Annotated in this window: 50 protein-coding genes, 1 tRNA gene and 1 pseudogene (1 of these 52 running past the window's edge); 29 read left to right on the forward strand and 23 right to left on the reverse strand. The window is 73.0% G+C overall.

Features of this window, described 5'->3' with window-relative positions:
- Positions 1–83 precede the first annotated feature (83 nt).
- Positions 84–323 (reverse strand): chaplin, encoded by a 240-nt coding sequence (locus ACFV3R_RS26910; protein ID WP_385588408.1) that lies wholly within the window; start codon positions 321–323, stop codon positions 84–86.
- Between the two features lie 238 nt (positions 324–561).
- Between ACFV3R_RS26910 and ACFV3R_RS26915 the strand changes: the two genes are divergently transcribed.
- The 9 genes from ACFV3R_RS26915 to ACFV3R_RS26955 are packed head-to-tail and all read left to right on the forward strand — an operon-like array spanning position 562 to position 11,440.
- The gene (locus ACFV3R_RS26915; protein WP_385588410.1) at positions 562–1,659 is read left to right on the forward strand and encodes a DUF3344 domain-containing protein; all 1,098 of its coding nucleotides are present in this window, start codon (positions 562–564) and stop codon (positions 1,657–1,659) included.
- A 52-nt stretch (positions 1,660–1,711) separates the two neighbouring features.
- A complete protein-coding gene (locus ACFV3R_RS26920; RefSeq protein WP_385588414.1) occupies positions 1,712–2,893 on the forward strand; it encodes a glycosyltransferase family 4 protein in 1,182 nt (393 codons plus the stop codon).
- A complete protein-coding gene (locus ACFV3R_RS26925) occupies positions 2,890–4,374 on the forward strand; it encodes a sugar transferase (RefSeq protein WP_385588416.1) in 1,485 nt (494 codons plus the stop codon). Before ACFV3R_RS26920 ends, ACFV3R_RS26925 begins: the two co-directional genes overlap by 4 nt.
- 4 nt (positions 4,375–4,378) lie before the next feature.
- Positions 4,379–5,776 (forward strand): O-antigen ligase family protein, encoded by a 1,398-nt coding sequence (locus tag ACFV3R_RS26930; protein WP_385588419.1) that lies wholly within the window; start codon positions 4,379–4,381, stop codon positions 5,774–5,776.
- A complete protein-coding gene (locus tag ACFV3R_RS26935) occupies positions 5,773–7,536 on the forward strand; it encodes a lipid II flippase MurJ (protein ID WP_385588422.1) in 1,764 nt (587 codons plus the stop codon). Before ACFV3R_RS26930 ends, ACFV3R_RS26935 begins: the two co-directional genes overlap by 4 nt.
- The gene (locus ACFV3R_RS26940; protein ID WP_385588425.1) at positions 7,526–8,347 is read left to right on the forward strand and encodes a polysaccharide deacetylase family protein; all 822 of its coding nucleotides are present in this window, start codon (positions 7,526–7,528) and stop codon (positions 8,345–8,347) included. Before ACFV3R_RS26935 ends, ACFV3R_RS26940 begins: the two co-directional genes overlap by 11 nt.
- On the forward strand, positions 8,344–9,540 hold the full coding sequence (locus ACFV3R_RS26945) for a glycosyltransferase (RefSeq protein WP_385588427.1): 1,197 nt from the start codon (positions 8,344–8,346) through the stop codon (positions 9,538–9,540). The genes ACFV3R_RS26940 and ACFV3R_RS26945 overlap by 4 nt, the downstream gene beginning before the upstream one ends.
- On the forward strand, positions 9,537–10,238 hold the full coding sequence (locus tag ACFV3R_RS26950; protein WP_385588430.1) for a lipopolysaccharide biosynthesis protein: 702 nt from the start codon (positions 9,537–9,539) through the stop codon (positions 10,236–10,238). Before ACFV3R_RS26945 ends, ACFV3R_RS26950 begins: the two co-directional genes overlap by 4 nt.
- 23 nt (positions 10,239–10,261) lie before the next feature.
- Positions 10,262–11,440, forward strand: a complete 1,179-nt coding sequence (locus ACFV3R_RS26955) for a GNAT family N-acetyltransferase (RefSeq protein WP_385588433.1) — start codon at positions 10,262–10,264, stop codon at positions 11,438–11,440.
- Positions 11,441–11,481: 41 nt separating this feature from the next.
- On the opposite strand, the gene ACFV3R_RS26960 is transcribed toward ACFV3R_RS26955, so the two are convergent.
- Complete coding sequence (locus ACFV3R_RS26960) at positions 11,482–12,735, reverse strand: glycosyl hydrolase (RefSeq protein WP_385588436.1); 1,254 nt, start codon at positions 12,733–12,735, stop codon at positions 11,482–11,484.
- 177 nt (positions 12,736–12,912) lie between these two features.
- Here ACFV3R_RS26960 and ACFV3R_RS26965 point away from each other — a divergent pair, with 177 nt between their 5' ends.
- Positions 12,913–14,322, forward strand: coding sequence for an ATP-grasp domain-containing protein (locus tag ACFV3R_RS26965; RefSeq protein ID WP_385588439.1), 1,410 nt, complete (start codon positions 12,913–12,915; stop codon positions 14,320–14,322).
- Positions 14,307–15,569, forward strand: coding sequence for an NAD(P)-binding domain-containing protein (locus ACFV3R_RS26970; protein WP_385588442.1), 1,263 nt, complete (start codon positions 14,307–14,309; stop codon positions 15,567–15,569). The genes ACFV3R_RS26965 and ACFV3R_RS26970 overlap by 16 nt, the downstream gene beginning before the upstream one ends.
- 96 nt (positions 15,570–15,665) lie before the next feature.
- Here the strand turns inward: ACFV3R_RS26970 and ACFV3R_RS26975 are convergent, their stop codons facing one another.
- Together ACFV3R_RS26975 and ACFV3R_RS26980 are read right to left on the reverse strand one after the other, a co-directional pair.
- Positions 15,666–16,496 carry an aldo/keto reductase gene (locus tag ACFV3R_RS26975; RefSeq protein WP_385588445.1) on the reverse strand — a complete coding sequence of 277 codons (831 nt, stop codon included), beginning with the start codon at positions 16,494–16,496 and terminating at the stop codon, positions 15,666–15,668.
- Positions 16,497–16,688: 192 nt separating this feature from the next.
- On the reverse strand, positions 16,689–18,515 hold the full coding sequence (locus ACFV3R_RS26980; protein WP_385588448.1) for an AMP-dependent synthetase/ligase: 1,827 nt from the start codon (positions 18,513–18,515) through the stop codon (positions 16,689–16,691).
- Positions 18,516–18,862: 347 nt separating this feature from the next.
- Between ACFV3R_RS26980 and ACFV3R_RS26985 the strand changes: the two genes are divergently transcribed.
- On the forward strand, positions 18,863–19,117 hold the full coding sequence (locus ACFV3R_RS26985) for a hypothetical protein (protein WP_385588451.1): 255 nt from the start codon (positions 18,863–18,865) through the stop codon (positions 19,115–19,117).
- An 18-nt stretch (positions 19,118–19,135) separates the two neighbouring features.
- Here the strand turns inward: ACFV3R_RS26985 and ACFV3R_RS26990 are convergent, their stop codons facing one another.
- Positions 19,136–20,005 (reverse strand): LysR family transcriptional regulator, encoded by an 870-nt coding sequence (locus ACFV3R_RS26990; protein WP_385588454.1) that lies wholly within the window; start codon positions 20,003–20,005, stop codon positions 19,136–19,138.
- Between the two features lie 180 nt (positions 20,006–20,185).
- Here ACFV3R_RS26990 and ACFV3R_RS26995 point away from each other — a divergent pair, with 180 nt between their 5' ends.
- A complete protein-coding gene (locus ACFV3R_RS26995; protein WP_385588457.1) occupies positions 20,186–21,241 on the forward strand; it encodes a bile acid:sodium symporter family protein in 1,056 nt (351 codons plus the stop codon).
- A gap of 274 nt (positions 21,242–21,515) precedes the next feature.
- On the opposite strand, the gene ACFV3R_RS27000 is transcribed toward ACFV3R_RS26995, so the two are convergent.
- From ACFV3R_RS27000 to fdhD, 3 genes are all read right to left on the reverse strand, one after another.
- Positions 21,516–21,845: a hypothetical protein gene (locus ACFV3R_RS27000; RefSeq protein WP_385588460.1), complete on the reverse strand. Its 330-nt coding sequence runs from the start codon at positions 21,843–21,845 to the stop codon at positions 21,516–21,518.
- A gap of 251 nt (positions 21,846–22,096) precedes the next feature.
- Positions 22,097–23,947 carry an exo-alpha-sialidase gene (locus ACFV3R_RS27005; protein ID WP_385588463.1) on the reverse strand — a complete coding sequence of 617 codons (1,851 nt, stop codon included), beginning with the start codon at positions 23,945–23,947 and terminating at the stop codon, positions 22,097–22,099.
- Positions 23,948–24,658: 711 nt separating this feature from the next.
- A complete protein-coding gene (gene fdhD / locus ACFV3R_RS27010) occupies positions 24,659–25,516 on the reverse strand; it encodes a formate dehydrogenase accessory sulfurtransferase FdhD (protein ID WP_385588466.1) in 858 nt (285 codons plus the stop codon).
- Positions 25,517–25,844: 328 nt separating this feature from the next.
- On the opposite strand from fdhD, the gene ACFV3R_RS27015 reads away from it, so the two are divergent.
- From ACFV3R_RS27015 to ACFV3R_RS27025, 3 genes are all read left to right on the forward strand, one after another.
- Positions 25,845–26,528 carry a GntR family transcriptional regulator gene (locus ACFV3R_RS27015; protein ID WP_385588469.1) on the forward strand — a complete coding sequence of 228 codons (684 nt, stop codon included), beginning with the start codon at positions 25,845–25,847 and terminating at the stop codon, positions 26,526–26,528.
- A 267-nt stretch (positions 26,529–26,795) separates the two neighbouring features.
- A complete protein-coding gene (locus tag ACFV3R_RS27020) occupies positions 26,796–26,981 on the forward strand; it encodes a hypothetical protein (RefSeq protein ID WP_385588472.1) in 186 nt (61 codons plus the stop codon).
- Positions 26,982–27,067: 86 nt separating this feature from the next.
- Positions 27,068–27,433, forward strand: a complete 366-nt coding sequence (locus ACFV3R_RS27025; protein ID WP_385588475.1) for a chorismate mutase — start codon at positions 27,068–27,070, stop codon at positions 27,431–27,433.
- Positions 27,434–27,504: 71 nt separating this feature from the next.
- Here the strand turns inward: ACFV3R_RS27025 and ACFV3R_RS27030 are convergent, their stop codons facing one another.
- Complete coding sequence (locus ACFV3R_RS27030) at positions 27,505–28,800, reverse strand: MFS transporter (RefSeq protein ID WP_385588478.1); 1,296 nt, start codon at positions 28,798–28,800, stop codon at positions 27,505–27,507.
- A 242-nt stretch (positions 28,801–29,042) separates the two neighbouring features.
- Positions 29,043–29,636, reverse strand: coding sequence for a hypothetical protein (locus ACFV3R_RS27035; RefSeq protein ID WP_385588481.1), 594 nt, complete (start codon positions 29,634–29,636; stop codon positions 29,043–29,045).
- On the opposite strand from ACFV3R_RS27035, the pseudogene ACFV3R_RS27040 reads away from it, so the two are divergent.
- A pseudogene (locus tag ACFV3R_RS27040) lies at positions 29,631–30,392 on the forward strand (MFS transporter); the annotation flags it as partial. The gene ACFV3R_RS27035 and the pseudogene ACFV3R_RS27040 sit on opposite strands and share 6 nt — an antisense overlap.
- Before the next feature lie 232 nt (positions 30,393–30,624).
- Here the strand turns inward: ACFV3R_RS27040 and ACFV3R_RS27045 are convergent.
- The 6 genes from ACFV3R_RS27045 to ACFV3R_RS27070 form a co-directional block, all read right to left on the reverse strand.
- Positions 30,625–30,795 carry a hypothetical protein gene (locus ACFV3R_RS27045; RefSeq protein ID WP_385588585.1) on the reverse strand — a complete coding sequence of 57 codons (171 nt, stop codon included), beginning with the start codon at positions 30,793–30,795 and terminating at the stop codon, positions 30,625–30,627.
- 485 nt (positions 30,796–31,280) lie between these two features.
- Positions 31,281–31,811: a GNAT family N-acetyltransferase gene (locus ACFV3R_RS27050; RefSeq protein ID WP_385588484.1), complete on the reverse strand. Its 531-nt coding sequence runs from the start codon at positions 31,809–31,811 to the stop codon at positions 31,281–31,283.
- Positions 31,812–31,938: 127 nt separating this feature from the next.
- Complete coding sequence (locus ACFV3R_RS27055) at positions 31,939–33,333, reverse strand: OFA family MFS transporter (RefSeq protein ID WP_385588486.1); 1,395 nt, start codon at positions 33,331–33,333, stop codon at positions 31,939–31,941.
- Between the two features lie 95 nt (positions 33,334–33,428).
- Positions 33,429–35,621: an acetate--CoA ligase family protein gene (locus tag ACFV3R_RS27060; protein WP_385588489.1), complete on the reverse strand. Its 2,193-nt coding sequence runs from the start codon at positions 35,619–35,621 to the stop codon at positions 33,429–33,431.
- 2 nt (positions 35,622–35,623) lie between these two features.
- The gene (gene frc / locus ACFV3R_RS27065; protein WP_385588492.1) at positions 35,624–36,853 is read right to left on the reverse strand and encodes a formyl-CoA transferase; all 1,230 of its coding nucleotides are present in this window, start codon (positions 36,851–36,853) and stop codon (positions 35,624–35,626) included.
- Positions 36,854–36,865: 12 nt separating this feature from the next.
- Entirely contained in the window at positions 36,866–38,548 is a 1,683-nt protein-coding gene (locus tag ACFV3R_RS27070; RefSeq protein ID WP_385588496.1) for a thiamine pyrophosphate-binding protein, read from the reverse strand.
- 519 nt (positions 38,549–39,067) lie between these two features.
- On the opposite strand from ACFV3R_RS27070, the gene ACFV3R_RS27075 reads away from it, so the two are divergent.
- Positions 39,068–39,152 (forward strand) — tRNA-Leu (locus ACFV3R_RS27075).
- A gap of 246 nt (positions 39,153–39,398) precedes the next feature.
- Here ACFV3R_RS27075 and ACFV3R_RS27080 read toward each other — a convergent pair.
- Positions 39,399–41,300, reverse strand: a complete 1,902-nt coding sequence (locus ACFV3R_RS27080) for a hypothetical protein (RefSeq protein WP_385588499.1) — start codon at positions 41,298–41,300, stop codon at positions 39,399–39,401.
- Positions 41,297–42,301: a hypothetical protein gene (locus ACFV3R_RS27085; RefSeq protein WP_385588502.1), complete on the reverse strand. Its 1,005-nt coding sequence runs from the start codon at positions 42,299–42,301 to the stop codon at positions 41,297–41,299. Before ACFV3R_RS27085 ends, ACFV3R_RS27080 begins: the two co-directional genes overlap by 4 nt.
- 21 nt (positions 42,302–42,322) lie before the next feature.
- On the opposite strand from ACFV3R_RS27085, the gene ACFV3R_RS27090 reads away from it, so the two are divergent.
- On the forward strand, positions 42,323–42,643 hold the full coding sequence (locus tag ACFV3R_RS27090; RefSeq protein WP_385588505.1) for a helix-turn-helix domain-containing protein: 321 nt from the start codon (positions 42,323–42,325) through the stop codon (positions 42,641–42,643).
- A gap of 210 nt (positions 42,644–42,853) precedes the next feature.
- On the opposite strand, the gene ACFV3R_RS27095 is transcribed toward ACFV3R_RS27090, so the two are convergent.
- Positions 42,854–43,375, reverse strand: a complete 522-nt coding sequence (locus ACFV3R_RS27095) for a hypothetical protein (RefSeq protein ID WP_385588508.1) — start codon at positions 43,373–43,375, stop codon at positions 42,854–42,856.
- Positions 43,376–43,653: 278 nt separating this feature from the next.
- On the opposite strand from ACFV3R_RS27095, the gene ACFV3R_RS27100 reads away from it, so the two are divergent.
- Complete coding sequence (locus ACFV3R_RS27100) at positions 43,654–44,421, forward strand: IclR family transcriptional regulator (protein ID WP_385588511.1); 768 nt, start codon at positions 43,654–43,656, stop codon at positions 44,419–44,421.
- 24 nt (positions 44,422–44,445) lie between these two features.
- Here the strand turns inward: ACFV3R_RS27100 and ACFV3R_RS27105 are convergent, their stop codons facing one another.
- On the reverse strand, positions 44,446–44,892 hold the full coding sequence (locus ACFV3R_RS27105) for an NUDIX hydrolase (protein ID WP_385588582.1): 447 nt from the start codon (positions 44,890–44,892) through the stop codon (positions 44,446–44,448).
- A 217-nt stretch (positions 44,893–45,109) separates the two neighbouring features.
- On the opposite strand from ACFV3R_RS27105, the gene ACFV3R_RS27110 reads away from it, so the two are divergent.
- The 7 genes from ACFV3R_RS27110 to ACFV3R_RS27140 all read left to right on the forward strand — a co-directional run bounded on the left by ACFV3R_RS27110 (position 45,110) and on the right by ACFV3R_RS27140 (position 51,967).
- Complete coding sequence (locus tag ACFV3R_RS27110; protein WP_385588514.1) at positions 45,110–45,421, forward strand: hypothetical protein; 312 nt, start codon at positions 45,110–45,112, stop codon at positions 45,419–45,421.
- Between the two features lie 424 nt (positions 45,422–45,845).
- Entirely contained in the window at positions 45,846–46,001 is a 156-nt protein-coding gene (locus tag ACFV3R_RS27115) for a hypothetical protein (protein ID WP_385588518.1), read from the forward strand.
- A gap of 211 nt (positions 46,002–46,212) precedes the next feature.
- Positions 46,213–47,886 (forward strand): DUF262 domain-containing protein, encoded by a 1,674-nt coding sequence (locus ACFV3R_RS27120; protein ID WP_385588521.1) that lies wholly within the window; start codon positions 46,213–46,215, stop codon positions 47,884–47,886.
- 217 nt (positions 47,887–48,103) lie between these two features.
- Positions 48,104–50,527 carry an AAA family ATPase gene (locus tag ACFV3R_RS27125; protein ID WP_385588524.1) on the forward strand — a complete coding sequence of 808 codons (2,424 nt, stop codon included), beginning with the start codon at positions 48,104–48,106 and terminating at the stop codon, positions 50,525–50,527.
- A 62-nt stretch (positions 50,528–50,589) separates the two neighbouring features.
- Positions 50,590–50,982 carry a hypothetical protein gene (locus ACFV3R_RS27130; protein ID WP_385588526.1) on the forward strand — a complete coding sequence of 131 codons (393 nt, stop codon included), beginning with the start codon at positions 50,590–50,592 and terminating at the stop codon, positions 50,980–50,982.
- A 173-nt stretch (positions 50,983–51,155) separates the two neighbouring features.
- Positions 51,156–51,485, forward strand: coding sequence for a plasmid mobilization protein (locus ACFV3R_RS27135; protein WP_385588529.1), 330 nt, complete (start codon positions 51,156–51,158; stop codon positions 51,483–51,485).
- Positions 51,482–51,967, forward strand: coding sequence for a hypothetical protein (locus ACFV3R_RS27140; protein WP_385588531.1), 486 nt, complete (start codon positions 51,482–51,484; stop codon positions 51,965–51,967). The genes ACFV3R_RS27135 and ACFV3R_RS27140 overlap by 4 nt, the downstream gene beginning before the upstream one ends.
- A 1,021-nt stretch (positions 51,968–52,988) precedes the next feature.
- Here ACFV3R_RS27140 and ACFV3R_RS27145 read toward each other — a convergent pair.
- Together ACFV3R_RS27145 and ACFV3R_RS27150 are read right to left on the reverse strand one after the other, a co-directional pair.
- Positions 52,989–53,720 carry a hypothetical protein gene (locus tag ACFV3R_RS27145; protein ID WP_385588535.1) on the reverse strand — a complete coding sequence of 244 codons (732 nt, stop codon included), beginning with the start codon at positions 53,718–53,720 and terminating at the stop codon, positions 52,989–52,991.
- Between the two features lie 164 nt (positions 53,721–53,884).
- Entirely contained in the window at positions 53,885–54,400 is a 516-nt protein-coding gene (locus ACFV3R_RS27150) for an ATP-binding protein (RefSeq protein WP_385588537.1), read from the reverse strand.
- Between the two features lie 169 nt (positions 54,401–54,569).
- Between ACFV3R_RS27150 and ACFV3R_RS27155 the strand changes: the two genes are divergently transcribed.
- Positions 54,570–55,505: a Scr1 family TA system antitoxin-like transcriptional regulator gene (locus ACFV3R_RS27155; RefSeq protein ID WP_385588540.1), complete on the forward strand. Its 936-nt coding sequence runs from the start codon at positions 54,570–54,572 to the stop codon at positions 55,503–55,505.
- Positions 55,502–55,687 carry a DUF397 domain-containing protein gene (locus tag ACFV3R_RS27160; RefSeq protein WP_385588543.1) on the forward strand — a complete coding sequence of 62 codons (186 nt, stop codon included), beginning with the start codon at positions 55,502–55,504 and terminating at the stop codon, positions 55,685–55,687. Before ACFV3R_RS27155 ends, ACFV3R_RS27160 begins: the two co-directional genes overlap by 4 nt.
- Positions 55,688–55,864: 177 nt before the next feature.
- Here the strand turns inward: ACFV3R_RS27160 and ACFV3R_RS27165 are convergent, their stop codons facing one another.
- A protein-coding gene (locus ACFV3R_RS27165; RefSeq protein ID WP_385588546.1) for an ATP-dependent helicase crosses the window boundary here: on the reverse strand, positions 55,865–56,261 show its 3' portion. It continues 2,369 nt past the right edge of the window; the window shows 397 of its 2,766 coding nt (coding positions 2,370–2,766); its start codon lies beyond the right edge, outside the window — the gene reads right to left on this strand; it ends in the stop codon at positions 55,865–55,867.

Consider the following 56,261-nt stretch of genomic DNA (forward strand, 5'->3'; position numbering starts at 1 on the left):
CGGCGCCGGACCGCGCGACTGGCAGGGTCCGGCGCCGAGGGCCGGCGCCGGTTCCGGAGCGGCGGGCTCCGGAACCGGGGGCGTCACTTGTTGACGCAGGTGTTGCCGAAGGCCGGGTTGATGAGCCCGATGACGTTGATGCTGTTGCCGCACACGTTGACCGGGATGTGGACCGGGACCTGGATGACGTTGCCGCTGACGACGCCGGGCGAACCGACGGCGGCACCATGGGCGCCGGCGTCGGCGGAGGCGATCCCCGCGCCACCCAGGACGACGGCGCAGCCGGCGGCGGCCACCGTGGACACGCGAGCAAGTCGCTTCATCGTCGAAATTCCTTTCAGTTCACCAACAGGACGTCACGCTCAACGACGCCGGAGGCGATCGGATGCGGACACTGGGCCGTTCGGTACCCGGGCGGAGGGCGGTGGTGGCGCAACGGGGTGACCGCCCCTCCGGCCGGGTGGTGGAAAGGGCGGACCGACCGGCGCGCCGCGTCAGTCCGAAAGCTGACGTTCTGTCACGGTTCAGCCTGCTTCGTCTAAGGGAAGCGGGGAGCCGCTGATGACACCGTCCACCAGCCGTATCCGGCGTGCCGCAGCATGCGCCGCGCCGGTCGCCGCCGTGACCGCCGCGCTCTGCGCCGCCGCATCGGCTCCCGCGCCCCGCGAGGCCGCAGCCCTCCCCTTCACCGTGCGCTACCACGCGGTCCAGCGCGGCGGCATCGCCCGCGCCGCCAACACGGCCACCCGCTGCCTGCGCGCAGTCGACCGACGGGCGGCCCCCTGCCCCTCGGTGGACAAGGGTGCCGCCGGCGTCAACGGCCAGTACCAGATCCGGTACGCCGACCTCGACCACGACCGCAACACCTACAACTCCACCCGCGCCTCGCTGCGCCTGCCCCGCGGCGCCCAGGTCGCCTACGCGCGGCTGTACTGGGGCGCCAACCTGCGCGTGGGCGAACAGAAGCCGTCGCGTGAGAAGGCCCGCGTGCTGGTGGCCGAACCCGGCGGGCAGTACAAGGAGGTCCGCGCCGACACCGTCGTGGGACACCGCGTGAACCGGCAGGCGGACGCCTACCAGGCCTCCGCCGACGTCACGCGGCTGGTGCGCGCCGGCGGGCCGGGAAGCTGGACGGTCGCCCAGGTCGACGTCGCGATGGGGCACTCCGCGGCCGGCGCCTGGGGCGGCTGGACGCTCGTCGCCGCCTACCAGGACCGGCACGCGCCGCGCCGCCACCTGGTGCTGTGGGACGGGTTCCGCTCCCCGGACCCCTGGACGGGAGAGCTGACCGTCACCGTGCCGCGGACCAGGACACCGGCCGGGGCACGCGGCCGTGTCGGGATCGTGGGCTACGACGGCGACCGGGGCGCCGCGCACCGGGACTCGCTCACCCTCGCGACCGGCGCGGGCCCCGCCGTCGCACTAGCCGACCGCGCCAACCCCGTCGACGACATCCTCAACTCCACCATCAGCGAGGGCGGACGCCACACCACCGCCCGCAAGCCGGCCCACCGCAACACGCTGGGCTACGACTCCGACGTCATCGACGCGCGCCGCGCCCTGCACTCCGGCGGCGACCACCTCACCCTGCGCTTCGTCAGCGCCGGTGACGACCACCTGCTGGGGGCCGTCTTCGCCCAGGTCGACGCCGCGCGCTGACCCGGCGTGGGCCCGGTAACCGATTCCCCTAGACGCTGCGAAGAGGCTTTGTGTGCTGTCGGAGACCAGAACGCACCACGACCGGCTGACGGTCCTGCACCTGACGCAGCCCGTGGCAGGCGGGGTGGCCCAGGTCGTCACCGACCTCGTCCGCGCCCAGACCGCGCAGGGGCTGCACGTCCACCTCGCCTGTCCCGCCGAGGGCCCGCTGGCCCGCGCCGGTGCCGGCGCGGGCGCCCGCGTCACCGAGTGGGCCGCCCGGCGCGAGCTGGGTGCGCACGTGGCCGGCGAGGTCCTGCGGGCCGCCCGGCTCGTCCGCCGGATCAAGCCGGACGTGGTGCACGCCCACAGCGCCAAGGCGGGGCTCGCCGCCCGCCTCGCGCTGCGCGGCACCGTGCCCACCGTGTACCAGCCGCACGCCTGGTCCTTCGAGGCCGTCCAGGGCGGAGCCGCCCGCCTCGCGCGGCACTGGGAACGCCTCGGCGCCCGGTGGGCCGCCCGCATCCTGTGCGTCAGCGAGGCCGAGCGCGGAGCCGGTGAACGCGCCGGGGTGGGGGGTGCGTTCCGGGTCATCCGCAACGGTGTCGACCTCGCGCGCTACACCGCCGCCCTCCCCGCCACCGGGCCGCGAGCGGCGGACGGGGCGGCGGAGCGGTCGGCCCCCGACGGCCCGCTGGCCGTGTGCGTGGGCCGGCTGTGCCGCCAGAAGGGACAGGACGTGCTGCTGTCGGCGTGGCCGGCGGTCCGGGCAGCCCTCCCCGCGGCGCGACTGGTGTTCGTGGGCGACGGCCCCGACGAGCGGGCGCTGCGCGCACAGGCCGCCGGCGACCCCTCCGTCACCTTCGCCGGCGCCAGCGCCGACCCCCGCACCTGGTACGCGGCGGCCGACCTCGTCGTGCTCCCCTCCCGCTGGGAGGGGATGGCCCTGGCCCCGCTGGAAGCCATGGCCTGCGGCCGGCCCGTCCTGGTCACCGACGTCGGCGGCGCCCGCGAGAGCCTCCCGCCCGGCCACGCCGGCCACTGCCTGGTGGCGCCCGCAGACCCGGCCGCCCTGGCCGGCGCGCTGCGGCGGCTGCTCCCCGACGCGGCGCTGCGCGCCCGCCTCGGCGCCACGGGAGCGGCGCACGTCCAGGCCTCCTTCGACGTGGCGCACACCGCCGCGGCGGTCCTCGACCTCTACCACGACCTGCTGCGCACGCCGGTCCCCGCCGGCAGAGAGAGGGTCACCCGATGACCACGGAGAGCACGGAGAACGTGCCGCACACCACGCACGTCGTGCCCCGCCCCAAGACCGGCCACGGCCCCGGACCGGCGCGCCCGGAACCCGGGGCGCCGCCCCCCGGGCCGGGCCGGGCCCCGGCCGCACGACGCGCCGGACGGGAGGCCACCCCGCAGGTCGCGGCGGACTCACTCGCCGCCGTGGGCACCGCCTGGCTCCTCGGCGCCCTCACCGCCCGGCCGCTGCCCGTCCTGGTCGTCCTCGGCGTCTGGGCCGTCTTCCTCACCCTGGGAGCGCGGGCCGACGCCTACCTGCCCGGCCTCCGCCCGCAGGCCGCGACCGAACTCCCCGCCCTCCTCGCACGCGCCCTTCTCGCCTGGTGCGTGCCGGTGGCCCTGACCGGCGGGGCCTGGGAGCGGCCCGACTGGCGCCTGCTGCTGCCGGCCGTCCTCCTGCACACCGCGGCCGCCGGCGCGCTGCGCGCCGTCGGCTACTTCCTCCGGCGCCGCGAGGCGCGCCGCCGGCCGCGACCCACCCTCCTCGTCGGCGCCCCGGCGGCCACCACCGCCCTGGCCGGCACGCTGAGCGCCCACCCCCGCTACGGGCTGCGCCCGGTGGGCACGGTGGACCTGTGGCCCGGCCGGGCGGCGTCCACCGAGCCGCCGCTGTCCCCGCTGCCGGTGCTGCGCAGCCCGCAGGAGGTCGCCCGGGCCCTCACCGGTGGTCGTGTCACCGACGTCGTCCTTGCCCAGGCACCGGGCGAGCTGCCGCAGTGGCCGGAGGTGGGCCGCCTCCTGGCGGCACACGGCGTCACCTGCTGGCTGCTGGGACCCGACGCGCACCTCGCGGGCCGGCGCAGCGCCGACCACGTATGGGGGCACGCCTGCCGGCGCCTGGCACCCCTCGTCCCCGCCGCCCGCGCCGGTGCCGTCAAACGGGTCCTGGACCTCCTCCTGGTGACCCCCGCGCTGGTCCTGGCGCTGCCGGTCATGGCCGGGTGCGCCCTGGCGCTGCGGCTGTCCGACGGGCCCGGGGTCGTCTTCCGCCAGGAGCGCGTCGGCCGGCACGGACGCCCCTTCACCGTGCTGAAGTTCCGCACCCTGCGTCCCGCCGACGACTACGAGTCCGCGACCAGGTGGAGCGTCGCCGACGACCGGCGCATGAGCCGCACCGGGGCGCTGCTGCGCCGCACCTCACTGGACGAGCTGCCGCAGCTGTGGAACGTGCTGCGCGGCGACATGAGCCTGGTCGGACCGCGCCCCGAACGGCCCTACTTCGTGCAGCAGTTCACCCACGCCCACGCCGGTTACGGGGACCGCCACCGGATGCCGGTCGGCATCACCGGGCTCGCCCAGACCCACGGCCTGCGCGGGGACACCTCCATCGCCGACCGGGCCCGGTTCGACAACCACTACATCGACACCTGGTCGCTCTGGCAGGACCTGCACATCCTGTGGCGCACCGCCGCCTCGGTGCTCCGTCTCGAAGGGAGGTGAGACCGTGACCGTCCTCGACCTGCCGGTCCGCCCCGGCGACACCCCCCGGGACAGCCGGCCGCCGGGCCCGCCCGCACCGCGGCCACGTGGCCGGACCCCTTGCCTGCCGGCCGCCGCCGAAAAGCTCCTCCCGGCGCTCCCGGTGTGCGCCGTGCTGCTGGCGCTGTGCCTGCCCGTCCCCCGCGGGGACGTGGCCTCCTCGGGCCACGCCACCCTCCCCGACCTCGTCTCGGCCCTCGCGGTGCTGTGGTGCGCCCTGTCACTGCTGCGCCACCGGTCCCGCCCGCTGCGCCCGGTCACCGCGCTGCTGTGGGGCGCGCCCGTCCTGGCGTTCGCCGCCGCCACCCTCACCTCCGGCGACGTCCCGGCGAGCCTGCCGGGACTGGTGCGGTGGATGCAGATCTTTGTCGCCGTGCCGGCCGCGGTGACGCTCACCCTGCGCCGCACCGACCACGTCCGCGCCGCCTGCTGGGCGCTGGTGACCACCGCCCTCGTGCAGGGCGCCGTCGGCGTCCACCAGAACCTCACCGCGACCGGGGCCTCCTACCGGGGCCAGGACATCCGGGCCGTGGGCACCTTCGGCGCACTCGACGTCATGGGGATGTCGGTCGTCGTCGGCTGCGGCCTGGTGGCCGCCCTCGCCCTGGGGGCCGGCGCCCCCAGCCACCGACGTACCCAGCGGTGGACCGCCTACGGCTGCGCCGCCGCACTCACCCTCCCGCTGATCTGCTCCTACAGCCGGGGCGCCTGGATCGCCACCGCCGTGGCCGGCACCGTCGTGCTGCTGATGACCGGCCCGCGCCGGGCACTGGCCGTCCTCGCCGCGCTGGCGGCCGGCGCCGTGGTCCTCGTCGCCGGGCTCGGCGTCGGCTCGGCGACGGTGGGGGAGCGGCTGACGAGCATCGCCCGCATCCACGACGCCCCCGACCAGTCGGTGGTGGACCGTTACGCCCTGTGGGACGCGGCCCTCGGCATGTGGAGCGACGCACCGGTGACGGGCGTGGGCCTCAAGCGCTTCCCGGCCGACCGCGACGGCCACGCCCCGCTCGGCCTGTCCGCCGGCAGCGACACCGCGGGGGCCGGTGGACAGTTCGTCCGCGAGCCGCTGCTCTCCCCCCACAACCTCTACCTCCTCGTCCTCAGCGAGCAGGGGCTGTGCGGTGCCCTCGCCGTGGTCGGGGGCTGGGCGGCGATGCTCGTCGCCGGGGTGCGAAGGCTCCACGACACCCGGCTGCGCGGCCGCCCCACGGACGTCGGGGCCGCTGCCACGGGCGTCCTGGTGTGGATGCTCGTGGACTTCTTCAGCAGCGACATCGGCGGCCCGTCGACCGTGCTCACCGGCGTGGTCCTGGGGCTCGGCGCCCACTGGGCGTTCCCGGCGCGGAAGGAGGGCACGGCATGACGCGTTCCACCCGGCCCGACGCCCCCCGCGAGGCCGGCCACGGGAGACCGCCGCGGGCCCGCCGGGGCACACCCCCGCCGGCCGGCAGACCGACCGCCGCACCGGTCGCGGCGGGTGGCCGGGCCCGCGGCGCCGGGCTGCGGCCCGCGACCGGCGGCACCGCGGCGGTCGCCGAGACCGGGCGACTGGGCCGTCACCTGGCGCGGGCCGCCGCGGTCACCGCGGTCCTCACCGCGGCCGGTTCGCTCTTCGGCCTGGTGCGCGACCAGACCATCGCCCGCTTCTTCGGCGCCGGTGGGGACACCGACGCCTTCCTGGTCGCCTGGACCGTGCCCGAGACCGCCGCCACGCTCCTGATCGAGGACGCGATGGCGCTGGTGCTCATCCCCGCCTTCAGCCTCGCGCTCTCCCGGCGGGCCACCTCGCCGCAGGGCACGCCCGGCACCCCGCCCGGCCCGGACCCGGTGCGGGCGCTGGTCGCCGCCACCCTGCCGCGGCTCCTGGCGGTTCTGGTGTGCGCCGCCGCGCTGCTGGCGCTCCTCGCCCCGCAGCTCGTCGCGGTGCTGGCGCCCGGCCTGCGCGAACCGGCCACCGCCGTGGACTGCACCCGCCTGACGTCCCTGACCGTGGTCGGGTTCGGCCTCGCCGGGTACTTCAGCGCCGCCCTGCGCGCCCACCGCAGCTTTCTCGCGCCGGCGGCCATCTACGTGACCTACAACCTCGGCATCGTCGCCCTGATGGTCGCGGGCCACGTCACCTGGGGCGTGCGGTCGGCCGCGGTGGGCGTCGCCGTCGGCGCGGGGCTGATGGCACTGGTCCAACTGCCCCCGTTCTGGCGGCACCTGCGACGCGCCCCCCGGCCCGCGGGCGCCACCCTGCGCCGTGCCGCCGCCCGGGCCCCGCTGCTGGGCGCCGCCACGTTCGTGCCTGTCGTCTCCTTCGCGCTCACCCGGCAGGCGCAGGTGCTGGTCGAGCGTCACCTGGGCTCGGCGCTGCCGCCCGGCGCCATCTCCCACCTCAACTACGCGCAGAAGATCGCCCAGATGCCGATGGTGCTGTCGCTCATGGTCGTCACCGTCACCTTCCCGGTGGTCGCCCGGGCAGTGGCCGACGGCGACGCGGTACGTGCCCGGCGCCGCGTCGAGCGGGACCTCGCCCTCGCGGCGGCCGTCGTCCTGGTCGGCGCCGCCTATGTCGTGGCCTGCGCCCCGCAGATCGTGCAACTGCTCTTCCAGCGGGGAGCTTTCGGGGCCGCGGACACCGCCGCGACCGCCTCGGTGATGCGGGTCTACGCCTGCGGGCTGCTCGGCCACAGCCTCACCGGGGCGCTGGTGCGGCCGTTCTTCTCCGCCTCCCGGCCCACCTGGTACCCGGCCCTGGCGATGGCCGCCGGCCTGCTCGTCACCGTCGCCGTCGGCCGGCTGAGCGTCCACCACCTCGGCGTGCACGGCATCGCCGCCGCCAACGCACTGGGCATCACCACCACCGCCCTGCTGCTGCTGCGGGGGCTGGGCAGCCGGGTGGTGGCGGTGCGGGTGCGGGCCGTGGCCGGGAGCCTGGCGCGGCTCGTCGGGGCCGCCGTGCCCGCGGCGGGTGCCGGCTGGGCCGTCGGCCTGCTCAGCACCTCGCCGCTGACCGGAGCTGCCGCCGGCGCCGCCGCCGTGCTGGTCACCTTCGCCTGCGCCGCCACCGCACTGGGCGCCCCGCAGGTCCCGGAGCTGTTCGCCACCGTCAAACGAAGGCTCGTCCATGCCCGCTGAAGAAGCCCTCCCCGCCCCCCGCCCCCGCGCGGCCGTGCCGCGCGCCCGCCGCCACCGCACCACCTCGCCCTGGGTGCTGATGTACCACTCGGTCACCGACACCACCGACGACCCCTACCGCGTCACCGTCTCGCCGGCCCGCCTGGACCGCCAGTTGCGCTGGCTGAGCGCCCGCGGCCTGCGCGGAGTCGGCGTGGCGGAACTGCTGCGGGCCCACGCCGCGGGCCGCGCCGCCGGACTGGTCGGACTGACCTTCGACGACGGCTACGCCGACTTCCTGACCGACGCGCTGCCGCTACTGCGCCGCCACGGGGCCACGGCCACGGTCTTCGTCCTGCCCGGACGGCTCGACGGCGACAACGCCTGGGACCCGCTGGGCCCCCGCAAGCCGCTGCTGGACGCCGACGGCATCCGCGCGGTCGCCGCAGCCGGCATGGAGGTCGGGTCCCACGGCATGACCCACACCGACCTGACCACCGCCGACGAGCCGACGCTGCGCGAGGAGACGGCCGGCAGCCGCACCGCGCTGACCGAGCTGACGGGCGCGGCACCCGAAGGGTTCTGCTACCCCTACGGCACCGTCGACGAGCGTGCCGTCACCGCGGTCCGCAGTGCCGGCTACGCCTACGCCTGCGCCATCGACCCCGGCCCGCTGACCTCCCGCCACGCCCTGCCGCGGGCCCACGTCGGCGCCTCGGACACCTCCGTGCGCCTGCACCTCAAGCGACTGCTCCACCCCGTCCGCAGGCGCCCGCTGCCCGCCGAGGGGACCTCGGCACCCCTGCCGAGCGGCACGGAGGCCCCGGCGTGAGGGTGCTGCACGTCATCACCGGCCTCGGGGTGGGCGGCGCCGAGCAGCAACTGCGGCTGCTGCTGCGGCACCTGCCCGTCCACTGCGAGGTGGTGACCCTCACCGAGCCCGGCCCTGTCGCCGCCGGCATCCGCGCCGACGGCACCTGCGTCACCCACCTCGGCATGGCCGGCAACCGCGACCTCGCCGCGCTGCCGCGTCTGGTGCGCCACATCCGCGAGGGCCGCTACGACGTGGTCCACACCCACCTGTACCGGGCCTGCGTGTACGGGCGGATCGCGGCCCGGCTGGCCGGCGTGCGCGCCGTGGTGGCCACCGAACACTCCCTGGGCGACACCCAGTTGGAGGGCCGCCCCCTCACCCGCGGAGTCCGCGCCCTGTACCTGGCCACCGAACGGCTCGGGACCCACACCGTCGCCGTCTCCGACACCGTCGCCCACCGCCTGCACCACTGGGGCGTGCCTGCTCCGCGGGTCCACGTGGTCCCCAACGGTGTCGACGCCGCCGCCTTCCGCTTCGACCCGGGCGCCCGCGACGCCCTCCGGGCCCGGCTCGGCCTGGCACCGGACCACCTCGCCGTGGCGGGAGTGGGGCGCCTGGTGGCGGGCAAGCGCTTCGACGCCCTCCTCGACGCGGTGGCCGCCGTGGACCGGGCACACCTGCTGCTCGCCGGCGACGGACCCGAACGCGGCGCACTGAGCGCCCGGGCGCGCGCTGCGGGCGCCGCCGACCGCGTCCACCTGCTGGGCCAGTGCCCGGGGCCCGGCTCGCCCGGCGTCCCCCAGGTGCTCGCCGCCGCCGACGTCTTCGTCTCGGCCTCGCAGGAGGAGACCTTCGGACTCGCCGTGGTCGAGGCACTGGCCGCCGGACTCCCCGCCCTCTACGTGACCTGCCCGGCGCTGGAGGACCTCCCGGCCGGCGCCGCCCCCGGCGCCCGCCGCGTCGCGCCGCCCGCCGGTGCGCTGGCCGCCGCCCTGGCCCCGCTGGCCGCCGCCCCGCCGCTCCGCCGGCCGGTGCCGGCTGCCGTCGCGCACTACGACGTCGCCCGTAGCGCCCGCCACCTCACGGCCCTCTACCGGGCCGCCGTCACGCCTCCCGCCGTACCCGCCGGCCCCCGGGCGGAGGTGCGCACCGCACCCCCGCCGCCGCGCCGCGCCCACCGTTCCGCCTCGTCCAGAGGAGCCCACCGATGACCCGAACCGTCAAGACGGCACCGACCGGGACCCTGCGTACCCGTGCCGCCGCCCTCCGCAGCCGGGTGTCCCGCCGCGGCCGCCCCCTGCCGCTGTGGTGGCCGCTGCCGCTGTGCGCGGCGCTGGGCGCGGCGGCCGGCGCCGGGTACGCCACCCAGGCCGAGCCCCGGTACGCCGCCACCAGCTACGTCGTCGTCACCCCCGCCAAGGACGCGGAACCCGGCACCGCCCTCGGCTTCGCCCAGGCGTACGGGCGTCTGGTCACCGACCCGGTGGTCCTCAAGGGCGCCCGGTCCGCGCCCGGGCTGCCGGACGGGCCGCTGCGGGGCCACGTCGAGTCGCAGACCTCCCCCGACGCCCCGATGATCGAGATCGTCGGCACCGCGGCCCAGCCCGCCCAGGCCGCCAACGTCGCCAACGCCGTGGCGCGTTCCCTCGCCGACGCCGCCCGCACCTCCGCCCAGCAGACCGGCGCCCGGCTGACCCTGCTCTCGCCCGCCCTCCGGCCCGACGTGCCCGTCTCGCCCACCCCCGCGCTCGCCCTCGGCGTCGGGGCCTGCGCCGGCGGGCTGGTCGGCGGCCTCGCCCTGCTGGTGCGGCCCCGCGAACAACGCCCGGCACCGGTGCAGGCCGCACTGCCCGCCCCCTCGGCCGGCCCGCCGGCGCAGGGCGCCGAACCGGTGGAGGCGGCCCGATGAGGACGGCCCCCGACCGTCCGGCGGTGCCTCTGACGACGGTGCCGCGACCGGCCGCCGCGCCTGCCGCGCCCCGCTGCGTCACCACCGTGTCCCGCGACCCCGCCGAGTTCCTCGCCCTGGGCCCGGAGTGGGACGCGCTGCGGCGGCGCTGCCGGCCGGCCACGCCCTTCCAGAGCCATGCCTGGCTGGCCTCCTGGTGGCGCTCCTACGGCCGGCCGGGGCGGCTGCGGGTGGTGCTGGTCCGGCAGGACGGGCGCCTGGTCGCGGCGGCGGCGCTGACCCTCGCGTACCGCCCCTACCCCGTGCTGCAACCGCTGGGCGGCGCCATCTCCGACTTCCTGGACGTCCTGGTGGACGACGCCTGCCCCGCAGCGCCCGCCGAGCTGGCCCGCGCGCTGCGCACGGCGGCCCGCGGCGCCCTCCTGGACCTGCGGGAGCTACGCCCCGGGGCCGCCGCCGAACGGTTGCGCCCGCACTGGAGCGGCACCCGGTGGGAGGCCGCCGACTCGGTCTGCCTGGAACTCCCCGGACTGCCCATGGAGGACCTGCTGCGGCGGTTGCCCGGGGCCAGCGCCAAGCGCACCCGCGCCAAGCTGCGCCGCATCGACCGCCTCGGAATCTGCGAGCGCGGTGTGCCCCCGGCCGGGGTGGCGGACGCGGTGGGGACCATGCTGCGGCTCCACGAGCGGCAGTGGCGGGGCCGCGGGGTGACGCCGGAACACCTGCGGCCACGGTTCGCCGCCCACCTGACCCGCGCCACCCGGGCGATGGCCGCCGACGGGGACGCCGTGGTCACCGAGTTCCTCCTCGGTGAGGAGGTGATGGCCTGTGACATCACCTTCACCTCCGAGGACCTGGTGTGCGGTTACCTGTACGGCGCCGATCCCCGGCTGCGGGACCGCAAGGTCGACATCGCCACCATGCTGCTGCGCCACGACGCCCACCACGCCTCCTCCGGCGGCCACCGGGTGCTGAGCCTGCTGCGGGGCACCGAGTCCTACAAGCAGCGCTGGCGCCCGGAGACGGTGCGCAACCGCCGGCTGCTGCTCGCGCCGCGGGGGCTGGCCCCCGTCCTCCTGCTGCACGCCGCGCAGCTCACCGCACGGGCGCGGGTGGCGCGGCTGGTGCGGGAGCGGGCGGACCTGGGGTGGGCCCGCCGCCTGCTGACCCGGGGGCACCCCGCACAGGACGGGCCGTCGTGACGCGGGGGAGGGCGGCCGGCGTCCCCTCCGGCCCTCAGGGGTCAGCGCCGGTCGTCCGCCCGCGGCAGCCAGCCCAGCCGCAGGCACAGCCGGTGGCGTCCCAGCAGCCGGGAGAACCAGCCGCGCAGTTCCAGGCAGCGGCGCGGCGCCGGACGGACACCGGCGGCCGGGCGCCCGTGCGGGGGACGGGTGGCGGGAGCGGGCGTGGCGGTGGGCTCCGGCCGAGCCCCGCCTGTCGCGGCCGGGCCGGGCACGGTGGTGGGGGACGACGACTGCGGCCGGCCGAAGAGCGCCTCACGGTAGGCGCGGGCCGAGGCCGGGTTCTCCTCGCAGCCCCACACGCCGTGCGGGCAGTAGTCGGTGATGGTCTGGTAGACGGGGTGGTGGCGGTCCATCCACTTCAGCATCTGCGTCACGTACCCGGGGTTGTCGCCGTTGCGGAACAGCCCCCACTCCGGGTAGGAGACCGGCTTGCCGTGCGCGGCGGCGAAGTCCACCTGTGCCTGGAGTCCGAAGGGTTCGTGGACCATGTCGGAGAAGGACTCGCCGGCCGGCTGGTCGTAGGAGTCCATGCCGAGGATGTCCACGACGTCGTCGCCCGGGTAGCACTCCGTCCAGCCGATGGCGTCCCTGCCGCGGCTGGGCGTGAAGTCGAACCGGAACCGCTGGCCGGGCACCTCGCGCATCACGGTGACCACGCGCCGCCAGTACGCCTTCCACGCCTCGGGGTCGGGGGCGCAACGGTGCGTGTACGTGGTGCCGTTCATCTCCCAGCCCGGTACCAGCACGGTGTCGGGCACCCCGGCGTCCACGAGGTGGTGGGCCAGGGTGCGGAAGTGCTCGTCGAACTCGCCGCCTGCCGCCCGGCGCAGCAGTTCGCGCACCTCCTCGTCGCCGACGCGGTTCTCGTTCCCCTCCAGCAGCGGCACGTTCAGGACGAAGAGCCGGTCGGAGGCGCCCTGCTTCCACCGTGCCCAGGGACGCAGGAAGGCGGGACGGCCCTCGATGTTCTGCCAGGTGTCACCGGGCAGATAGGTGTGACCGACCCGCAGGTCGGTGCCGCCCAGCCAGTCCTGGAGCTGGTCGATCTCCGGCACGTTCTCCGCATCGGACCCCACGAAGGCACCGAGCGCGGAGTCGAGGGCGGGACGCCCGGCGTTCCCGTGCGGTGCCCGGGCCGCGTCCGGGGGCACCCGGGCGGGTTGCGGCAGCAGGATCGTGCAGGAGCTGAGGAGGAGACCGGCGGCGAGGCTCGCGCAGCTCGCGGCGGTCACGCGGTGGTGGCGTGTACGCATCGCTCCTCCTGGGGGTCGTCGGGTCGGCCCCGGGCTGCGGTGCCCGACCGTACCCGCCCAGCCATACCCCTATATTTCCTTTTTCGCACCAAAGGGGCCAGTAAAAGGCTTATCTGATCACTCGTTAGGACAACATTGCACTCTCTCGCCCCTCCACCCAGCCCAGGGAGCGCCGCCGTGCCCGACCTCGACACCGGCGTCCCCGCACTGCTGCTCAGGCTCGACCCCAACCCCTTCCACCACGGAACACTCGGCGCCGTGCGGTCCCTGGGGCGCGCCGGGGTCGAGGTGCACGCCATGGTGGCGCCGCCCGGGGGGCCCGTCGCCCGCTCCCGCCACCTGTGCCAGGTCCACGCCCCGCCCGCCACCACTAGCCGGGACGCCCTCCACGAGGCGCTGCGGCGCGCCTCGGACGCCATCGGTCGCCCCGCGCTCCTCCTCGCCCTCGACGACCGCGGCGCCATTGCCGTGGCCGAACTGGCCCCGGCCCTCGCCGGCCGCTACCTGCTGCCGGAGATTCCCGGCCACCTGGTCGCCCGCGTCGCCGACAAGTCCGAACTCGCCGCCCTCTGCGCCGAGCTGGCGATCCCGCACCCCACCACCCTGGTGCCTGACGACCCGTCCGAGGCCGCCGACGCGGTCCGGGAGCTCGGCGCGCCGGTGGTCGCCAAGTGGAGCCGCCCGTGGCTGCTGCCACCGGGCATGCGCAGCACCACGCTGGTGCGCAACCCTGCGCAGGCGAGCCTCCTGCACCGGCTCAGCGCACGTGCGGGCAGCCGGCTGCTGCTCCAGCGCCACCTCCCGGGCGGACGCGGCACCGACTGGTTCTTCCACGGCTACGCCGGCGAGGACGGCGCCTTCCTCGTCGGCGGCGCCGGCCGCAAGGAACTGTCCTGGCCGCCGCGGACCGGCCTGACCGCGCTCGGCACCTGGCGCCCCAACCCCGCGGTGGAACAGGCCGCCGCCCGGCTCGCCGCCCGCGTCGGCTACCGGGGCGTCCTCGACCTCGACTTCCGCCTCGACCCGGTGGGCGGCGACTACCACCTGCTCGACTTCAACCCCCGCCCCGGCGCCCAGTTCCGGCTCTTCACCTGGGACGGCGGACTGGACGTGGTGCGGGCCCAGCACCTGCACCTGACGGGCCGTGCGGTGCCCCGGACCGCAGGGGCGCCCGGCCGCCTCTTCGTGGCCGAGAACTACGCCGCCCTCTCCGCTCTCGCCGCCCTCGTCCGCCCCGTCCGGCACCGGGAGGCCCGCCCCCGGCCGCCGGCACCCGCAGCGGCCGCCGCCCCGGCACCGCCCGCCGGGCACCGGCCGTCCACCGCCCGCCGCACCTGCGAAGGCGCCTGGTGGGCCGCCGACGACCCGCTGCCGCTCCTCGCGATGGCCGCCTCCTGGAGCCTGGCCGGGGCCCGCCGCGTGCTGCGCCTGCCTGCCGGCGCCACCGCACCGGTGCCCGCGCTGCCCGCCCCCGCACCACCGGGCACCGCCCCGCAACCGTCCGACGAAGCCCGCCCCCGGCCGGCAGCACCCGCCCGGCCGGGCGCCACCCGAGAAGGAGAAGCACGACCATGTACGACCTCGTAGTGGTGGGGGCAGGCCCCTACGGCCTGTCCGTCGCCTCCCACGCGGCGGCGGCCGGACTCTCGCTCCGCGTCCTGGGACGCCCGATGGCCTCGTGGCGGGACCACATGCCCACCGGCATGTACCTCAAGTCGGAGCCCTCCTCCTCCAACCTCTCCGACCCCGCGGCCCGGCACACCCTGGCCGCCTACTGCGCCGACCACGGTGTCGCCGTCAGCCACGGACGCCCGTTGCCGGTGGGGACGTTCACCGCCTACGGGCAGTGGTTCGCGCAGCGGGCGGCACCCCCCGTCGACGAACTCACCGTGACCTCGGTGACCCCCGCCGCCACCGGCTTCCGCCTCCACACCGCCGAGGGGGAGACGCTGGCCGCCCGCACCGTCGCGCTCGCCGTGGGCGTCATGCCGTTCGTGCGGATGCCGCCGCCACTGCGCCGGCTGCCCCGGCACCTGGCCACCCACAGCAGCGACCACGCCGAGCTCTCCGCGTTCGCCGGCCGCGACGTCACCGTCATCGGAGCCGGCCAGGCGGCCCTGGAGACCGCCGCGATCCTGGCCGAGGCGGGCGCACGGGCGCGGGTGGTGGCACGCGCCGACCGCCTCAACTGGAACACCCCGCCGCAGCCGCTCCAGCGCTCCCGTCTCACCGCGCTGCGCGACCCGCACTGCGCCCTGGGCACGGGCTGGCCCAGCTGGGTGTGGTCGCAGACCCCGTGGGCGGTGCGGCGGCTGCCCGCCGGGGCCCGGGTGCACATCGCCCGCACCGCCCTGGGCCCGGCCGGTGCCTGGTGGCTGCGGGACCGCTTCGAGTCGGCGGTGCCCGTGCTCCTCGACCGCCACCTGACCGGCGCCCGGCCCGAGGGCGACGGAGTGCGCCTGACCCTGCGCACCGGCGAGGGCGGCACCGAGATGCTGGAGACCCAGCACGTCATCGCGGCCACCGGGTTCACCCCCGAACTGGGGCGCCTGAAGCTGCTGGCGCCGGAGGTCCGCGACTTCCTGCGACGGGTGGGCACCAGCGACGCCCCCGACCTCGGCGCGCGCTTCGAGTCCTCCCACCCCGGTCTCTTCTTCGCCGGGCTGCTGGCGGCACCGACCTTCGGTCCGTCGATGCGCTTCGTGCACGGCGCCACCTTCACCGCGGCCCGCCTGGTGGCGGGCGTCTGCCGGCGTCTGGGCGAGCAGCGGCTCACGGGCGTGCCCCGGCCGGGCGGCCCCGCCGGGCGGGCCCTGTCCCGCTCCGCGCGCTGACCGAGCGGAGCACACCCGTACACACGGCCGCACCGCCGGCCCCGGGCAGGGGCGGCGGTGCGGCCGTGTCACGGTGCCCCGTAGGGGCGGGCGGTCTCAGGCGCCGAACTCGGCCGGGTCCGGGCCCAGCCGGGTGCCGGCGTCCAGGCCGGCCAGGGTGCCGAGGTCCTCGTCGTCCAGCTCGAAGCCGAAGACGTCGAGGTTCTCCCGGATGCGGGAGGGCGTCGCCGACTTCGGGATCGCCACGTTGCCGAGCTGGAGGTGCCAGCGCAGGACGGCCTGGGCGGGCGTCACGCCGTGCTTGTCCGCCACGCTCCGCAGCGTGGCGTCCTCCAGCAGCCCCTTGCCCTGGCCGATGGGGGACCAGGCCTCGGTGGCGATGTTGTGCTGGGCGTGGAAGGCGCGCGAGGCGGCCTGCTGGAACTGCGGGTGCAGCTCGATCTGGTTGACCGCCGGGACGACGGAGGTTTCCGCCATCAGCCGCTCCAGGTGCTCCGGCAGGAAGTTGGAGACGCCGATGGCCTTCGCCCGGCCCTCCTGGAGGATCTTCTCCAGCGCCCGGTAGGTCGCCACGTACTCGTCACGGCCGGGGAGCGGCCAGTGGATGAGGTAGAGGTCGACGTAGTCCAGGCCGAGCTTCTTCAGCGAGGTGTCGAACGCCTTCAGCGCTGCGTCGTACCCCTGGTCGTCGTTCCACAGCTTCGTGGTGACGAACAGGTCCTCGCGCGGCACTCCGGAGGCGGCGACGGCCTTGCCCACGCCCTCCTCGTTGCCGTACGCGGCGGCGGTGTCGATGGAGCGGTACCCCGCCTCCAGGGCGTGCCCGACCGCGGTGAAGGCCTCGTCGTCCGGGATCTGCCAGACCCCGAAACCGAGCTGGGGCATCACGGTGCCGTTGTTCAGGGTGATGTTCGGGACCTTGCTCACGAGCTTGCGACCCTTCGCGTTCGAGGTGCGTTTTCCACGGGCGGCAACGACGCGGTGACGGCCCGCATTCCCACAGGTGGGCACCGGTTTCCGTCGTCTCGCTGCGCCGCCTGGATCCGACTGCCCACTGCGGGCGGTTTTATCACCGGCGGCTGCGGCGGAACCGTGGGAAGTGGCCCCGTCGGCGCGGGATCAGACGTGGTAGAGCGCGTCGATCTCGGCCGCGTAGGCCTCCTGGATGGAGCGGCGCTTGAGCTTCAGCGAGGGGGTCAGCAGCCCGCGGTCCTCGGTGAAGGGGTGGGTGAGGATACGGAAGGCCCGGATGGACTCGGCCTTGGAGACCATGGTGTTGGCCGCCGCCACCGCACGGCGCACCTCCGCCTCCACGTCCGGGTCGCGCACCAGTCTGCGGGCGAGCATCTCCGGTCTGCCCCGCGCCGCGAGCCAGTGGGCGATCGCCTCGGGGTCCAGCGTCACCAGCGCGGAGACGAAGGGGCGGTTGTCGCCGACGACGATGCACTGGTGCACCAGCGGATGGGCACGCACCCGCTCCTCCAGCGGCCCCGGCGAGACGCTCTTGCCGCTGGAGGTCACCAGGATCTCCTTCTTGCGCCCGGTGATGGTGAGGTAGCCGTCCGCGTCCAGTTCGCCCAGGTCGCCGGTGGCCAGCCAGCCGCTGTGCAGCACCGCCTCGGTCGCCTCGGGCTGCCCCAGGTAGCCGCGGAAGACCTGGCCGCCGTGGAGCCAGACCTCGCCGTCCTCGGCGATCCGCACGGTGGTGCCGGGGACGGGCTGACCCACAGTGCCGAAACGGGCCCGCTCGGGCGGGTTGGCGGTGGCCGCCGCCGTGCACTCGGTCAGGCCGTAGCCCTCCAGGATCCGCACCCCGGCCCCGGCGAAGAACAGACCCAGCCGCCGTTCCATCGCCGAACCGCCGGACATGGCGTGCCGCATCCGCCCGCCCAGGGCCTCCCGGATGCGGGAGAAGACCAGCTTGTCGTAGACCTGGTGCTGCATGCGCAGGGCCGCGCTCGGCCCGTGCCCCGTACCGAAGGCCCGGGCCTCCACGGCCTGGGCGTAGCGCACCGCGACGTCCGCGGCCTTGTCGAACGCGTCCGCCCGGCCGCCCCGCTCGGCCTTGCGGCGCGCCGAGGCGAACACCTTCTCGAACACGTACGGCACGGCCAGGACGAAGGTGGGGCGGAAGGACTGCAGGTCGGGCAGCAGGTCGGCGGCCGAGAGGCTGGGCTGGTGGCCGAGCTTCACGCCGCCCCGGATCGCCGCCACCTGCACCATCCGTCCGAAGACGTGGGCCAGCGGCAGGAAGAGCAGGGTCGCGGCCTCGTCGCGGCGCCGCGACCGGAAGACGGTGTCGTAGCGGGCCACCACGTTGTCGCACTCCGCCATGAGGTTGGCGTGGGAGATCACGCACCCCTTGGGACGCCCGGTGGTGCCGGAGGTGTAGATGACGGTGGCCACCGTGTCGGGGGTGACCGCGGCCCGGTGGCGGTGGACCACCTCGTCCTCGATCCGGCTGCCGGCCGCGGTCAGCTCGGCGACGGCCCCCGCGTCCAGCTGCCACATGCGGCCCAGTGACGGAAGCGTGCCGATGACCGAGCCCACCGTCATCGCGTGGTCCTCGTGCTCGACGATGCAGGCCGTCGCCCCCGAGTCCTGGAGCATCCAGCGGACCTGCTCCGCCGAGGAGGTCGGGTACAGCGGGACCGACTGCGCGCCGATCGACCACAGTGCGTAGTCGAAGAGCGTCCACTCGTAGCGGGTACGCGACATGATCGCGATCCGGTCGCCGAACCGGACGCCCTGGGCCAGCAGGCCCTTGGCCAGCGCCAGCACCTCGTCCCGGAACTCGGCGGTGCTCACGTCCCGCCACCGACCCCTCGCGTCCTTGCGTCCCAGGGCGGCCCGGTGGGGTTCGGACTCGGCCTGGCTGTAGACGACGTCAGCCAGGCCACCCACCCAGGGCCCCGCAGTCAGCGGCGGGACGGAGAACTCGCGCAATGCCCCCGAACTCCTCTTGTGATCCGATAGGCCCGTGACCGTACCCCAGGCCACCCGCCCGGGGGGAGACTCCCCTGAAACGCCGGATTCAGGTGAGTGCGCGTCAGGTGGTTCGCGCGGACACGGCATAGCGAACAAAAGGGGGCCAACAGGGCGCGAGTCTCGTCGTACCGTCGCCGAAAGCCCACCGCTCCGGGACGTTTTCTGCACCAGATCCCCTCACCGTCGAATGCTTCGCGACCGCGAACACTGGGGAGGGCCGGCCTGCGCGGCGGCGTGTCGCCGTACTGGCGTATCCGGCGGGCCGGCCGGGGGCGCGGCGCGGTGCCGGCGGCCAGACTGGCCCCATGACCGAGAGACGGCGGACCGAGGGGCGGAGCGCGGCGCTGCCCGCCACCGAAGGCGGCGCAGGGCCGGCCGAGGACGGCCTCGCGCAGCGGGCACGGGCCCGGCGGACGCTCGCCGGCCGGGCCCGTGACGCAGCCGACCTCGCGTTGCTCATGGACATGCTGGATCTGCATCCGCGGGCGGACGCACGGGCGCGGCCGGTGACCGAACCGCTGGAGACCGGGCGTCCACCGGGCTCCGCCTTCCCCCGCTGACGCGGCGGGCGGCGTGGCTCAGGGGAGCCGCAGCCGCTGCTCGTCGTCGAGGATGCGCCGGGCCAGCGCCCGGACCGCGCCCTGCGTCACCGGCGCCGGCCGGCGCTCGCCGTGCAGCAGCACGAAGTCCACCTCGCCGAGGTCGGGCAGCCCCGCCCGCGGTCCCACGTGGACCAGGCCCGGCGGGACCATGCCCGCGGTGTGCGCCATCACCCCCAGCCCGGCGCGGGTGGCGGCGACGAGCCCGTTGAGGCTGCCGCTGGTGCAGGCGATCCGCCACCGCCTGCCCGCCGCCTCCAGCACGTGCAGCGCCCGCGCCCGGGTCACGGCCGGCGGCGGGAACACCACCAGCGGCACCGGCCGCTCCGGGTCCGGCCGCAGCCCCTCGCCGGCCACCCACACCAGGCGGTCACGGCGCACCAGGCGCCCGGCGGGGCCCTCCTCGCGGCGCTTGGCCAGGACCAGGTCCAGCCGTCCCGCCGCGAGCCGGCTGTGCAGGTTCTCGGACAGCTCGACGGTCAGTTCGAGGTCCACCTCCGGGTGGTCGCGGCGGAACCCCGCCAGGACCTCCGGCAGCCGGGTCAGCACGAAGTCCTCCGAGGCGCCGAAGCGCAGCCGCCCCCGCGGCCGGTCGCCGGCGAAGAAGTCGGCGGCCCGCTCGTTGGCCGCGAGGATCGTGCGGGCGAAGCCGAGCATGGCCTCGCCGTCCTCGGTCAGCTCCACGCCGTGGGTGTCCCGGGCGAACAGGCGGCGCCCCGCGGCCTCCTCCAGCCGGCGAACCTGCTGACTGACGGTGGACTGCCGCACGCCCAGCTCACGGGCCGCGCGGGTGAAGCTCAGCGTCCGCGACACGGCAAGGAACGTCCGCAACTGGACCGGCTCGAACACCTGGCCCCCTTCCGCCCGTCGACACCCCTGACCAGCGGCGGACCGGGTCACGCGGGCGGCGGACATCACGAGAGATGATGACAGTGACCACGGTAAACGGTCTTCCCGATCAAGTGCCGCTACGGCATCCTGCGGAGGGCACCGTCCTGTGCCTTCCCCCGACACGAACGAGAGAGCCCCATGCGCCGCCCGCAGCTCCGACTGCCCTCCTGGCTCCCCGTGGACGGTTACATCCTCGCGTTGGTGGCGACGGTCGTCCTCGCGGCCTTCCTCCCGGCCCGCGGCGCGGTGGCCGACGGCGTGGACTGGGCCGCCAAGGCAGCGGTCGCCCTGCTCTTCTTCCTCTACGGTTCGCGGCTGTCCACCCGCGAGGCGATGGCGGGGCTGCGGCACTGGCGGCTCCACCTGACCGTGCTGGCCTGCACCTTCCTCGTCTTCCCGGCCCTGGGGCTGGCCGCCCGCCTCCTGGCCCCGGAGGTCCTGCCGCCCTCGCTCTACACCGGGCTGCTCTTCCTGTGCCTGGTGCCCTCGACGATCCAGTCCTCGATCGCGTTCACCTCGATCGCCCGCGGCAACGTCGCCGCCGCCATCTGCGCGGGGTCCTTCTCCAGCCTCGTCGGCATCGTCGCCACCCCCCTGCTGGCCGCAGCCCTCATCGGCGGCGACGCGGGCGGCCTGTCCGCCGACGGCCTGCTCTCCATCGCCACCCAGCTGCTGCTGCCCTTCGTCGCGGGACAGCTGCTGCGCCGCTGGGTGGGCGGCTTCATCACCCGCCACAAGAAGAGCCTCGGCTACGTCGACCGCGGCTCGATCCTGCTGGTGGTCTACTCGGCGTTCAGCACCGGCGTCGTGATGGGCGTCTGGCACCAGGTCTCGGTCCTGCGACTGCTGCTGCTCCTGGCGGTGGAGGCGGTCCTGCTGGCCGTGATGCTCACCGCGACCACGATCGGCTCGCGCCGGCTGGGCTTCGACCGTGCGGACCGGATCGCGATCGTCTTCTGCGGCTCCAAGAAGTCGCTGGCCTCCGGCCTGCCGATGGCCAGCGTGCTCTTCGGCGCCCAGGCCAGCCTCGCCGTGCTGCCGCTGATGCTCTTCCACCAGATGCAGCTCATGGTCTGCGCGGTCATCGCCAGGCGTTATGCGGCCGGTGCGCCGCAGGAGGCCGAAGCGGCCCAGACCCCGGCGCCCACCCCGTCACCAGAACCCTCCGTCTCCACCGCGAGTCCGCGGAACTGAGCGCCGGGCGACCGCCACGGCCGTGGGGTGACGGCCCCCGCGCTAGGCCACGAACGGGTGAGGGTTGTCCTCGCGGAGCGGGGGCACCCACCGCTCCAGCACGGTCGGCACCTGTCATGCGTTCGGGGACAGCGCACCGTGCGTCGCAGGAAAGGGGCGGCGAGCGGGGAACGGGCCCCGGGCCCACCACCCGCTCGCCGCCCTTCCCGCTCCCATCGCCCCGACAGGGTCCGACGGGCGCCGGGCCCGGCCGGAGCGCGGGCCCGCAGGGCTCCTACCGCACCGTGTCCCGCACCAGGGCCGCACGCCGGCTCCGCTGCACCGGCGGCCCCACGTTCGGCACCGCCGCGACACCACCCGCCCGGATCGCTTCCACCGCCGCCTGGTGCACGGCCCTGCTGTGGGCCTCGGACTGGGCGGGGACGGGGCTGCCGCCCATCGTGAACCAGTCCAGCGCGCCGGTGTACTGCACAGCCACGTCCGCCTGCCCGTCATACCAGGTGGTGTGCACGGTCAGGTCCCCGGTGATGGTGCCCACCTCCTGGGTCGCCACACCGCCCAGTCCGGCGATCACGCCCGTCGTCGTCCAAGACGCCCATGCCATCTGCCTCACCTCGTCCGCTCCCGAAGGCCCTGGCCCACGCCCTGCCCGCGCGGGGCCGCCGCGGCTCGTTCCTCCAGTGTCGCTCGTCCGGCCCGAAGCACGCCATGGGGCGGCGGCGGACTCCCACCACCAGCGGACGGCGGCCCGCGGCTGCGGACGCGGACCGCCCCCTCCCGCAGCCGGGTGCCACCGCCGCTCCGGCCTGCGGGGCCCGCCGCTCCGACGCGGGGCGGCGGGTCCGCCGAGCGGCGTCAGGACGTCCAGGACACGCCGCTGATCCGGGAGAGCGGCAGGTCGAGCGCGACCGGGCCCGGCACCCTGGCGTTCCTTTGCCGCACCCGGGCGAGCTCCGCGTCGCTGAGCGCCCGCCGGTAGACCCGCACCTCGTCCAGCGCGCCGGCGAACTGGGCCGTGCCGTCCGGGCGCTGCCCCAGGTGGACGCCGAAGACGTCGTTGCGGCTCACCGAACCCGGCACGTCGGCCCCCGACCCCGGCGTCCCGCCGTCCACGGCCAGGGCGAGCCGGCCGCCGGAGCGGCGCAACGAGAGGTGGTGCCACCGGCCGTCGTTGTGCGCGTCCGGCACCGTGACGGTGGCCGTGGTGGCCGGCAGGCCGCCCTGCCGGGCGGTCATCAGGCCCTCGATCCGCCCGGACCCGGGCAGCGCGCGCAGCGCCACCTGGGGCGAGGTGGTGCCCACGCCCCCCATCCACAGCAGGGGCTGCTCCCCGCTGGTCGCGGTGTAGCGGAACCACAGGCTCACGGTGAAGTCGCCGGCCCCCAGGCAGAGCGAGGAGCGGAACGGCAGCCGGATCGCGTCGTCCACGCCGTCGAAGACCGCCGCGCCCCCGAACGGGCCGGCGGCCACCCCCACGCCGCCCAGCACGGCGGCGCCCGCCGCGCCCGGTGCCCGGTCCCGGGTGGTGGGGTCGGGGCCGCGCCGCGGGCCCAGCCAGTTCTCGGTGAAGCTGACGAAGCGGATCTGCTCGCGGGAGTCCGCCTGGCCGCCCTCGTAGAGCAGTCCCGTTTCCCGGGGCGTGACGTTGACCAGGTCGGAGTAGCCCGACCAGTCCCCGGTGACGCGGGCGCCGCGGTCCGCGCCCTCCCAGGTGCGCCCCTCGTCCCAGGAGGAGCGGATGGTCATCCAGCGGCGGCGGTCGGGATCGGCGGGGGCCGCGAACAGCAGCCGGTCGTAGCCGTCCCGGGCCCGGCTGCGCAGCCGCAGCAAGGAGCCCTGGACGACCGGGGTGTAGAGGCCGGGGAGGGTGCGGAAGGGCTCGCTGAAGGAGTCCCCGCCGTCCGCGCTGACGGCGGCCGTGCGGTGCCCGAGGTCGGTGCCGTCCTCCTCACGGGCGTTGACGTACACAGCGCCGTCCGCCCGCTCGACCACCGACAGTTCCGAGGGCTCCTGGCGGTAGGTGGTGTCCGCCGCCACCGCCCACTCCTGGCGGGCGCCCAGCCGCCAGGTAGTGCCGTGGTCGTCGCTGACGGCCAGCGCCGCGAGGTGGCCGGTGACGCGCCCGTCGGCGAAACTGCGCGCGTTCAGCCCGAAGACGAGCCGTCCGGCGTGCCGGCCGTGGGCGAGCTGGATGCCGTGCACCGGGCCGGTGGCGTACCAGGAGTTCCACCGCGCCGGACGCAGGGCGCCCCCCAGGTCCTTCGGTGTCGACCAGGTGCGCCCGTCGTCGTCGCTGTACTGGACGTAGGGCGTCCGGGCGCACGGGTCGTGGCAGTTGCGGCCGTCGTGGATGCCCTTGTTGTAGGTCTCGGCCAGGACGATCCGCCCGGTCCGCTCGTCGACCATCGGCGTGGGGTTGCCGTGAGTGTCGCCCCCGCCGTCGTTGACGACCTGGAGCGGCCCCCAGGTGCGGCCCCCGTCGGTGGAGCGCTTGACCACGATGTCGACGTCCCCCGCGTCACCGCAGTCCTCGATCCTGCCCTCGGCGAACGCCAGCAGGGTGCCGCGGGTGGTCCGCACGATCGCAGGGATGCGGAAGCAGGCGTACCCGCGTTCCGCCGACGCGGTGAAGACCACCTGCTGGGCCAGGGACCGGGCGGACGGGGCGGCGCAGGCCGGGAGCGCCTGGGCGACGAGCCCCGCCACACAGAGCGCGGCCCCCGAGAGCACCCGGACGGAGCAGCGGGGCCCGGGCTGCGACGGGGGGCGGTGGGCCGCACGGGCGTGTGGTGGAGCGCCCGCCGCGCACTCGGCGTCGCGCAGGCGCTGCCGTCGCCGGCCTCGCGGATGGCGTGGCGGACGGGGCGCCGGCAGCGCCTGGGGGCGCGGCCCGCGCCCACCGGGGCTGGGGGGAGGGGCGGCGGGAAGGGGCGTCACGTGGGTCCGACCTGTCCTTGGGGCTCGGCTGTCGTCCATGTCGGCTGCCGTCAGCTACGCATGACGGAGAATCAGGGATAAACGGGACCATCCCTGTCCGGGCAGCGTAGGGGGTGCGGCGCGGCCTCGCACGGTGGCCGCGGCGGCCGGAGGGAGGCGCCGGACGGCCGAACGGAGGGCGCCATCGGGCCGAGGGTCGTGCCCGGAGGGCGGCTGCGGCACGGGTGCGGGCGGCCGGCGGGCGCGGAACGGCGCCACGGCCGGGCGGGTGAGGGGGAGAGCCCGGTGGCGGGCCGCGGGGGCGCAGGAGCACCTCGGGGGCGGCCCCGCACGTCACGGCGGACCACCGGGCGCTCGTCGCGCATCCGGTGGACGGCCGGTGCGCGAGGTGGTCGGGCCCCGTCCGGGCCGACCGCGGGGACCGGTCGGCGCAGGGGGCGCTCCTCGCCGGCCGGTCCGTCGGCCCGTGTCGCGGGTTCCTCAGCCGCCGGTCGTGACCGGCAGCGCCAGGCGGTGCTCGCCCGCGTACACGTTCAGGGAGGTGCCCCGCAGGAAACCCACCAGCGTCAGACCCGTCTCGCAGGCCAGGTCGACGGCGAGGGAGGAGGGGGCGGACACCGCGGCCAGGACGGGCACACCGGCCATCACGGCCTTCTGCGCCAGCTCGAAGGAGGCCCGGCCGGAGACCATGAGGACGGTGTCGGAGAGCGGCAGCCGGCCCTGCTGCAGGGCGCGGCCCACGACCTTGTCGACGGCGTTGTGCCGGCCCACGTCCTCCCGCACGTCCAGCAGCTCGCCGTCGAGGGTGAACAGGGCGGCGGCGTGCAACCCACCCGTCCGGTCGAAGACGCGCTGCGCCGCGCGGAGGCGGTCGGGCAGGGCGGTGAGCGTCGCCAGGGAGAGCCGGGGCGACGTGCCCTGCGCCCCGGCCTCCCGCAGGTCCCAGCGTGAGCTGGTGCGGACGGCGTCGAGGCTGGCCTTGCCGCACAGACCGCAGGAGGAGGTGGTGTAGACGTTGCGTTCCAACGTGATGTCAGGGACGGGAACCCCGGGGGCGAGGGTGACGTCCACGACGTTGTAGGTGTTGGAGCCGTCCTCGGTGGCGCCGGCGCAGTAGACGATGTTGGCCAGCTCCCCGGCGCTGCCGAGGACCCCTTCGCTCACCAGGAAGCCGGCGGCGAGGGCGAAGTCGTCCCCGGGGGTGCGCATGGTGATGGCGAGCGGTTTCCCGCCGAGCCGGATCTCCAGCGGCTCCTCGCTCACGAGGGTGTCGGGACGGGAACTGACCGCTCCGTCACGTACCCGCGTGATCTTCCGTCGCTCGGTGACGCGACCCATGCCCGCCCCTTTCCTGCTCGCCCTGGCGGCGCCCGGCCCCTCGCGACCTGCGGCCGGGGACCCGGCGGCCGTGTGCGTGGGCGCCCGCGACGCCGTCTTCACAGTATGCCGATCCGGGCCCGCGGGCGGCCCCCGGGGGACGCCTTTCCGGCCGCCGCGGAGGCGGGATCGCACCCGGTGCCGACCGGTCCTTCCGGTCGGCGGTTCCCTCGCCGCACGGTGTGACGTGCAGCGACGCGGTCGGTAAACTGTAGACGGTCGACAGGATTCAGCACGGCCCGTTCCCGTGCCCCGCAGGGCCCGGACCAGTCTCGCTAGGGGGATCTCGATGCTGTCCACCGGACTGCCGCAGGGCACGGTTCCAAAGCTCGAACGACCGGGCCCGCTCCGGGAGCGGGTCTACGACGCGCTCCTCGAACTCATCACCACCCGCGCCCTGCGCCCGGGGCAGCACCTGGTGGAGAGCGAGCTCGCCGGGCACCTCGGGGTCTCCCGCCAGCCCGTCCGGGAGGCCCTGCAACGCCTCAACACCGAGGGCTGGGTGGACCTGCGGCCCGCCCAGGGCGCCTTCGTCCACGAGCCGACCGAGTCCGAGGCCGACCAACTGCTGACCGTCCGCACCCTGCTGGAGGCCGAGGCCGCCCGGCTGGCGGCCGCGGGCGCCTCCAGCGCCGGTATCGAGGCGCTGGAGGAGCTGTGCACCCAGGGCGAGGCGGCCGTCGGCAGGGACGACGTCGACGCCGCCGTCGCCACCAACGCCGCCTTCCACGCGAAGGTCATGGAGCTCGCCGGGAACGCGGTCCTCGCCGAGCTGGCGGCGCAGGTCGACCGGCGGGTGCGGTGGTACTACACCCCCGTCGCCCGCCAGCGCGGCAGGCGTTCCTGGGAGGAGCACCGGGAGCTGATCGCGGCCATCGACGCCCGTGACGAGCAGCGGGCCACCACGATCATGCGGGCACACACCGAACACACCCGGCGCACCTACCACGAGCGGGAACGCGAGACGGGCTGACGGGCCGGCGGGCCGAGGGGCCGCCGGCCCGCCTGGGCATCCAGCTCACACCCTGCGTGAGCGGGCCGCGGAGGTCGGCCCTGCCCCGACCCGGACCTGGTCCACCTGGAGACGGACGTCTACTCCGCCCACGTCGCCCGGCACCGCTTCTCCCGGCGCCCCGGCCCCGTTCGAGCCGCACGACCACGTGGTGGCGGCCCCGACCGGTACCCGCTCCGCCACGTCAAGGACGGCGAGCACGACACCTCACCGGACGGACACCACACGGTGGACGCCGGTGACGGTGACATCGACGACCGCACCTTCCCCGGCCGCGCGGACCGGCTGCCGGACCGCCGCTCCCACCACTGCGTCGTCGAACGGGACGACGCAGGCGAACCGGCGGCCGACCCGGCGGGATCACCCGTCACGGCGCAGCGGTCCGCCCGGTACCTGCCCCACCTCCGCGTGTGAGACCGGCCGGCACGGGCGGGTAGGGTGCCGTCGGCGGTGCGGACCACCGTCGACGGCGTCGACCACCACGAACGGACACGAGGCACATGAGCGAGGAGACCACGCGGCCGACGGACGCGGAGACCGCGGACGCGGCCTCCGTCGCCGACCAGGAGGCACGGGAGCGTCTGCTCCGCCTCCGCGGCAGCATCGACAACCTCGACGCGGCGCTGGTGCACCTCCTCGCCGAGCGCTTCAAGTGCACCCAGCAGGTCGGCGAGCTCAAGGCCACGCACAACCTGCCGCCGGCCGACCCCGGCCGGGAGGCGACCCAGATCGCCCGGCTCCGCCGGCTGGCGGAGGACGCCCGGCTCGACCCCGCGTTCGCGGAGAAGTTCCTCAACTTCATCATCGAAGAGGTGGTGCGCCACCACCGCGCCATCGCCGACCGCTCCGGCACCGGCGAGAGCTGACCCGAGGACGCACCCGCAAGCGGCCGTGCCGCCCGCCCCCGCCGTGGACCCGGGGCGGGCGGCACGGCCGCTCAGCGGGCCTCGCTGCGGGAGTCGCCGGTGGCGGGTAGCGCCGACGGCACACCGGCCGCACCCGCCCGCTGCCCCCCGTCGGCCGGCCGCGGCTGCCGCACCACCGACGCGATGAGCGCCGCGACGGCCAGCAGCGCCGCCACCGTCGTCACCGCGTGCCGCACCCCCAGCGAGTCACCGAGGAAGCCGATCAGCGGCGGCCCGCCCAGGAAGGCGCAGTAGCCGACCGAGGCCACCACGCTCACCCGCGCCGCCGCCCGCCGCGGATCGTCGGCCGCCGCACTCATCCCCACCGGGAAGCCCAGCGAGGTGCCCAGCCCCCACAGCAGGGCCCCTAGGTAGGCGACGGGCGTCCCGGGGCCGAAGGCGAACACCACCACGCCCACCGTCGCGATCACCGCCAGCCACCGGCAGACCACGGTCCGCCCGAACCGGTCGAGCAGCGAGGTGCCGAACCAGCGGCCCACCGTCATCGCGGCCAGGAAGAGGGCGAAGGCCAGCGTCCCCAGCGCCGCCGGGGCGTGGTACCCGTCGATGACGGCGACGGCGATCCAGTCGTTGCCGGTGCCCTCCGCAAAGGCGAAGGCGAGCACGAACAGGCCCGTCAGCAGGGTGCGCGCCTCCCCCCAGGCGGCGAGTGCCCCCCGCCGCGAGGGCTGCTCCGCCTCGCCCGCCTCGCCCGCCTCGCCGTGGTGGTCCTCGTCGTCGGGGAGCATCCCCCGGGTGGCCGCGGGTACGCCCACCGCCACGACCAGCGCCACCGCCACCAGGTGCACGGACACCGGCACGTGCAGGGCCACCAGGCCCGCACCGGCCAGCGCCCCCGCCACCGTGCCCACACTGAAACCCGCGTGGAAGCGCGACATCACCGACCTGCCGAGCAGCCGCTCCACCAGGGCACCCTGCACGTTCATCGCCACGTCCCAGGTGCCGTTGGCGAAGCCGAAGAGGAACAACCCCAGGACCACGGGCACGATCCCGAACAGGTAGCCGACGGCGACCAGCGCGAACGACAGGCTCAGCAGCCACGAGGCGCCCGCGACGACGCGGCGCGAGCCCAGCCGCCCCACGACGTGCCCGGAGATCGGCAGCGCCACCACGGAGCCGACCGCGGTGGCGAGCAGCACCAGGCCCAACGCCCGTGCGTCCAGGTGCAGGTGGTCGCGGACCTGGGGGATGCGGGCCGCCCAGCTCGCACACGCCAGCCCCGAGCCGGCGAAGACCGCGTAGGTCGCCAGCCGCGCCCTGGCCACCGCCGCGGCGGGGGCGCCCGCCGACGGGTGCGCCGCGGTCATCGGAGCGTTCCCGGCCGGGGAGCGGGACGCTGCGTCGCGCGCGTCGGGGCGGTGGGGCGCGGCCCGTGCGCCGGAGGGGGAGTGGCGAGTCCGATCACTGACATGGAGACCAACGTACGGCGGAGGTCGGCGCCTGTACACGGGTGGTGGGAAACCGGTTTCCCACCACCGGCGGCCGGACAGTGCCTCCGGTAGGCCGACCAGAGGTGAGGCGCCCTCGACTCCAGCCCCCGCGAGGGGGCTCAGAGGGCGGACACCCCGGGCGCCACGGGGGCCCGGCCCAGGGTGAGCAGGGCCTCGTACGAGGGCGAGCCGGGGTCCGCCGAGCAGGCGACGAGGCGTTGGCCCGGGGCGGTGGGCGCGGCCAGCACGGCGTAGTCGAGACTCATCCGGCCCACCAGGGGGTGGCGCAGCTCCTTGCGTCCCTCCACCTTCTGCCGCAGGTCCCGCGCCTCCCACAACTCGCCGAACCGCGCACTGTGCGCCCGCAGTCGCCGCAGGAGCGCGTCCAGCCGCACGTCGTGCGGGCGGTGCCCGGCGGCGGCACGCAGGTGCGCCACGGAGTCGGCGGCGATGTCCGGCCAGTCCACGAACAACTCCGCGGCGCCCGGATCGGTGAACACGAACAGCAGGTTGTTGGGACGGCACGACCCCGGCACCAGGTGCGGGAAGAGAGCCGCCGCGGTGCTGTTCCACGCGAGGACGTCGCTGTTCCGGTCGATCACGTACGCGGCGGTCGGCGGGGCGAGCATGTCGAGCATCCGGCGCACCGCACCGGCCGGCGGTTCCGCCCCCCGCTCCGGGAGCGCCTGGTGGGCCAGGGCGAACAGGTGCAAGCGCTCCTCGTCCGACAGGCGCAACTGCTGCTGGTCTGGCTCGGACGGCGGTCGCTGTTCCTGGTGAACCTCCTGATCGGGGCGGTCGCCCTGCCCGCCCTCCTCCGTGCCCGGGTCACGCACACCGGCCGGCCGCGCCGATGGGACCTGCCCGGTCAGCTGCTGATGGCCCTGGCCCTGGGCGGGTTGGTGTTCGCCCTGATCGAGGGGGCCACGCTCGGGTGGGGCTCGCCCGAGGTGGTGGGGGCGTTCGCGGTCGCGGCGGTGTCCGCCGTGGCCTTCGTCCGGTGGGAGCGGCGTGCCGCCGCACCCCTGCTGCCGATGGCCGTGTTCGCGCGCCCGGAGTTCTCCGCTGCCTCTCTCGCCGGGTTCGTCCAGGACTTCGCCTACTACGGCACCGTGTTCCTGCTGAGCCTGTTCCTGCAGAACGCACGGCACCACTCGGCGCTCCGGACCGGCCTGGTCTTCCTCCCCATGAGCCTCGTCGCCATGACGTCCAACCTCGTCGGCGGGCGCCTCACCGCCCGCTGGGGCCCGCGCGTTCCCATGACGGCCGGACAGGCCCTCTTCGCCCTGGGCCTGCTGGGGCTGGCATCGGCCGGCCCGGACGTGGGCGAGGGGGTCCTGTGGGTGGCGACGGTCGCGGTCGGTGTCGGAGCCGGCACGGTGGTCCCCGCCATGTCCGCCGCGGTGCTGCACTCCGTCGAGCCGGAGTACGCGGGAGTGGCCTCGGCTGCGCTCAACACCGCCCGCCAGGTGGGCGGAGCATCGCGCTGTTCGGCGCACTCGTGGCCGGCGGGTTCCTTTCCGGGCTGCACCTGTCGCTGCTGGTCGCCGCCGCGCTGTGCCTCAGCTCCGCCGTGGCGGCGCGCTGGGCACGGACCCGGACCTGGCCCCCGGGCAGCGGGCACCGCCCCAGCCGGGACGGGCGGTCTCCGGAGGGCCACCGGCCCCGGCGGCGAGAAGCCGGGGCCCGGCGCCGCCGCCCTCACCGAGGGCCCGGCGTCTCCCGCCGCGCAACGATCCGCAGCTCGTCCGTGGCCGCGACGTACACGATGCGCACGTCCTCCCCGGCTGCCTGCCGCCGCGCCTCCTCGGCCTGCAACTCGCCGTAGCGCCGCAGGTCCCCGGCGGGCACGGCCACCAGGAGGGCGTTCACCGGGCACCACCCACCGGCCGGCCGGGGGCGCCCCGGCCGGCGTCCTGCGGTCGCGGGCCCCACGGGGGACAGTCGCTCAACGCCTTCTCCTTCTCCTCGCGTCACCTGCGGGCCCGAGCCGTCGCCGGCCGGCCCGAACGGGACAACGAGCGAGCGGCTCCCACGTGACCGTCCGCCTGCGTGCACCCGGCCACCGCGGCCCGCCGGACCACTGCACTCCGGGAAGCGGAAACGGGTGTGACAACGCGTGGGTGGCTGGGTGACGCGTCCTGCAGACGTGCCCACCAGAGGCCCTGTTGTCCTACGCGTCCCTGGTTCGCGTCGCCGGAGTGGGCTTCTTCCCCCTCGGCTACGCGGCCCGTCTGCCCTACGCCGTGTCCGCCCTGGCGACCCTGGTACTGCTCCAGGACGCCACCGGCAGTTACGTCTTCGCCGGCCTCGCCGCGGCCGGGCAGGGGGTGGCCGCCGCGTCCGTCGTCCCCGGGTCAGGCCCCCGCCGCCGGGCGCGGCAGCCCTCCCGGTGGTCGCACCATGAACACGTCGACGGGGTCCTCGGCCTCCACGACGAAGCCGTGGCGTTCGTAGAGGCGACGGGCAGCGCTGCCCTGCAGGACGTTCAGCCCCACGGCAGTGCCCTGCGCGTCGGCCTGGGCCAGCACCCTGCGCAGGACGGCCGAACCGAGCCCCCGGCCCTGGTGGTGCGGCGCGAGGTAGAAGTGCTCCAGCCACTGCCTGTCCTGGACGGGCCGGACCGTCACACAGCCCGCGAGTTGCCCGTCAACGACGACCACCGAGGTGTACTGCTCGCAGAAGGCGTCCCGGAACCGCTGCCGCACCCGGTGCTCGTCGTAGCGCCCGAGACGCACCAGGTCCGCACGCATGACCGCGGCCCGCAGTTCCGCGATCACCTCGACGTCCGCCCTCGTCGCGAGTCGCGTACTCCAGCCCGCACCCCCGGCCGGCACGGCCACCGCCGCATCCGTCCGCTCCCCGTCCCCCACCGTCCCGACACTCATGGCAGGAGTGTCCCAGGGCCGCCACCCGCATGATCCTCCGGCTCCCGCCGGCCGCTGCGGGGCGACCGGTACCGGCACACGGCACCGGTCGCCCCCGCCCTGCGTCCCGCCGCCGGACGGCCCTGCCTCAGGCCGTCTGACGGCTCACCGGGCGGGCCCGGCCGGGCTCCCGGCGGGTACGCGGCCTGCCGGGCTGGTGGAGCAGCAGGGCCAGTACCGCCGCCACCAGGGAGATGCCGCCCGCCAGCAGGTAGGCGCCGTCGTATCCCCAGGCGTGCACCGCGAGCGACCCCAGGCCACCGCCGAACAGGCCGCTGACCAGCTTGCCGCTGTAGGCGATGCCGTAGTTGCTGGCGTTGTAGTTCTCGCCGAAGTAGTCCGGGGTCATCGCCGCGAACATCGGGTAGAACGCGCCGCCACCGAAACCGGAGACGAACGCGAAGACGAGGAACAGGCCCTCGTTGCGCACGTCCCCGGCCCACAGCACACCGAACTGGGAGAGCCCCAGGACGACGATGACGAACACCAGCGTCGCCTTGCGCCCCCACCGGTCCGAGAGCCAGCCCACCACACCCCGCCCGATGCCGTTGATCACCGACATCACGCCCATCGAGGAGGCCGCCACCAGCGGGCCGAACCCGACCTCCCTGGCGAACGGGACCTGGAAGGAGATGCCGAAGATGGACACCCCGGCCGTCATCACCACCAGCAGCCACATCAGCGGCAGCATGCCGGTGCGCAGCGCCTCCTTGGGCGTGAACTGCCGAGTGGCCGGTGGGTTCTTGGCGAGGCTGACGGCGTCCTTCGTCCCGCCGTCCCGGGTCAGCGGATCGACCTCGGCCGGCCACCAGTTCATCGGCGGGTCCCGGAAGAACCAGGCGCAGACCGCCACGACCAGCAGCACGTACAGGCCGATGGCGTCCAGCACGACCTGGTAGTCGCTGGTGTCGAAGGCGTAGTTGAAGAGGAAGATGAACGGCACCGACCCGTAGGCGAAGCCGCCGTTGACGAACCCCGTCTTGCCGCCGCGGCGTTCGGGGTACCACTTGCCGACCGTGTTGATGCACGTCGCGTAGACCAGCCCGCCGCCGAGCCCGCCCAGCACGCCGAACCCGACGATGGCGGCGAACACGTTCCCCAGGTGGGAGATGGCCAGGAAGCCCAGCAGGCACAGGCCCGAACCCAGGTACATCGCCCGCCGCGGACTGAGCAGTCCCTTCTCCCGCAGCCACCCGGCGGGGAAGCCCACCCCCGCCTGGAAGAACACCCACACGCTCAGGATCCAGAACGTGTCGCTCTCACTCCACCCGTGCGCCTTGGACAGGGTGTCCTCGGCGCTGCCGTAGGCGTACTCGAAGACGCTGATGGCCATCATCGCCACCCACGGCAGCCACACCATCAGCCGACGCGAGTGCCCGAGTACCTGCCGGTCGCTCTCACCGATCCGGTAGACGCGGCCCTTGCTGTCCGTGACCTCGCGGAAGACGGGTACCCCCACCGTCCGCGCACTGCTCCCACTCATGCCGAACCCCCTGCGTTGGTGCGTCGAAGAAACCTGGTCAGCGCCCCCTGTCCGGTTCTCTCGCGCGCGCGGGACCCGCCCGGCCTCAGCTCACGTCATCGCCGCACGCCCCCGTCCCGCCCCGGCAGCAGGCCCGCCGCGCGCGCCCACCGGTACTTCGCCCCGAGTACCGCCACCGGGAGTTCGGTGGTGTACGGGTAGGCCACCACGCCGTGCTCGAAGAGGTGGCGGCAGGCGTCCTCGACCTCGGTGTCCCCGGCGAGCGAGGCCACGACGGGCTTCTCCACGCCGCGTTCCCGGAACTCCGCCACCACCCGGGCCGTGAGTTCGGCGAAGACCATCGGCGGCGTGACGATGGTGTGCCAGTAGCCCAGCACCAGCGCGTGCACCCGCGGGTCCGCCAGGCCCAGCCGGATCGTCGCCTCATAGGTCGCGGGCGGCTCGCCCCCGGTGATGTCCACCGGGTTACCGGCCGCGCCGAACGGCGGGATGTGCGCCCGGAACGCCGCGTCGAGGTCGTCGGGGATCGTCATGAGCTGCAGCCCGTTGTCGACCACCGCGTCCGAGAGCAGTACCCCGGAGCCGCCGGCACCGGTGATGATGACGACGTTGTCGCCGCGCGGCGCCGGCAGCACCGGCAGCGCCCGGGCGTACTCCAGCATCTCCCGCAGCCCCGGCGCCCGGATGACGCCGGCCTGCCGCAGGATGTCGTCGTAGACCGCGTCGTCCCCGGCGAGTGCGCCGGTGTGCGACCCGGCGGCCCGCGCCCCCGCACCGGTCCGGCCGGCCTTGAGCACCACGATCGGCTTCCGCGGCACGGTCGCCCGCGCCGCCTCGACGAACGCCCGGCCGTCCTTGAGGTCCTCCAGGTGCATCGCCACGCAGGCCGTGTTCGGGTCCTCGCCGAACCAGGTGAGCAGGTCGTCCTCGTCGACGTCGGACTTGTTGCCGAGGCCGACGATGGCCGAGACGCCGGTCCTGGTCGAGCGGGCGAAGCCGAGGATGGCCATGCCGATGCCGCCGGACTGCGAGGTGAGCGCCACCGGCCCCTTGACGTCGTAGGGGGTGCAGAAGGTGGCGCACAGGTCCTGCCACGTCGAGTAGTAGCCGTAGATGTTGGGGCCCAGCACCCGCACCCCGTACCGCTCGGCGATCTCCACGACCTGCTCCTGCAGGGCCTCCTCACCGGTCTCGGCGAACCCCGAGGGGATGAGGACGGCGTTGGGGATGCCGCGCCGCCCCACCTCCTCCAGCGCGCCCGGCACGAAGCGCGCCGGGACGGCGAAGACGGCCACGTCCACGTCGCCGGGCACGTCGGTGACGCTGCGGTAGGCCTTGCGGCCGAGGATGTCGTCGGCCTTCGGGTTGACGGGGTGGATCTCGCCGGGGAAGCCACCGTCGACGAGGTTGCGCATCACCGAGTTGCCGATCTTGCCCCTCGCGTCGGACGCCCCGATGACCGCCACCGACCTCGGGCGCATCAGCCGCCGCATGGCGGTGAGGATCTCCTCCCGGCTGTAGCGCCGGCGGGGGACGGCGTCCGTGGTGCTCAGCAGGACGCGGACGTCGGCCGCCATCGCCCCGTCGGCGGCGGCGAAGACCGGGTTGAGGTCGACCTCGGCGATCTCGGGGAAGTCGGCGGCCAGTTGCGAGACGGCGACGACCAGGTCGACCAGCGCCGCCCGGTCCACCGCCGGCGCCCCGCGCACCCCCTTGAGCACCTCGGCCGCCCGGATGCCGTCCAGCATCGACGCGGCCTCCTGCGCGGAGACCGGTGCCAGCCGGAAGGTGACGTCCCGCAGGACCTCCACCAGCACCCCGCCGAGCCCGAAGGCCACCACCTTGCCGAAGGTCGGGTCGGTGACGGCGCCGACGATGACCTCCTGGCCCGCCGGCACCATCTGCTGCACCTGGATGCCGAGGATGCGGGCGTGAGGCGCGTAGGCCCGGACGTTCTGGACGATCGAGGTGAACGCCCCGCGGACCTCCGCCGCCGAGCGCAGGCCCACCCGCACCCCGCCGGCCTCCGTCTTGTGCAGCACGTCCGGCGAGACGATCTTCAGGGCGACCGGGTAGCCGATGCGGGCGGCCAGCGCCACCGCCTCGTCCGAGCACTCGGCCAGGCCCTCGGCCGGTGTCGGGATGCCGTACGCCTCCGCGACACGCCGGCCTTCCGGAGCCGTGAGCGAGGTGCGGCCCGCCTCGCGGGCCTGCCGCAGGAGGTCGCCGACGAGCGCCCGCCGCGGTTCCTGGCCGGCTGCCCGGTCCCAGGTCGTGGTATCCGTCATGCTCAGATCACCCCGTTCGCTTTCAGGACCCGCAGTTCCGCGTCCGGCAAACCCAGTTCGCGCCCGTAGACGTCCTCGTTGTGCTCGCCCAGCAGGGGGGAGCGCTCCACCTGCACGGGGGAGTCGGAGAGTTTCAGCGGTGAGCCCACGGTGGTGAAGGTGCCGCGTTCGGGATGGGGCACCTTCACGATCATGTCGTTGGCCGCCAGCGAGGCGTCCTCGATGATCTCCTGCGTCGACAGGATCGGTCCGCAGGGCACGTTGTGGGCGGTGAGTGCCTCCAGCACCTCCCACTTGGGCAGGGTGCTGCTCCACTCCTCGATGAGCTGGAACATCTTGCCGAGCTTGGGCAGCCGGGCCTGCGGGGTCGCCCACTCCGGGTCCTCGGCCAGCTCCGGCCGGCCGATGAGACGGGTGATCGGCCCCCAGCCCACCGGCTGGACGATCACGTACACGTAGTCGTTGGGACCGCCCGGCGCACACCGCACGGCCCAGCCCGGCTGGCCGCCGCCGCTGGCGTTGCCGCTGCGCGGCACCTCGGCGCCGAAGTCCTCGTTCGGGTACTCCGCCAGCGGCCCGTGCGCCAGGCGCTGCTGGTCGCGGAGCTTGACCCGGCACAGGTTGAGCACGGCGTGCTGCATCGCCACGTTGACGCGCTGGCCGCGGCCGGTGACGGTGCGCTGGTAGAGCGCGGCCAGGATGCCGGCCACGCAGTGCACCCCGGTGCCCGAGTCGCCGATCTGGGCGCCGGTCGCCAGCGGCGGGCCGTCCTCGAAACCGGTCGTCGACATCGATCCGCCCATGGCCTGCGCCACGACCTCGTAGGCCTTGAACCGCGTGTAGGGGCCGTCGCCGAAGCCCTTGATCGAGGCGTAGACCAGCCGGGGGTTGATCTCCCGGATCCGTTCCCAGGTGAACCCCATGCGGTCCACCGCGCCCGGGCCGAAGTTCTCCACGAGCACGTCGCTGCGGGCGATGAGTTCGGTGAGGATCTCCTTGCCGCGGTCGGACTTGACGTTGAGGGTGATGCTCCGCTTGTTGCAGTTGAGCATCGTGAAGTAGAGCGAGTCGACGTCGGGCAGGTCGCGCAGCTGCTGCCGGGTGATGTCGCCGGTCAGCGCCTCCAGCTTGACGACGTCGGCGCCGAGCCAGGCCAGCAGCTGGGTGGCCGAGGGTCCGGACTGCACGTGGGTCATGTCGAGGACACGTACGCCCTCAAGAGCCTTGCTCATCTCGCGGCTCCCTCACTTGTACATGGTCTGGTTCATGGTTCCGGGGGCGTAGGCGTCCGGGTCCACCCAGACGTTGACCAGGGACGGCTTGCCCGACTCCCGGGCGCGGCGCAGCGCGGGACCGATGTCCGCGGGGTCGCGGACCTCCTCGCCGTGTCCGCCGAGCATCCGCGCGAACTGGTCGTAGGGGACGTCGCCGAGGGTGTTGCCGACGCGTTCGCGGGCGTCGCCGTACTTGGCCCGCTGGCCGTAGCGGATCTGGTTCATCGAGGAGTTGTTGCCGACGATGCCGACGAAGGGCAGGTCGAAGCGGACCAGCGTCTCGAAGTCCCAGCCGGTCAGGGAGAACGCCCCGTCACCGAAGAGCGCCACCACGTCCGCCTCGGGACGCGCTTGCTTGGCCGCCATCACGAAGGGCACCCCGACGCCCAGCGTCCCCAGCGGTCCGGGGTCCATCCAGTGTCCGGGGGTCCTGGGCTGCACCACCTGGCCGGAGAAGGTGACGATGTCGCCGCCGTCGCCGATGTAGACCGACGTCTCGGTCAGGAACTCGTTGATCTCGCTGACCAGGCGGTAGGGGTGGATGGGGGAGGCGTCGGAGTGCAGCAGCGGCAGGCGCTTGCGCAGTGCCGCCTCCTCCACGGCCCGCAGCTCCTCCAGCCACTCCTTGCGGTGCACGGCCGCCCCGTTCAGGCGTCCGGAGGCGGCCTGCGCCGCGGCGGCCAGCACCAGGCCGGCGTCCCCGACGATGCCGAGGTCCACGTCGCGGTTCTTGCCGACGGTGCGGTAGTCGAGGTCGATCTGGACGACGGTGGCCTCGGGGGACAGGCGCCTGCCGTAACCCATGCGGAAGTCGAAGGGGGTGCCGACGATCACGATGAGGTCGGCGGCGGAGAAGGCGTGGCGCCGGGAGAGCTGGAAGTGGTGGGGGTCGCCGGGCGGCAGCGTGCCGCGGCCCGCCCCGTTCATGTAGGCGGGGACGTTCAGGCTGCGGACGAACTCGGTGGCGGCGTCCGCGGCCCGGCAGGTCCACACCTGACTGCCGAGGAGCACGGCCGGCTTGCGGGCGTGCACCAGCAGGTCGGCGAGTTCCTCGACGGCCGCCGGGTCGCCGGCGTTGCGGGTGGAGGCCCGGTAGTGACCGGCCGCCGGGACGCGTGCCCGCTCGCGCGCCACCTTCGCGTCGAGGACGTCCCGCGGTATCTCCAGGAAGGACGGCCCGGGGGCGCCGTGGTAGCACTCCCGGAAGGCCATGGAGACCATGTCGGCGGCGCGGGCGGTGTCCGGCACGGTGGCCGAGAACTTGGTGATCGGCGCCATCATGTCGACGTGCGGGAGGTCCTGCAGCGAACCCATCTTGTGCTGCGTGTGGGCGCCCTGGCCGCCGATCAGCAGCATCGGCGACTCGGCGCGGTAGGCGTTGGCGACACCGGTCACCGCGTCGGTGGTGCCCGGGCCCGCGGTCACCACGGCGCACCCCGGCTTCCCGGTGATCCGCGCGTAGCCGTCGGCAGCGTGCGCGGCGACCTGCTCGTGCCGCACGTCCACCACGTCGATGCCCTCGTCGACGCAGCCGTCGTAGATGTCGATGATGTGGCCGCCGCAGAGGGTGTAGATGCGGTCCACACCCTCAGCCTTGAGTGCCTTGGCCACCAAGTGCCCACCGGAGATGAGGTCCTGGTTGTCCTCGGGCATGGGGTATCGCGTCCCTTCGGTTGGCTGCGAAAGACGGCTGCAGGTCGTCGCTGACCTGGCGGAACAGCACGGGTCGGGGAATGGGGTGGGGAGGGTGGAGCTCAGTCGATAAATTGCATACAGTCGACGAATACTGTATGGACTTTGTTATCCCACCGGGCCCGGGCGTTGTCCAGGGGGCGTGCACGGTCGGGCCCGCCCGGTGGCTGAGCCCGTCGGTGGCCCAACCCGTCAGGTGGCCGGGTGCGCTGGACGGCCGAGTCGGATCCGGTGGCCGGGCCCCCAGGGCTCGGCGGGGTGCCGGTGCGGCGGGGCGTGGGGGCCGTGTGGGGGACCTGGGCCGGGGCGTGAGGGCGCCTCTCGCGGGCTCTGGCCGACCTGTGGTGTTCGCCTGACGACCGAGCGTGATCTTTTCGCCCTTGCGCGTCCCACCAGCGCTTACGTGGGTGAAAGGCACTCCGAAAGCTTGGTAGAGTTATCCATGTCGCCGCGGGGAACACCCCGCGAACACGACACCTTGTCCGGGTGGCGGAATGGCAGACGCGCTAGCTTGAGGTGCTAGTGCCCTTTATCGGGCGTGGGGGTTCAAGTCCCCCCTCGGACACATCAGGGGACGTTCACGAGATCGTCCCGAAGCGTTCACGAATTACCGGTCGAGTCATGTGACTCACCGGTATTTCGTCGTTTCTGGGGCCTTCAGGCCTCGTGCTCGGCTCGGTGAGGGGGTGAGGCGGTGGCGGTCCAGGTACTGCGCCTCTCACCTGCGGAAACAGGACATGCCTGCGCGACGGCTGGTGGCCGTGGCGCAGGCATGTGGGGTTTTCAGGGGGCGGAGCGCGGCGGAGGTGTGTCACTCGCGTGGCGGGGGCTCGACCTGCTCGGTCGGAAGCGGTCGCGCCTGGGGCGAGTCGGAGGGCTCACCCGGTTGGGTTGCGGCGCTCTGCGTGCCGGCTTTGCGGGGCTGGATGCCCTGGTCGCGGAGGAACCGTCGGATGGCTCTGAGGTTCGCCACGAAGATGATGACGGCGTTGAGCAGGGTCTGCGCGACGCGTCCGTGCGGCAGGCGGAGCTGGGGATTGTCGATGCTGTCGAGGGCGGACTTCTTGAGGTTGCCGTTGCCGCCCTCGTTCTGACTGCGCAGTCCGGACCAGGCTTCCTGCCACAGAGGGGTGAACAGGGGGTATTTCTGCCGCCACTTGGCCAACACGGTGCCCGGGACGGTGATGCTCTTCCCTCTGCAGATGTCGGGGTAGACGGGGGTGTCCCGCTTGGGCCTGGGGATGGTGGGCAGGGCTGCTGGGGTACGGACAGAGGGGGCGTCGAGGTCGACGACGGTGGACGGGCGTGGCTGGGGCCGGCGGTAGCAGGTGACCGTGGCGTGCGGCCCGAGGGCGGGGCACTGTCTACGCTGGTCCCCTGCGGGCCCGTACTCCTTGATCTTGGTCTGGTAGTCCTTGCGGGACTGGATCAGGTTGAGTGCGTGGGCGCGGTCCTCGTCCGTGCGGCTGTCGATGTATGTGGCGCCCGCAGTGATGAGCGGCGCGGGCATCAGCGGGCAGTAGAACTCGCCGCCGACCAGCTGCATGCCGCGGAACTCTCCCTGCCGGTCGACCTTGTCGTCGTTGTAGTGCTTCACCGCGTTGAGGCCGAGTTTGAGCAGCTGCAGATGCAGGTTGTGAGGCTTGGCCTGGGTGATGCCCCTGTCGGCGCAGAACAGGTCTTTGACCAGGCCTCGTTCGAAGGCCGGCTGGATGGCGCGCAGGGCGGCCGGGCCGGGTTCGGTGCCCGGGGTGTGAAGGATCATGCCGAGGCAGACCGCCGGGTAGGCGCCGGCGAGGTCGCCATGGCCATGGCCCGGGAACGCGGCCATCATGGCGTAGCGGAACTCTCTCTTCTCCGGCGCCTTGGCCTTCTTCTCCTGTCCCGACTTGGTCTTGCGAGGCACTGGCTTGTTTGTCGTGCCGCGCCGGGTGCCAGTGTTCGTGGAGGCCGCAGCTTTGCCGCTGGGCCCCGACTTCTTCTGCGTTCCTCCCTTCACGTACATCCCGGCGGTGATCTCAAGCGAGGCCCGGTCCTGGTGGTAGTCCGGCTCTTTGCCCCAGACCGGAACCGGTGTGTCATCGACCGCGATGTGGCCAGGCCATCGAGCGAAGTCGCCGCGCCGGTAGGAAGCCATCACCGGAGCGAGAACCAGATCCTGGGCGATGGCCTCCAGATTGCGCACGGTGTCCTGATTGGCGCGGGCATTCCACTTCCGTCGGATCTTCTTGGCCTCGCTGAGCGACAGCCGCTTGCGGCGGTCGTGTGGTGCCGGGTCGAGGCGCCGGGTCATCGAGGTCCAGGACCGGTAGACACGCTTCGACGTCGCGTACTGGTGGTGCGCGACGCGGTCGATCTCTTCTCGGGTTGCACCCTCGGGGATGTGCAGGTCGACGTTGGGGACGTCAAGGAGGGCCTTGGACCCTGGAGACAGGGCGAAGAAGAGTGTCTCCCATGCGTCGTTGATGTTGGCGCTCTTGCCCATGTACTGCGACAGGATCAGGCCGATCAGCACTGTGCGGAACGGGAAGCCCTTCGGGCCTGGCCGGTGCTCGTTGGAGGGAAGGCGTTCCAGTACTCCGCTGTGGCGCACGAGGTCGAAGACCTGCCTCACAACGCGGTCGCTGAGGGTACGGCCGGGGGCCTGCGGTGCAGGGCGTAAGGCGAGGCCGGTACGCCGGCAGGGTTTGTCCTCCGGGTTCTTCCTGCTCATGCCGCCGCCCCCCGCAACAGATCGGATGCCTCCGCTTCGGGCACGTCGTGGAGGAAGACGAGGTATCGCGAGAGGCTGTGCAGGGTCCCGAGTCCCGACGCTTTGAGGATCACCTTCAGCGGAATACCTGCATTCAGCAGTTCGACGAGCCAGGTCGTACGCAGCCGCTGGGTCTGCAGCACTGCACCGTCACAACGGCCGATGATCCGCGGGTACCTGGCCAGCCAGTCCGATGCGATGTGCTTGCTGGTGCGGTCCTGCCAGTCCGGCCGGAAGGCGTACGCGTCTGCCGGGATGTGGGCGGCTTCCGCCAGCAGCAGTTCCTCGTAGGCGTACCGGCATACGACAGTGCGCGGACGGCGCCCGTGCACCTTGACCAGTGCCCGGCCGGTGGGGCCCGCGAGGATGTCCCGCCCCTGAACGTACACAAGATCCTCAACGGCGAGCCCGCAGCCGACGCCGAGACAGAACAGAAGAGAGGCGTTGCGCCGCTGGGCGGGGGTGGGCAGGCTCTGCGCCCAGATCAGCCAGTAGGCGATTTCCGCCGGCGGGTAGGGGGCCACTGGGGCGACGGTGGCCTTGAGCCGGATGGGTGGATGCTGTCCGAGCTGGTCCAGCAGGAGCGCTTCGGAGGCCCGGCGCAGCTGGCTGCTGCAGGTTCGGCGGCTGTTGGCGGCCATGTCGCGGCAGCCGACGAGGATGAATCGTTCGACGGTGCTCTGGTCAAGGATCACCGAGGGTTCGAGCGGGAGGCCCTGGGCCTCGACCCAGGCGACCAGCCGTGCGAGCGGCGTCATGACCACGTCTGGGCCGTAGGGTCCCGCTGCGGCGGCCATGAATCCCAGCGAGCGGACGACCGGAGCGATACGGCGCCACTGGGCGGGCGGCACCGTCTCCGCCTTCGGTGCGTAGGCCAGCAGGCGATTCGACACAGCGACCTCCAGGCGCAAGGTCCATGACAGGTGGCCGGTTAACCGGCCGCTGGTGTCAGTGTCGATCACGATCCGAAGGAACGCATCTTTATGACCGGAGGCCGAGCGCGCACGGCGCCGCCATGGAGCTACGCCGTCGATCCGAAGGAGTGGCCGGATGCCCGGATCGCCGGGGAGCCCGCCGCGGCGGTGGTCCAGACGATTGCCCGCCGCCTCGCCGCCGCCCTGCGTGAGAGGCCGGAGCTCTCGCTGCGTGCACTGGCCGCACAGAGCAACGTCGGCCGACAGACCATCGGCGATCTGCTGGCGGGCGCCACCTGGCCGGATGTGCTGACGGTCTGCCGACTGGAGCGCGCCCTGGGCCTGGCGCTCTGGCCCGGATCGAATGCGACCCAATGTGCTCATGACTGATCCCCAATTACCTATTTGAGGTCAGTCGTGCACGCTCAAGTACGGAATGGCGCAGACGCCCTATAGCGCCACCCGTGGGAGCGCTAGAGTGAACGTGCGCGACGGACCGGAACCCTGCTAGGAGAAGCGTCCGTTCGCGTGTTTGGCGGCCTCCCTCGACCGCTAATCGAGGGAGGCCTGCTTGTTGGGTTAGGGTCGTTCTCGGGTGGATCAAGCAGCTCGGGATGACAGCACGGCCCGGAACATTCCCGGTGCTACGTTTTCCACCTCGCCAAGTTGCTTCATGCGGTTGAGGGTTTTCCCTACGGATGAGCGGACCGTCGCGTCAGCTCCCGGGCGTACCGCCGCCGCGATATCGGTGATGGACATTGCCTCTTGAGCGGCGCACAGGAGTGTGAGGATCGCATCGCGCATGCTTCCGTTACGCGGTGGCCCCAGGGCCCGAGTGCCAATATCCCGGCGCGCATCTTCGGACGAAGGATCCCCGTCGGTGACAGAAACTTCAGACGGACCCTCCCGGGAAGGCTGGGCGGTTTCCGCGTCCTCGCCAGTGTCCGGCGGCTCTTCGCGGGCATCGGTGGATTCGACGCCCTGGCACATCATCGCGTACACAGCTTCCAATGTCGCCAACTCGCCGCGCAGTGAAGTGATCAACTCCTTCACGGCATGCCGGGCCTGACCGATGTAGACACCCTTGTCTGACGCAGGTGCGCTGGTCCGGTATCCCGCCATAGCGAACTCCTAAGGAAGGTTGCTGCCAGTGTAGGGACGGCACACTGTGGCACGCACGCAGTTCCTGTGAGGCGCTATCAAACGGTCAGCAGTGCGCTCAAGCACGGCAAGTCCGGTCGGGGTTAGCGCAGGACTCGACCCGTCTTGGCGTAGAGTTGGCTCGCCGAGTTCGTGCGGTGCCGAACCGGACCTGTGAGACGTGCAACCACAGAATTCTGACGTGTGGATTCTGTCGAAGCTCCCGGTCTCCGGGAACGTTTGAGCGTTACGGTTCCTTCATGGTGGATGGCAAGCATCTGTCGGCGACAGAGGCCTTGGCGTCGGTGACGAAGGCCCTGGACGTTCTAGTCCTGGCGTATGACCGGGGGGAAATCGGTGTTACCGAAACCGCCCGGGAGCTCGGTATCTCACGTTCCACTGCACACCGCATCCTGGTCACCCTGCAGCGCACGGGTTTCCTCCGCCACGATCCTGGCCAGCACGGATACGCAGCGGGGCCGCAGCTCGTACGCATGGGACTGGCCGCGATCGCCCAGCTGGACGTCCGACGACAGGCGCGCAGACCGCTGGAGGAGCTCTCCGAGAAGCTGCAGGAGACGGTGTGCCTGTACTCCCTGGATGCGGCCGTTGTCCGACTACTCGACGGAGTCGAGTGCCGGCACGTCCTGCGCGTCAGTGTTCCGCTCGGGCAGGAGCTCCCCGCCCACGTCACAGCGGCAGGCAAGGCCCTGCTCGCACTGCGCGACCCGGCAGATGTACGCGCGACACTCCCGGCCGCGCTCCCTGCCACGGCGGCAGGAAGCATCACTGAGTGGCCGCTGCTTGAGGTCGAGTTGGAGGAAGTCAGAGTCCGGGGATGGGCGGCAGACCTCGAGGAAAGTGCACACGACCTGCACGGCGTAGGCGTGGCCATCCGTAACCGCATCGGGGAACCGCTCGCCGCGATCTCCGTGTACGCGCCCGCCGTACGTCTGCGTGAACAGGACATGCCAGCGGTTGCCACGGCCCTGCAGGAAACCGCCACCACGATCGCCAGGGCAGAGTGAGAGCGGGTGCCGAGGTGCAGGGGCTCAAGGCCCCAACGTGATCCGCCCGTCCGGGATCCACCCCTCCAGGTATCCCGTCAACAGCACATCCACATCTGGCAGATCGCACCGTGTGCACAACTCCTGCCACTGCTCAGGCTCCGCCCAGCGTGTCGCTCCCCTCCAGGGCAGATGCTCCGGCGGAGCACCAGCCGCAGCGAGACGAAAGATGAACACGTGCGCCTCTCGACGGCTCCGACCTACGGGCACAGGCACCTGAGCCCAGCGGCATCCTTCAACGGCGCCTCCGCGCACCGGCATCGCGCCCACCACATCGCGGAGTACGCGCATTGCCGCCTCACGGTAGGTTTCTGTGGCGCGGACGGATCCTGAAGGGAGTACCCATCGGGGAAGAGCCCCAGACGGGTCGTCTGCCACCAGGGCAAGCCGCCCGTCCGAGTTCAGCAACGCGACGAACACCACCCGCCGCATCCTGGGAGGCGGCACGGCAGGGCGCCCCGAACTCTCGGCAGCGTCCAGGAAAACAGGCACGGTCTGATCCTGACATGCGGCCGGTTAACCGGCCAGTTTTACCCCGTGCCGACGAGGGTCTTATCGCGGAGAGGAGCTGGCGAACTTGGTCGGCTTGTGGGCTCCGGTATGCCGAATCTGGATTGAGTAGGCGCCGAGCAGGAGCGGCCGGAAAGTCTTGAGTTCCGCAAGGGCTTTCGATGGCCCGAAGGCTGGAGGGTTCTCGCTCCCGGACAGCGGCCAGCTGAACGCGTACGCAGCGGGCAACCTCCACGGCCTGGACCATCCCGTCCTGGTACTGCTCAGCGGGGTCGCTCCCGGCTGGCCGGACGGCTCATGGACGACCCCGAACGGTCTGACCTGGCGTTACCGCAGCTACGAGGACCTCTGTGCCGCGCTACGGTCCTGTCTGCCCGATCTCCGGCGGGCGGACGGGTTCGGCGCCGATGTGTTCGAGCACTGGCTCGACCTGATCGACAAGCTCGTGTGACTGGCCGCCGAGGTCGGCACCCCCGCGGGGGACGAACCGTTGCTGGCGCCAGAGGAAGCAGTCGTAATCCTCAAGAACGCTCGACTGGACGCGACCGTGCAGAAGATACCTTGCCTGCACGTCTCGAGCCTCGTCCGGCCAGAGCTGGCGCAGGAGATCGAGCAGGTCGGCGTCATCGTGCGGATAGCAATGAGCCGAGGCCAGGGCATCGTGGAGATGTTCACCGCGGAGACGACCCTCTGTTCGGTTGGCAGATCCAGGAAGGCCAGTTCTGGCTGGTCCACCTGACCGGCCCGGCCCGACACGGCGGGCGGTCCGCGAACAGGAGGCCCGCGCCTACGACGACTACTTTTGCTTTGACCGGGCGCGTACCCTGCTGGGCAACATCGGTCCCGAGCGACCCACAACCGCCCCGCATGCTCCGTTGGCCTTCAACGGGTTCGCGCCCGACTTCGTCTACCGGAGCATCCCCACGCCGGACCTGACGATCGAGCAGGTGGTCCAGCTCGGTGTGATCTTGGTGCGCAGGACGTTGACGTGGCACGCAGACGCACGGGGCAAGGGATACGTGTGTCGCTGAGCGCTGAATGAGAGGGATGACAAAACTTCCGGTCCCTGTCGACCCTCATGCCGGACGTGGCGGGTGCTCACGCTGTCGTCGATACAACAGTAGATGGTGAAGCCCTCATCCAGGCGTGGGTGTCCCCGGCTCCCGTGGAATCGCTGCCAGAGGGAAGGAAGTTGCGTCGGATTAGTGCCGCAGAGATCTATTTCTCCGACATCATCGGGGCATGCAGAAGCTCGAGGCGCACGAGATGCCCTTGCACAAGGTGTTCAGCAGTGACTACGACTTCCAGATACCTGACTACCAGCGCCCCTATGCCTGGCAGGAGGAGCAGGCGGCTCAACTGCTGATGGATCTGCAGGAAGCCCTGGACCGTGGGACGGATGAGCCGTACTTCCTCGGATCCGTTGTGCTCGTCAAGAACAGCGCGGTCCCGAAGGCGGACGTCATCGACGGCCAGCAGCGCCTCACGACATTGACCATCCTCCTGTCGGTCCTACGCGACCTCACCGAGGATCCGGAGCTGCGCGGCGACCTCGACCGGCTGGTCATGGAGCCGGGTGCCAAGATCCGTGGGCTCGCCCCGAGGTCGCGGCTCACTCTGCGGAGCCGTGACGCGGACTTCTTCGAGAAGTACGTGCAGACGAAGGGCGCGGTGGGCACTCTGCTGACGCTCAAGGAGGAGGCCCTGCGGACCGACGCGCAGAAGGCCGTGCTCCGCAACGCGACAGTCCTCCACCGCAGCCTCACCGCGTTGACCGAGGAACGCCGGCTGGAACTGGCTCAGATGCTCGCCGAGCGGACGTTCCTCGTCGTCGTCAGCACTCCTGACCTCGACAGCGCACACCGGATCTTCAGCGTCATGAACTCCCGCGGCCTGGACTTGTCTCCCACCGACATCTTCAAGTCGCAAATAATCGGGGATCTCGGGGCGGAGGCGTCTGAGGCGTGCGCCACCACCTGGGAGGACGCCGAGGAGATGCTGGGGCGCGACGACTTCGCGGAACTCTTCCTCCACCTGCGGATGATCTTTGCCAGGAAGCGGGCGGAACAGGAGCTGCTCAAGGAGTTCCCTGAGCAGGTACTCAGCCGCTACCTCCCCGGCAGGGGCGAGGTCTTCGTCCATGACGTCGTCCGGCCGTATGCCGAGGCTTATGCCCAGATCCGTGAAGCACGTTATGAGTCCGCTTCGGGTGCGGAGGCGGTCAACGCCTGGTTCAGGAGGCTCCAGCAGGTCGACAACTACGACTGGCGGCCCGCCGCTCTCTGGGCGCTGCGTCACCACGAGGACGACCCGGCATGGCTCGACACGTTCATGCGGGCCTTGGAGCGGCTGTCGGCCAGCATGTTCGTCCGCCGTGTCTACACGACTCCCCGCGTCACGCGGTACGCCGAGTTGCTTCGGCAGCTCGACGAAGGACAGGGCCTTGCCTCCCCGGCCCTCGAACTGAGGGACGACGAGAAGGTCGAGACCCGGGCCAGGCTCGACGGCGATCTCTATCTGGTCGGCAAGATCCGCAAGTATGTGCTGCTCCGGCTCGACGAGCTGCTGGCCCGCGGGCAGGGGGTGACGTACGACCACCCGCTCATCACCGTGGAGCACGTGCTGCCGCAGAACCCGAAGGCCGATTCGCAGTGGGTCGGGCTGTTCGACGAGGAGCAGCGTGCCCAGTGGACGCACCGTCTGGGAAACCTGGTGCTGCTGAACCGCGCCAAGAACTCGGCGGCCCAGAACTACGACTTCGCCGCCAAGAAGGCCAAGTACTTCACCGGCCGCGGGGGAGTGGTCCCCTTCGCGCTGACCAGCCAGGTGCTCCAGCACGTCGAGTGGACCCCCGACGTGCTGAAGGCCAGGCAGGAGGAGCTGCTGCGGATGCTCTTCGAGGAGTGGCGTTTGTGAGCGCGGGGGCCGGGGCGTCATACCCCGGCCGAGTCCAATGATCTCCATGAAGTTCCAAAGAATTCCATTGTTGGGTCTGTGTGGGCTATGGTCGTCCACAACTCAGGTCTCACGGCCCCGCGTTACCACGCTGCTCCCGTGTATCCCCTGTCGTTCAGTTGCCGTCGGCCTGTTCGGCCGTACGCTCCGCAGTCGTCGCCTCCACGGGAGTCCCGTCATGCCCGTACCCACCGATCCCGCCCCGGACCCGTCTCCAGCAGGGCCGCCCGCCCAGGATCCGACCGCCGGCACCCTTGCCAGTCTCATCGCCGGGCGGCTCGCCGGCTCGGACCTCGACGAGGACACCCGAGCCCTCCTGCTCACCGCCTTCCAGGACGACGGCGGGGCGCGCGGCCGGATGCCGGGCGCCTACCTGCAGTCCGTCACGGTCAGCGGCTTCCGCGGCATCGGCCGTACCGCACGTCTCCCCCTCACCCCCGGCCCGGGACTCACCCTGGTCACCGGCCGCAACGGCTCCGGCAAGTCGAGCTTCGCGGAGGCCGTCGAGATCGCGCTGACCGGCGACAACGCCCGCTGGCGCGGCCGCAGCGACATCTGGCGCAAGAGCTGGCGCAACCTCCACCACGGCCAGGAACCCCAGGTCGCCGTGGGGTTGCGCCTCGACGGCGATCCGGAGCCGGCCACCGTGCTGCGCACCTGGCACGGGGACGACGTCGCCGACTCCACCGCCGAACTCGACCGGCCCGGCCACGACCCCGTCCCCATCCCGGGCCTCGGCTGGCAAGAGGACCTGGCGACCTACCGGCCCTTCCTGTCGTACTCCGAGCTCGGCCAGGTGATCGGCGGCAGGCCCAGCGAGATGTACGACGCCGTCGCCTCCATCCTCGGTCTGGAGCAACTCGCCGCCGCCGACAAGTGGTTGCGCGACCTGACCCGCGAGTACGACGCGCCCGCCAAGGAGGCGAAGGCCGAACTCCCCGCCCTGCTCACCCTCCTGGACGGGACCGACGACCTCCGCGCCCGGAGCGCCCACACCGCACTGAGCGGGCGGCGCCCGGACCTCACGCGGGCGGCCGAACTGGCCGCCGGGACCGGCCCGGTGGACGAGGCCCTCCTGTTCGACCTGCGCCGCCGCTCCACCCTGACCGGACCCGACACCGAGGCGGTCGCCACGGCGGTGACCCGGCTGCGTGAAGCCATCGCCTCCGCCGAGGACCTTCGGGGCACGTCCGCCGAGGACGCGCTGCGCCGCGCCGAACTCCTCGCCCGCGCGCTCGCCCACCACCGCGCCCACCCCGCCCTTGACACCTGCCCGGTGTGCGGCTGCACGGCCCGCCTCGACGAGGAATGGGCACGGGACGCCGCCGAGCAGGAACGCCGGCTGCGCGCCGAGGCCGAGCAGGTGCTCACCGTCCGCAGGGAACTCGACGCGGCCGCGCAGGTCGTCCGCGACCTGGCCGTCCCGCCCCCCGACTGGCTGCCGTCCGAGATCGCCGCCGCCTGGGACGACTGGATGCGATGCCGCACCGTCTCCGACCCGGCCGCGCTGGCGACCGCCGCCGAGAACGCCGCACGGATCGCCGCCGACGCCGCACGCATCACCCGCCAGGAGGCCGCAGGACGCCTCGCCGACCAGGACGACACCTGGCGCGACGCCGCGCGGGCACTCGCCGCCTGGCTGGACAAGGCCCACGCGGCCGAGCAGGCGGCCCCGCACCTGGCCCGCGTCAAGGCCGCCCAGAAATGGCTCAGGGCCACCCACGACGAGATCCGCGCCGACCGGATGCGGCCCATCGCCGAGGACGCCCAGCGCATCTGGTCCAACCTGCGCCAGCAGAGCAACGTCGCCCTCGGCCCGGTCCGTCTGAGCGGCTCCGCAACTCAGCGCAAGGTCGCCCTCGACGTGACCGTCGACGACATCGACGCCCCCGCGCTCGGCGTGATGAGCCAGGGAGAACTCCACTCCCTCGCCCTGTCCCTCTTCCTCCCGCGCACCTTCCTCCCGGAGAACCCCTTCCGGTTCCTCGTCATCGACGACCCGGTGCAGTCCATGGACCCCGCCAAGGTGGACGGCCTCGCCCGCGTCCTCGCCCTCCTCGCCGAGCACCGCCAGGTCGTCGTCTTCACCCACGACACCCGCCTGCCGCAGGCCCTGAAGTACCTGCGGCTGCCCGCCACCGTCCTCACCGTCGACCGCCGTGAGCGCTCCGCCGTACGCGTCCGCTCCGGCGACGACCCCGTCAGGCAGGCCCTGTACGACGCGAAGGCGCTCGCCAGGACCCGCGACCTGCCCGGGGACGTCGTCGCCCGGGTCCTGCCCGGCCTGTGCCGCACCGCCCTGGAGGCCGCCCTCCTCGAACCGGCCCGGCGCCGGCTCCTCGCCACGGGTCTGCCGCACGCCGAGATCGAGCGGCGCATCGCCAAGGCCCACAAACTCACCGAACTGGCCTCCCTCGCCCTCTACGGCGAGATGGACCGGGTGGGCGAGGCCATGACCGACCTCACCCGGGCCTACGGCCAGCAGGCCACCGACCACATCCGGTGGTGCAACAAGGGCTCCCACGAAGCCGTGCCCGTCGATGACGTGGAGGAGATCATCCGCCGCACCGCGGACCTCGCGAAGGCGGTGCGATCCCTGTGACCACGATCCGCCCGGCCACACCCGTCCCGTCCGTTCCGTCAGCGCGCCCGCCCCGGCTCCCCGTGACCCTCCCGCCTCCGCCGCCGTCCATCTCGACCCCCGAGGAACTGCTCGCGGGCGCGGACCGATTGCTCGGCACGGCCACCGCCTCCACCACCGGCGTCTGGCCGCGCGCCGTGGCCCTGCTGCTGCGCCACGCCCTCGAAGAGGCCCTGCGCCGCTACTGGCAGACCCGCAAACCGCAGCTGGCCCGCTGCCCGCCACATGCCCAGGCCCTGTGCCTGGAGTCCTACGCCGACCCCGACACGGCCCGCCGCTGGTCGGCGACCTGGGCCGGCCTCAGCCGGGCCTGCCACTACCACGGGTACGAGCTGGCTCCCACGCAGGGGGAGCTGTGTGCGTGGCGGGACGAGGTAGATCGGGTGATCGGGGCGTTGACGCTCCGGACGCGGTGACGGATCGCAGTCGGACCGCAGGCCCGTCGCGCGGGGCAGGCGGCAGGCGGCAGACGCCGGTCGGCGGGCGGGGGCGGCACGGAACGGGGTGCCGGGGAGGGGGCGTGCCGCCCGGTTGCCCACCTCGACCAGCCGCACTCGCACCGTCGTCATACGCGTATTACGATGTCTTCGTGGCGAAGACACGCATCAGCATCAGCTTGGAGCAGGACCAGGCCGAACGCATCAGGCAGCACGCGGAACGGGCGGGCATGGACGTCTCGGCCTATCTGGTGCATGCCGCAACGCGCCAGATGGCCGAGAGCGATGCCATAGAGGAACAGTTCGCCGAGGTGGACGCACTCATCGTCCGGGCGGAGCGAGCGGCGGACGGGCTGCCCGCAGAACCCGCCCCGGAACCGACCGCGGAGCTGACGGAGCAGGAATGCCGCGATGTGGAGGAGGCCCTGGGGCTCGTCCACGGCCGCGACCGGCAAGGCCGCAGTCCGGGACACGCCGCGTGAGCGCACGGGTGCCGGTCTACGACACCGGCATGCTCATCGCACTCGCCGACCGCAAGGCGAAGGCGGTGGCCCTCCACGAGGGACTGCGCACGGTTCCGCACCGGGCGCTGGTGCTCGGACCGGTCCTCGCCCAGGTGTGGCGCCCCCAGCCGGCGCTGGTGCACGCCCTGTCCGGCGTCCTGAAGGACTGCACGGTCCCTCAGGCTCGTACGTCCGAGCCGCCCATGCGTGAGACGAAGGCGGGCCGTCCGGAGTGTCTGGCCTGCGCGACGGGCCCGGACCTCGCGGACTGGCGGCGCATCGGGACCGCTCTGGGGCGGGCGGCCCTGCCGGCGAAGAAGCGGCCGGACGCGGTGGACGCCTGGGTGGCCCTGGCAGCGGCCCGGCACGGCAGCTCGGTGATCTTCACCGCCGACCCGGGGGACATCCACGCCTACCTCACGATTCTCGCGCCGTCGGACGTGCACGTGGTCGCTGTCTGATGAGCGGGAGCCACGCTCGGCCCCGTCCAGGCGTCGCGCAGGCGGTGAACAAGCCGTCGGCAGGAGCGGGGCACGGAGCTCGGCCCTGCGCAGGCTCGCTCCGCGAGCGGGTGCCGAGGCGATCAGCTTGCAACGGCAACGGCCATCCAATGCCACGGCCTCCCCGCGCGCCGACCGCTGAACTCGCCCAGAGTCCTCCACCCGCTTCGCCATTTACCACGGCCGTGGTACTTGGCACGGCAGGAGCAGGTGCACAGGAAGCCCTGGGCGTTCTGGCAGGACGAGTTACACCTTTCACGTGGGTTGTACTCACGGCCGATGAGGACGCTCGGATACCTGCGGAGCAGCTCCCGGCTGATGTGGGGGAAGTGAGCGCTGGCCACCGTGCAGCACCCCTCGCGACTGTCCCACCGGAACGATCTATCGCTTCCGACCCAGCCGGACAGTTTCCGCTCGTGCTCCCACATCGTGTGAGCCGGAAACCAGACACCGAACCACCCTTTGGCGGGCAGGCCGATTGTAGGCAGGTGCTCACCCCGATAATTCGGCAGCCACTCAGGGGGCTTGAGGTACTCGGTCTCCTCCCGCAAGGCACGCCCGCGCCCTTTGTCCCTGCCCGTAGTCCGCCGGCTACGTCGAGGCCCGGGCCCCCACTCGACTGACACAAGTGCGGCGAGCTGACCGGAGGCATAGCAGGGGAAACGACTTATCGGCCTGTCATGGGCGACCACGCGCCCGTCCTGGTCGACCTCGATGGAGTTGCGGCACTTCAAAGACGTGCGGTTGAACCCTCCGTCGCCCACAAGCACCCCCTTGGTTGAGCTGATGTCTACCGTGCCTGCTGCCGTGTCCTGCCGGTCTCGGCTCGCAGCACGTGGGATATCGCGGACGGGACGTTCCGCGTGACCTCGCCCCGATGGCCTGGAGCGAGGTCACGCGGCAACCAGGTAGGCGCTGGACGCGCCGTAATCGACTGCGATGGCGGAGGCGAGGTGCTCGACGTACTTCAGTGCACCGAGGGTCAGCCAGGCGAGTTCTCGGACGTTGGCGGCGTGCTGGATGTCAGCCCTGGCCACGACGTCGGGGGCGGGCCAAAGGCGCGACGACCGGCCCTCACGGCCAGAGTGGCCATGGCGGCGTTGGCTCCACCACCGATCACAGCGCCGATACCGAACGGTGCCACTCGACCGAGAACGATGACCCCCTGCTTGGTCCCGTACTTCGTGATGAAGTTCTTTCCCAGGATCTTGTTGATCTGACGCAACGTCTCGACGGGCACCTTGGCGACAACCTGACGTCCCCAGTGCTGCCCCGTACGCTCGGCGACCTTGGTAATGGTGGCGGAGCCACTCCCGCCGAGCATGACCCCCATCACGATCGTTCGGCGGCGCTCGATCTCGTCGATGGGGACTCCGTGGACCTCGGCGAGCGAGAGTGCGAAGAGGGCGCTCAGTTCAAGGGAAGAGAGAGCCTCGCCTGCCGAGAGTGCCAGTGCGACTCCCGTGCCGACGCCGGGCGCGGCTGCGGTTCCTCCAACTGCAGCACCGGTTCCGGTCAAGGCGCTGACGTACATCCGCTCCAGATTGCGGATCACCTGTGCCGGCGTCGCCTCTGGGGTCCGTTGGCGGGCCCGCGCTATGTTCTTGCGCACCAGTAGGCTCTGGCTGTCGATTGCCTTGTCCAGGAGGTCGAGGACTCGCTGCCCACGTCCGTCTGCTGCCGGAACGGGTCCGTCGTGGGCATCTGTTGCCATGCCTTGAACTCCTTGGGTCGCTGGGCCCCAAGTCTCCCATTCAGGCGGCCGGTTCTGGGACCCTTTCCCCAACAGCACCCACGGGTTTCAAGCTTGGAGCCGTTGCGGTGGCGGTTCACCCAGACGTCTGGCTTGAACTCCTCAGTCATGGCCGAGGGTTGTGCTCAGCCGCGTGCCGCATTGCGGGTGAACCACGCCCGGCCGTCGCGGTCAGGTACGCCCGCTGTGCGTGTCCGGGCCGTGGGGCCACAGGCGCATTCGGCCCAGACCGTCTTGCCGCCGGGCGGATACGGGTCCGTGCCCCAACGGTCGGCCAAGGCGGCGACCAGGAGGAGGCCTCGACCCGACTCGGCGTCGGGGAGAGGGTCGACGTCTGCCGAGGCCGACAGGGACGGGAGTTGATCGCCACGGGCGTCGGTGACGGCGATGCGGAGGGTGCCGGTGTCGAGTGTGAGGACGAGGCGGAAGTCACGTCCCTGGACGCGGCCGTGCAGGGCGGCGTTGCCGGCGAGTTCGGCCACGATCTGTTTGGCGCGCTCGGTGACGCCGGGTGACACTTCCCAGGCGCGGAGCTGTTCGACGGCGAGCAGACGGGCGAGGCGTGCTCCGCGGCGGGTGGACGACAGGAGCTGGGAGAACATGCATACGGCTGCCGAGAGTTGGGGTGTGGCTGCGTTCACGAGGCCACGGTGACGGGCGCGCGGGGGCGTGTACCAGGCGCCTGGCCCGTACGGTACGTCAGCGTACGGGCACATTCCGTGGACGGTACGGGGCACGGTCCGTCACTCTGGGTGCCGTCTGGCGCAGGTACGACGGACAGTACGTGTACGGAACCGGAGGTGGCCGCGGATGACGGGCGGCATCGACATCGACAGCGTAGGCAGCGACCACGGCGGCGGCAACGGCCGCGACGGCAGTCATGACGGTGGTCCTGACGGCGACGACCTGGCCGCCTGTGAGCCGGACCGCGAGCCCGACCCCTCGGACAGTCTGCGGACTTGGGGTGCCGTCCAGCAGGCGCTGCGCGAGCACGCGGGGTACAGCAGGGCCGAGTTCGCGGACCTGGTGCGCTTCTCCAAGCACACCGTGGAGTCGGTAGAGCTGGGGCGGCGTATGCCCGACGAGGCGTACGTGGTGCGGTCTGAGGAACTCCTCGGGAACACCGGGGCGCTGCGGAAGTCGTCGAAGTACGTGACGCGGGGGCGGGGGGATGTGGGGCTCGCGGCCTGGTTCCGGGAGTGGGCCCGGCTGGAGCGGGTGGCGGTGAGTCTGTGTACGTATGAGTGCAGGCTGGTGCCGGGGTTGTTGCAGTCGGAGGGATACGCGCGGGCGGTGTTCGAGGGGACCGTTCCGGTGGCGCCGGACAACCAGCTGGAGGACTTCATGGTCAGGCGGATGGAGCGGCAGCGGATGCTGTTTGAGCGGCCCACCACGCCGTTCAGCTTTATCGTCGAAGAGCACGTCTTCCGGCGTCGGTTCGGGGACACGGAGCAGATGCGGGAGCTGTTCGACCATGTGCTGGAGCGGAGCGCACCACGCAACGTGACGCTTCAGATCGTGCCGCTGCAAGCCGGGCTGCACGCCTGCCTGGACGGTCACATGCGGCTTCTGGAGACCCCGAAGGGCCAGCGGCTCGCGTACTCCGAAGGGCAGCAGAACGGCCGCCTGATCTCCGACCTGAAAGAGGTGAGCCTGCTCTACCAGCGCTATGACACACTGCGCTCGCAGGCCCTGAACGCCAAGGACTCGCGGGGTCTGCTGGAGCGACTCCGAGGAGAGCTATGAGCACGACGGAACTGGCCTGGTTCAAGTCCAGTTACAGCGGCAGCCAGGGTGACGACTGCGTGGAGGTCGCCGTCACTGAACAGGCCATTTGCGTACGGGACTCCAAGGACGTGGCGCGCCCTCACTTCGCGGTGGGGCGTGAGGGGTGGTCGCGGTTCGTGGGGTTCGTAACGGAGGTTTGAGCGGTGTAGGCGTCGATGGCCGATGACAGGTGACGCGGGAGCGGTGCCGCCCGATCCCGCATCACACCGGCGTTAAACGCCGCGTACCGAGCCACGTACGCCCAACTGGGGCCGACCCCCTTCTCGTGCCCTCGCACTGGCCACGACCGGACTCTCAAATGGGATGGCAGAGTTCCGTCAGCTTTCGCGGCTTCGGCAGATGCCCGCGAAGTCGCAGCCGGCGCAGGACGAACACCAACTGTCCAGGCGGGGCAGTCGGTTGGTGCGCAAGGAGTCGGCAGCCTCGGTGACCCGCTTGCTGAGGTCGGTCATGACCTCGGGGTCCACCATTTCGCGCGTGTCACGTCCCGCCTTGTCGAGGTTGAGGACCTCTACGACATCCGCGTTCTGTCCCGTCAGCTCCCGGTACCCGAGCACGTACAGGTGCAGTTGGTCGCGGGTGAGGTTCTCGGCCTGGGCGCGCTCGCTCGACTTGAAGTCGACGACCGACGTCTCGTTCGTGTCCAGTCGCTTGATCAGGTCGACGCGGCCGGTGACGGTGACGCCGGGGACCGGGTGGATCTCGACGGGCTGC

The organism is Streptomyces sp. NPDC059740 (assembly GCF_042733155.1).
In the GTDB taxonomy this organism is placed as follows: domain Bacteria; phylum Actinomycetota; class Actinomycetes; order Streptomycetales; family Streptomycetaceae; genus Streptomyces.

What these genes read in the sequence shown, in the direction of transcription:
- ACFV3R_RS27120 (WP_385588521.1), top strand. Translation starts at nt 46,213, where the DNA reads ATGCAGAAGCTCGAGGCGCACGAGATGCCCTTGCACAAGGTGTTCAGC.
- ACFV3R_RS27015 (WP_385588469.1), top strand. Translation starts at nt 25,845, where the DNA reads ATGCTGTCCACCGGACTGCCGCAGGGCACGGTTCCAAAGCTCGAACGA.
- ACFV3R_RS27100 (WP_385588511.1), top strand. Translation starts at nt 43,654, where the DNA reads ATGGTGGATGGCAAGCATCTGTCGGCGACAGAGGCCTTGGCGTCGGTG.
- ACFV3R_RS26970 (WP_385588442.1), top strand. Translation starts at nt 14,307, where the DNA reads ATGTACGACCTCGTAGTGGTGGGGGCAGGCCCCTACGGCCTGTCCGTC.
- ACFV3R_RS26940 (WP_385588425.1), top strand. Translation starts at nt 7,526, where the DNA reads ATGCCCGCTGAAGAAGCCCTCCCCGCCCCCCGCCCCCGCGCGGCCGTG.
- ACFV3R_RS27095 (WP_385588508.1), bottom strand. Translation starts at nt 43,375, where the DNA reads ATGGCGGGATACCGGACCAGCGCACCTGCGTCAGACAAGGGTGTCTAC.
- ACFV3R_RS27145 (WP_385588535.1), bottom strand. Translation starts at nt 53,720, where the DNA reads ATGGCAACAGATGCCCACGACGGACCCGTTCCGGCAGCAGACGGACGT.
- ACFV3R_RS27000 (WP_385588460.1), bottom strand. Translation starts at nt 21,845, where the DNA reads ATGGCATGGGCGTCTTGGACGACGACGGGCGTGATCGCCGGACTGGGC.
- ACFV3R_RS27125 (WP_385588524.1), top strand. Translation starts at nt 48,104, where the DNA reads ATGCCCGTACCCACCGATCCCGCCCCGGACCCGTCTCCAGCAGGGCCG.
- fdhD (WP_385588466.1), bottom strand. Translation starts at nt 25,516, where the DNA reads ATGGGTCGCGTCACCGAGCGACGGAAGATCACGCGGGTACGTGACGGA.
- ACFV3R_RS27090 (WP_385588505.1), top strand. Translation starts at nt 42,323, where the DNA reads ATGACCGGAGGCCGAGCGCGCACGGCGCCGCCATGGAGCTACGCCGTC.
- ACFV3R_RS27070 (WP_385588496.1), bottom strand. Translation starts at nt 38,548, where the DNA reads ATGCCCGAGGACAACCAGGACCTCATCTCCGGTGGGCACTTGGTGGCC.
- ACFV3R_RS27080 (WP_385588499.1), bottom strand. Translation starts at nt 41,300, where the DNA reads ATGAGCAGGAAGAACCCGGAGGACAAACCCTGCCGGCGTACCGGCCTC.
- ACFV3R_RS26950 (WP_385588430.1), top strand. Translation starts at nt 9,537, where the DNA reads ATGACCCGAACCGTCAAGACGGCACCGACCGGGACCCTGCGTACCCGT.
- ACFV3R_RS27060 (WP_385588489.1), bottom strand. Translation starts at nt 35,621, where the DNA reads ATGACGGATACCACGACCTGGGACCGGGCAGCCGGCCAGGAACCGCGG.
- ACFV3R_RS26915 (WP_385588410.1), top strand. Translation starts at nt 562, where the DNA reads ATGACACCGTCCACCAGCCGTATCCGGCGTGCCGCAGCATGCGCCGCG.
- ACFV3R_RS26910 (WP_385588408.1), bottom strand. Translation starts at nt 323, where the DNA reads ATGAAGCGACTTGCTCGCGTGTCCACGGTGGCCGCCGCCGGCTGCGCC.
- ACFV3R_RS27105 (WP_385588582.1), bottom strand. Translation starts at nt 44,892, where the DNA reads ATGCGGCGGGTGGTGTTCGTCGCGTTGCTGAACTCGGACGGGCGGCTT.
- ACFV3R_RS26985 (WP_385588451.1), top strand. Translation starts at nt 18,863, where the DNA reads ATGACCGAGAGACGGCGGACCGAGGGGCGGAGCGCGGCGCTGCCCGCC.
- ACFV3R_RS27030 (WP_385588478.1), bottom strand. Translation starts at nt 28,800, where the DNA reads ATGACCGCGGCGCACCCGTCGGCGGGCGCCCCCGCCGCGGCGGTGGCC.
- ACFV3R_RS27025 (WP_385588475.1), top strand. Translation starts at nt 27,068, where the DNA reads ATGAGCGAGGAGACCACGCGGCCGACGGACGCGGAGACCGCGGACGCG.
- ACFV3R_RS27155 (WP_385588540.1), top strand. Translation starts at nt 54,570, where the DNA reads ATGACGGGCGGCATCGACATCGACAGCGTAGGCAGCGACCACGGCGGC.
- ACFV3R_RS26960 (WP_385588436.1), bottom strand. Translation starts at nt 12,735, where the DNA reads ATGCGTACACGCCACCACCGCGTGACCGCCGCGAGCTGCGCGAGCCTC.
- ACFV3R_RS27055 (WP_385588486.1), bottom strand. Translation starts at nt 33,333, where the DNA reads ATGAGTGGGAGCAGTGCGCGGACGGTGGGGGTACCCGTCTTCCGCGAG.
- frc (WP_385588492.1), bottom strand. Translation starts at nt 36,853, where the DNA reads ATGAGCAAGGCTCTTGAGGGCGTACGTGTCCTCGACATGACCCACGTG.
- ACFV3R_RS26995 (WP_385588457.1), top strand. Translation starts at nt 20,186, where the DNA reads ATGCGCCGCCCGCAGCTCCGACTGCCCTCCTGGCTCCCCGTGGACGGT.
- ACFV3R_RS27050 (WP_385588484.1), bottom strand. Translation starts at nt 31,811, where the DNA reads ATGAGTGTCGGGACGGTGGGGGACGGGGAGCGGACGGATGCGGCGGTG.
- ACFV3R_RS26925 (WP_385588416.1), top strand. Translation starts at nt 2,890, where the DNA reads ATGACCACGGAGAGCACGGAGAACGTGCCGCACACCACGCACGTCGTG.
- ACFV3R_RS26935 (WP_385588422.1), top strand. Translation starts at nt 5,773, where the DNA reads ATGACGCGTTCCACCCGGCCCGACGCCCCCCGCGAGGCCGGCCACGGG.
- ACFV3R_RS27160 (WP_385588543.1), top strand. Translation starts at nt 55,502, where the DNA reads ATGAGCACGACGGAACTGGCCTGGTTCAAGTCCAGTTACAGCGGCAGC.